Source organism: Streptomyces sp. NPDC030798, assembly GCF_055572275.1.
Genome location: NZ_JBVIDR010000008.1, coordinates 168502 through 226172, shown reverse-complemented (window position 1 = coordinate 226172; position 57671 = coordinate 168502). Strand labels below are relative to the sequence as shown.

45 protein-coding genes and 1 pseudogene (2 of these 46 only partly in view) are annotated in these 57671 nt (G+C 72.7%); 26 read left to right on the top strand and 20 right to left on the bottom strand.

All coding sequences use genetic code 11. From position 1 onward, the window contains the following. The 3 genes from ACZ404_RS20230 to ACZ404_RS20220 form a co-directional block, all read left to right on the top strand. Positions 1-344 carry the final stretch of an asparaginase gene (locus tag ACZ404_RS20230; RefSeq protein WP_468441737.1) on the top strand. It extends 625 nt beyond the left edge of the window, so the window shows 344 of its 969 coding nt (coding positions 626-969); its start codon lies beyond the left edge, outside the window; its stop codon occupies positions 342-344. Between the two features lie 401 nt (positions 345-745). Beyond that, a complete protein-coding gene (locus tag ACZ404_RS20225; protein ID WP_468441735.1) occupies positions 746-1429 on the top strand; it encodes an IMP cyclohydrolase in 684 nt (227 codons plus the stop codon). A gap of 112 nt (positions 1430-1541) precedes the next feature. After that, positions 1542-2738 carry an LmeA family phospholipid-binding protein gene (locus ACZ404_RS20220; RefSeq protein ID WP_468441733.1) on the top strand — a complete coding sequence of 399 codons (1197 nt, stop codon included), beginning with the start codon at positions 1542-1544 and terminating at the stop codon, positions 2736-2738. A 56-nt stretch (positions 2739-2794) separates the two neighbouring features. Here the strand turns inward: ACZ404_RS20220 and rox are convergent, their stop codons facing one another. Next, complete coding sequence (gene rox / locus ACZ404_RS20215) at positions 2795-4228, bottom strand: rifampin monooxygenase (protein WP_468442020.1); 1434 nt, start codon at positions 4226-4228, stop codon at positions 2795-2797. 230 nt (positions 4229-4458) lie between these two features. On the opposite strand from rox, the pseudogene ACZ404_RS20210 reads away from it, so the two are divergent. Beyond that, a pseudogene (locus ACZ404_RS20210) lies at positions 4459-4758 on the top strand (mycothiol transferase); the annotation flags it as partial. Between the two features lie 292 nt (positions 4759-5050). Here the strand turns inward: ACZ404_RS20210 and ACZ404_RS20205 are convergent. Continuing rightward, positions 5051-5746 (bottom strand): alpha/beta fold hydrolase, encoded by a 696-nt coding sequence (locus ACZ404_RS20205; protein ID WP_468441731.1) that lies wholly within the window; start codon positions 5744-5746, stop codon positions 5051-5053. A gap of 177 nt (positions 5747-5923) precedes the next feature. Between ACZ404_RS20205 and ACZ404_RS20200 the strand changes: the two genes are divergently transcribed. Then, positions 5924-6139 (top strand): hypothetical protein, encoded by a 216-nt coding sequence (locus ACZ404_RS20200; protein WP_468441729.1) that lies wholly within the window; start codon positions 5924-5926, stop codon positions 6137-6139. Positions 6140-6169: 30 nt separating this feature from the next. Continuing rightward, complete coding sequence (locus ACZ404_RS20195) at positions 6170-7558, top strand: MFS transporter (RefSeq protein ID WP_468441727.1); 1389 nt, start codon at positions 6170-6172, stop codon at positions 7556-7558. Between the two features lie 13 nt (positions 7559-7571). On the opposite strand, the gene ACZ404_RS20190 is transcribed toward ACZ404_RS20195, so the two are convergent. The 3 genes from ACZ404_RS20190 to ACZ404_RS20180 form a co-directional block, all read right to left on the bottom strand. Next, complete coding sequence (locus ACZ404_RS20190; protein ID WP_468441726.1) at positions 7572-7976, bottom strand: hypothetical protein; 405 nt, start codon at positions 7974-7976, stop codon at positions 7572-7574. After that, positions 7973-9712: an aa3-type cytochrome oxidase subunit I gene (gene ctaD / locus ACZ404_RS20185; RefSeq protein ID WP_468441724.1), complete on the bottom strand. Its 1740-nt coding sequence runs from the start codon at positions 9710-9712 to the stop codon at positions 7973-7975. The genes ACZ404_RS20190 and ctaD overlap by 4 nt, the downstream gene beginning before the upstream one ends. 154 nt (positions 9713-9866) lie before the next feature. After that, on the bottom strand, positions 9867-10931 hold the full coding sequence (locus tag ACZ404_RS20180; protein ID WP_468441722.1) for a sodium:calcium antiporter: 1065 nt from the start codon (positions 10929-10931) through the stop codon (positions 9867-9869). Between the two features lie 168 nt (positions 10932-11099). Between ACZ404_RS20180 and ACZ404_RS20175 the strand changes: the two genes are divergently transcribed. From ACZ404_RS20175 to sbnA, 7 genes are all read left to right on the top strand, one after another. After that, a complete protein-coding gene (locus ACZ404_RS20175; protein ID WP_468441719.1) occupies positions 11100-13550 on the top strand; it encodes an ATP-binding SpoIIE family protein phosphatase in 2451 nt (816 codons plus the stop codon). 76 nt (positions 13551-13626) lie between these two features. Then, a complete protein-coding gene (locus tag ACZ404_RS20170) occupies positions 13627-14901 on the top strand; it encodes a PP2C family protein-serine/threonine phosphatase (RefSeq protein ID WP_468441717.1) in 1275 nt (424 codons plus the stop codon). A 263-nt stretch (positions 14902-15164) separates the two neighbouring features. Further along, on the top strand, positions 15165-17744 hold the full coding sequence (locus ACZ404_RS20165) for a Pls/PosA family non-ribosomal peptide synthetase (RefSeq protein WP_468441715.1): 2580 nt from the start codon (positions 15165-15167) through the stop codon (positions 17742-17744). A gap of 13 nt (positions 17745-17757) precedes the next feature. Beyond that, positions 17758-21006, top strand: coding sequence for a non-ribosomal peptide synthetase (locus ACZ404_RS20160; RefSeq protein WP_468441713.1), 3249 nt, complete (start codon positions 17758-17760; stop codon positions 21004-21006). A 59-nt stretch (positions 21007-21065) separates the two neighbouring features. Continuing rightward, positions 21066-22070, top strand: coding sequence for a TauD/TfdA family dioxygenase (locus ACZ404_RS20155; RefSeq protein WP_468441711.1), 1005 nt, complete (start codon positions 21066-21068; stop codon positions 22068-22070). Beyond that, entirely contained in the window at positions 22067-23122 is a 1056-nt protein-coding gene (sbnB, locus tag ACZ404_RS20150; protein WP_468441709.1) for a 2,3-diaminopropionate biosynthesis protein SbnB, read from the top strand. The genes ACZ404_RS20155 and sbnB overlap by 4 nt, the downstream gene beginning before the upstream one ends. Before the next feature lie 35 nt (positions 23123-23157). Continuing rightward, entirely contained in the window at positions 23158-24183 is a 1026-nt protein-coding gene (sbnA, locus tag ACZ404_RS20145; protein ID WP_468441707.1) for a 2,3-diaminopropionate biosynthesis protein SbnA, read from the top strand. Positions 24184-24217: 34 nt separating this feature from the next. Here sbnA and ACZ404_RS20140 read toward each other — a convergent pair whose 3' ends face one another. Then, entirely contained in the window at positions 24218-25327 is a 1110-nt protein-coding gene (locus ACZ404_RS20140) for a sugar ABC transporter substrate-binding protein (RefSeq protein ID WP_468441705.1), read from the bottom strand. Then, positions 25324-27861 carry a SpoIIE family protein phosphatase gene (locus ACZ404_RS20135; protein WP_468441703.1) on the bottom strand — a complete coding sequence of 846 codons (2538 nt, stop codon included), beginning with the start codon at positions 27859-27861 and terminating at the stop codon, positions 25324-25326. The genes ACZ404_RS20140 and ACZ404_RS20135 overlap by 4 nt, the downstream gene beginning before the upstream one ends. 499 nt (positions 27862-28360) lie before the next feature. Here ACZ404_RS20135 and ACZ404_RS20130 point away from each other — a divergent pair, with 499 nt between their 5' ends. Genes ACZ404_RS20130 through ACZ404_RS20120 form a run of 3 tightly spaced genes read left to right on the top strand, consistent with a single transcriptional unit; the run spans position 28361 to position 31544 of the window. Beyond that, complete coding sequence (locus ACZ404_RS20130) at positions 28361-29449, top strand: sugar ABC transporter substrate-binding protein (RefSeq protein ID WP_468441702.1); 1089 nt, start codon at positions 28361-28363, stop codon at positions 29447-29449. 38 nt (positions 29450-29487) lie between these two features. Continuing rightward, on the top strand, positions 29488-30267 hold the full coding sequence (locus ACZ404_RS20125; protein ID WP_468441700.1) for an ATP-binding cassette domain-containing protein: 780 nt from the start codon (positions 29488-29490) through the stop codon (positions 30265-30267). Between the two features lie 17 nt (positions 30268-30284). Then, complete coding sequence (locus ACZ404_RS20120) at positions 30285-31544, top strand: sugar ABC transporter permease (RefSeq protein ID WP_468441698.1); 1260 nt, start codon at positions 30285-30287, stop codon at positions 31542-31544. An 89-nt stretch (positions 31545-31633) separates the two neighbouring features. On the opposite strand, the gene ACZ404_RS20115 is transcribed toward ACZ404_RS20120, so the two are convergent. Together ACZ404_RS20115 and ACZ404_RS20110 are read right to left on the bottom strand one after the other, a co-directional pair. Beyond that, the gene (locus tag ACZ404_RS20115) at positions 31634-33298 is read right to left on the bottom strand and encodes a sigma-70 family RNA polymerase sigma factor (protein WP_468441696.1); all 1665 of its coding nucleotides are present in this window, start codon (positions 33296-33298) and stop codon (positions 31634-31636) included. Between the two features lie 166 nt (positions 33299-33464). Beyond that, on the bottom strand, positions 33465-34448 hold the full coding sequence (locus ACZ404_RS20110; RefSeq protein ID WP_468441694.1) for an ArsR/SmtB family transcription factor: 984 nt from the start codon (positions 34446-34448) through the stop codon (positions 33465-33467). A gap of 57 nt (positions 34449-34505) precedes the next feature. Here ACZ404_RS20110 and ACZ404_RS20105 point away from each other — a divergent pair, with 57 nt between their 5' ends. Beyond that, the gene (locus ACZ404_RS20105) at positions 34506-35813 is read left to right on the top strand and encodes an MFS transporter (protein ID WP_468441692.1); all 1308 of its coding nucleotides are present in this window, start codon (positions 34506-34508) and stop codon (positions 35811-35813) included. 28 nt (positions 35814-35841) lie between these two features. On the opposite strand, the gene ACZ404_RS20100 is transcribed toward ACZ404_RS20105, so the two are convergent. The 4 genes from ACZ404_RS20100 to ACZ404_RS20085 form a co-directional block, all read right to left on the bottom strand. After that, positions 35842-36687, bottom strand: a complete 846-nt coding sequence (locus tag ACZ404_RS20100) for an RNA polymerase sigma factor SigF (RefSeq protein WP_468441691.1) — start codon at positions 36685-36687, stop codon at positions 35842-35844. Between the two features lie 298 nt (positions 36688-36985). Continuing rightward, a complete protein-coding gene (locus tag ACZ404_RS20095; RefSeq protein ID WP_468441689.1) occupies positions 36986-39175 on the bottom strand; it encodes an MMPL family transporter in 2190 nt (729 codons plus the stop codon). 189 nt (positions 39176-39364) lie between these two features. Further along, a complete protein-coding gene (locus ACZ404_RS20090; RefSeq protein WP_468441687.1) occupies positions 39365-40357 on the bottom strand; it encodes a hypothetical protein in 993 nt (330 codons plus the stop codon). Positions 40358-40572: 215 nt separating this feature from the next. Then, a complete protein-coding gene (locus tag ACZ404_RS20085) occupies positions 40573-41802 on the bottom strand; it encodes an MFS transporter (RefSeq protein ID WP_468442018.1) in 1230 nt (409 codons plus the stop codon). 209 nt (positions 41803-42011) lie between these two features. On the opposite strand from ACZ404_RS20085, the gene ACZ404_RS20080 reads away from it, so the two are divergent. Both ACZ404_RS20080 and ACZ404_RS20075 read left to right on the top strand, forming a co-directional pair. Continuing rightward, on the top strand, positions 42012-44135 hold the full coding sequence (locus tag ACZ404_RS20080) for a SpoIIE family protein phosphatase (protein WP_468441685.1): 2124 nt from the start codon (positions 42012-42014) through the stop codon (positions 44133-44135). Positions 44136-44473: 338 nt separating this feature from the next. After that, the gene (locus tag ACZ404_RS20075) at positions 44474-45031 is read left to right on the top strand and encodes a pyridoxamine 5'-phosphate oxidase family protein (protein WP_468441684.1); all 558 of its coding nucleotides are present in this window, start codon (positions 44474-44476) and stop codon (positions 45029-45031) included. 12 nt (positions 45032-45043) lie between these two features. Here ACZ404_RS20075 and ACZ404_RS20070 read toward each other — a convergent pair whose 3' ends face one another. Further along, a complete protein-coding gene (locus ACZ404_RS20070) occupies positions 45044-45889 on the bottom strand; it encodes a class I SAM-dependent methyltransferase (protein ID WP_468441682.1) in 846 nt (281 codons plus the stop codon). Between the two features lie 93 nt (positions 45890-45982). Between ACZ404_RS20070 and ACZ404_RS20065 the strand changes: the two genes are divergently transcribed. From ACZ404_RS20065 to ACZ404_RS20050, 4 genes are all read left to right on the top strand, one after another. Next, a complete protein-coding gene (locus tag ACZ404_RS20065; protein WP_468441680.1) occupies positions 45983-46474 on the top strand; it encodes a peptidylprolyl isomerase in 492 nt (163 codons plus the stop codon). A gap of 133 nt (positions 46475-46607) precedes the next feature. After that, entirely contained in the window at positions 46608-47366 is a 759-nt protein-coding gene (locus ACZ404_RS20060; RefSeq protein ID WP_468442016.1) for a YqjF family protein, read from the top strand. Beyond that, the gene (locus ACZ404_RS20055; RefSeq protein ID WP_468441678.1) at positions 47363-48130 is read left to right on the top strand and encodes a hypothetical protein; all 768 of its coding nucleotides are present in this window, start codon (positions 47363-47365) and stop codon (positions 48128-48130) included. The genes ACZ404_RS20060 and ACZ404_RS20055 overlap by 4 nt, the downstream gene beginning before the upstream one ends. Beyond that, positions 48127-48918, top strand: a complete 792-nt coding sequence (locus tag ACZ404_RS20050; protein ID WP_468441676.1) for a ribonuclease BN — start codon at positions 48127-48129, stop codon at positions 48916-48918. The genes ACZ404_RS20055 and ACZ404_RS20050 overlap by 4 nt, the downstream gene beginning before the upstream one ends. A gap of 22 nt (positions 48919-48940) precedes the next feature. Here the strand turns inward: ACZ404_RS20050 and ACZ404_RS20045 are convergent, their stop codons facing one another. The 3 genes from ACZ404_RS20045 to ACZ404_RS20035 all read right to left on the bottom strand — a co-directional run bounded on the left by ACZ404_RS20045 (position 48941) and on the right by ACZ404_RS20035 (position 53558). Continuing rightward, on the bottom strand, positions 48941-49807 hold the full coding sequence (locus ACZ404_RS20045; RefSeq protein WP_468441674.1) for an NmrA/HSCARG family protein: 867 nt from the start codon (positions 49805-49807) through the stop codon (positions 48941-48943). Positions 49808-49932: 125 nt separating this feature from the next. Then, positions 49933-52002: a protein kinase domain-containing protein gene (locus ACZ404_RS20040; RefSeq protein WP_468441672.1), complete on the bottom strand. Its 2070-nt coding sequence runs from the start codon at positions 52000-52002 to the stop codon at positions 49933-49935. A 104-nt stretch (positions 52003-52106) separates the two neighbouring features. Then, on the bottom strand, positions 52107-53558 hold the full coding sequence (locus ACZ404_RS20035) for a purine-cytosine permease family protein (protein ID WP_468441670.1): 1452 nt from the start codon (positions 53556-53558) through the stop codon (positions 52107-52109). Between the two features lie 220 nt (positions 53559-53778). On the opposite strand from ACZ404_RS20035, the gene ACZ404_RS20030 reads away from it, so the two are divergent. After that, positions 53779-54612 (top strand): serine hydrolase, encoded by an 834-nt coding sequence (locus tag ACZ404_RS20030; RefSeq protein WP_468441668.1) that lies wholly within the window; start codon positions 53779-53781, stop codon positions 54610-54612. 30 nt (positions 54613-54642) lie between these two features. Here ACZ404_RS20030 and ACZ404_RS20025 read toward each other — a convergent pair whose 3' ends face one another. Then, positions 54643-55335, bottom strand: coding sequence for a DUF4232 domain-containing protein (locus ACZ404_RS20025; protein ID WP_468441666.1), 693 nt, complete (start codon positions 55333-55335; stop codon positions 54643-54645). A gap of 241 nt (positions 55336-55576) precedes the next feature. Between ACZ404_RS20025 and ACZ404_RS20020 the strand changes: the two genes are divergently transcribed. Together ACZ404_RS20020 and ACZ404_RS20015 are read left to right on the top strand one after the other, a co-directional pair. Then, positions 55577-56650 carry an NAD(+)/NADH kinase gene (locus ACZ404_RS20020; protein WP_468441664.1) on the top strand — a complete coding sequence of 358 codons (1074 nt, stop codon included), beginning with the start codon at positions 55577-55579 and terminating at the stop codon, positions 56648-56650. A 73-nt stretch (positions 56651-56723) separates the two neighbouring features. After that, positions 56724-57296, top strand: coding sequence for an AMIN-like domain-containing (lipo)protein (locus ACZ404_RS20015; protein WP_468441662.1), 573 nt, complete (start codon positions 56724-56726; stop codon positions 57294-57296). Positions 57297-57311: 15 nt separating this feature from the next. Here ACZ404_RS20015 and ACZ404_RS20010 read toward each other — a convergent pair whose 3' ends face one another. Together ACZ404_RS20010 and ACZ404_RS20005 are read right to left on the bottom strand one after the other, a co-directional pair. Then, positions 57312-57539 (bottom strand): hypothetical protein, encoded by a 228-nt coding sequence (locus ACZ404_RS20010; protein ID WP_468441661.1) that lies wholly within the window; start codon positions 57537-57539, stop codon positions 57312-57314. Continuing rightward, a protein-coding gene (locus ACZ404_RS20005) for a DUF6400 family protein (RefSeq protein WP_468441659.1) crosses the window boundary here: on the bottom strand, positions 57526-57671 show its 3' portion. It continues 106 nt past the right edge of the window; 146 of the gene's 252 nt are visible here — the last part of the coding sequence; its start codon lies beyond the right edge, outside the window; its stop codon occupies positions 57526-57528. Before ACZ404_RS20005 ends, ACZ404_RS20010 begins: the two co-directional genes overlap by 14 nt.

Here is a 57671-nt window from a genome sequence, read left to right as displayed (position 1 = left end):
CCTTCGTCCTCGCCGCCCCCGGCACCCCCGAGCGGCGGGTCGCCGACGCGATGCGCGCCCACCCCCAGTACGTCGCCGGGACCCGACGCCACGACACCTGGCTCATGCGGGAGATACCGGGCGCCCTGTCGAAGGTGGGTGCGGAGGCCGTCCAGGCCCTGGCCCTGCCCGACGGCCGCGCCTTCGCCCTGAAGATCGACGACGGCGGCGTACGGGCCCTGGGGCCGGTCCTCGGCCGCGCGCTCGACCTGGCCGGCGTGAGGGCGCCGGTCCTGGACCGCATCGGCCGCGTCCCGGTCCTGGGCGGAGGACGGGAAGTGGGGCAGGTGCGGACCGTGTTCTGAGCGGCGAGGCGGGAGAGCGCCGACTCCTCGCTCGGCTGTGAGGCAGCCGCCCGGTCGGTCAGGCGTCCAAGCAGGCGAACACCGGCTGCAGGTGCCTCTCCGGCAGTGCGGTCGGCAGCTCCTCCCCGTCGATGACGTGCCAGACCACCTTCTCGGGGGCGACGTTGCCCGAGGCGGCGGGGCGCAGGGCGTCGGGATGTGGGCGCGGACGTTGTCGCGGGCGATGCGCAGGGTGACGCCGGTGAGGTGCACTGACCGGAGCGCTCAGCCGGGGATCTGGTGGAGCCGTGGGTCTGGGCGGCTCAGGCCAGGTGGGACTTCACCCGATCCTGCACGATCCGCTTGGATGTTCCGCATGACTGCGCGGCACACGGCCACGATCCATGAGGGGCGCTGACACGGTGGACTTGCTGACGGACGCACTGACGGACAACTCCTACCCCGGCCGCGGCGTGCTGTGGTGCACGACCGGCGACGGCACCCGCCTCGGGGCGTACTTCCTCACCGGGCGCAGCGCGGCCTCGCAGGCCCGCACTCTGCGGCTCGGCCGGGAGGGCGAGTTGGTCGTCGCTCCCTCCGACGCGCGCGAGCACGACCATCTGCGGCACTACGTCGCCGCCCGTCAGTGCGGCGACCGGCTGGTGTTCGGCAACGGGGAGCAGGTCACCACCGTGGCCGACCGGCTGACCGCAGGTGCGGCGCCGCTCGCGGCCCTGGACGGGCTGGACCACGAACCGGATCCGCCGATCTTCACTCCCCGGCTGACCGTGATCGCGGACGACCACGAAGGCGGCGAGGCATGGTTCGGTGCCGCGCGGCGCAGTGCGGGGACTCGCGCCACCACGAACCGGCTCAGCCTGCGCGTCGGCGGTCTGGCTCCCGGTGAGGGGGTGCTCATGACGACCTACCGCTCGGACGGGCAGAGGATCGCCACGGGCGCCCCGTTCCACGAGGTCCGCGTCACGGCAGAGTCCGGCAAGGATCTCCTCGACGACCTGTGGTCGGCGCTGCCGCCTCAACTGCGCATCGTCGCGGCTGTCTTCGCGCCCGGGGACTTGGCCGGTTGCGACATCCGGCAGAGCTGACGCGCCCCTGTCCGAGCCGTGCCCGGCGCCGGGACGGGTGAAGCCACGCCATGGTGCCCGGGTCTCGGGCGGGACTTGCACGAGAGGTGGGACTATATGATCAAATCTACCGATGCGTACCCCCCACACACAGACGCATCATGCTGCCCAGTCGGACGGGACCTGCACCGAAAGGGTTCCGTCCGGCCGTAATCCGTACGAAGCTGCCGCGCCGCAGCACCGAGGCGCTGACGCCGAGGAGGACTGGGCTCCGTCCCAGCACCGGCGCGGCAGGCGACGCCGCAACCGGGCCACCGGACTGCCCACGGTGGCCCGGGCCCTCGTCCGGGTGCTCACCCTGGCCTGCCTCGTCACGCTCGCCGACCGCTGGGCGCTGCTCTACGCCGAGGACAAGGCCTCCGAACGGCTCAAGGAGCACCTGCACCTGGCGGCCGCCCCCGAGGTGCGGATCGGTGGTTTCCCCTTTCTCACGCAAGTGGCCGCGCGGCGGCTGGAATCGGTGCGGGTGACCGTGCCGGACATCCCGGCCCGCCGGGTCACCCTCACCCAAGTCACGGCCACCGCGCACGGGATACGCGTCGACGGTGCCGGACCCACCGACGTGAGCGGCGCCCTCGTCCAGCGGCTGCACGGTCGGGTGCTGCTGTCCTTCGCCGACATGAACCGTGAACTCGGAGCTTCTCAAGTGCAGTTCACCGCCGGCGGACCCGGGCACGTCCGGGCCGAGGGAGCCTTGCGCCTCGCGGGGCACGACCTGCGCGTACGAGCCGACGCCCGGGTCCGGCGCCAAGGGGAGCGAGGCATCGCCACCTCCGTGGCCGGCCTACGGCTGGACATCGGTGACCTCGCGACGTACCGGCCCGGCACCGGACCCGCCGAGGGGCTCCATCTGACCCGCGCCTCGGCGCGCCGGCTCGCTCGGGAGTCGGAGAAGGCCAGGGCCCTGCTGGCCGTGCCGGAGATCGTCCGCCGTCTGGGCGTTTCCGACGACGCGATGCGTGCCGCTCTCCGTGACGAGGACGAGCTGCACCGGCTCACCGGGGCGCCGCGTTTCCTGCGCGGTCTGACGGGCATGAACCTCGCGGACGCGGCGCTCGGCCACCCTCGCCTTCTCCACCGGCTGGGCCTCGATCCGTCCCTCCTCACCGCCCTGACCAGGCTCACCCGGCCGCAGATCGCCGACCGCTTCGCCTTCTCCGTCCGGCTGCCGAAACCGCCTGCGGGCGCCCTGCGACTGCGACGCGTGACGGTGCAGAAGGACGGCGTCCACGTGGACATCACCGGGTCAGGGCTGCTCCTGGGCCACTGAGCGGGTCCGCCGCCTGCTCGGTCGACTCACAGCGGAACGCTCGTGGCGGGACCGGCTCAGTCGGGCGCGGCGGCTGCGCCGAACCACTGGGGCAGGTGGCTGAGCAGGTCCTGCTGGTCTTCGCCGGCCCAGGCGACATGGCCGTCCGGGCGCAGAAGGAGCGCGGGGACGTCGAGTTCCTCGCTGACGTCGACGACATGGTCGACGCGGTCGGCCCAGCCCGCCGCCGAGAGCCGGCCCGTCTGGTCGAGCAGGACTCCGCGGCCGCTGTGCAGCAGGTCGTAGAGGCGGCCACGCTTGAGGCTCACGTCCCGCAGCCGCCGGCCGAGCAGTTCGTGGCCCCCGCCGAAGTCGTAGCGGACCGAGATCGCGGTGATCTTCTCGATCAGGTGCCGGTTCACTTCCTCGAATTCCATCAGTTCTTCCAGCAGTCGGCGCACCGCCTGGGGACCGGGCTCGGTGGACACCAGCTCCATCTGGGCGCGGGTGTTGTCCAGTACGTCGGCGGCCACCGGGTGCCGTTCGGCGTGGTAGCTGTCGAGGAGTCCCTCCGGTGCCCGGCCGGCCACTTCGGCGGCGAGCTTCCAGCCGAGGTTGAAGGCGTCCTGGATGCCCAGGTTGAGGCCCTGGCCGCCCATCGGCGGGTGGATGTGGGCCGCGTCGCCGGCGAGCAGCACCCGGCCGACACGGTAGCGCTCGGCCTGCCGGGTGGCGTCGCCGAAGCGGGAGAGCCAGCGCGGTGAGTGGACGCCGAAGTCGGTGCCGGCGAACGCCCGGAGCTGCTGCCGCACCTCCTCGAGGGTCGGCGGGGTGGTGCGGTCCTCGGCCACTCCGTCGGCGGGTACGACGACGCGGTACGCGCCGTTCCCCATGGGCCCGAGGCCGAACCGCTTCTGCGTCTCGCGGACTTCGGCCACCGCGGCGGCCACCGTCTCCGGGGGCACGCCCACCTCCATCTCGCCCAGCAGGGTGTCCACCCTGGTGGGTTCGCCGGGGAAGGCGACGCCGACCAGCTTGCGCACCGTGCTGCGGCCGCCGTCGCAGCCGACGAGGTAGCGCGAGCGCAGGTGCGTGCCGTCGGACAGGTCGACGGTCACCCCGTCCTCGTCCTGGGTCAGTCCGACCACCGCGCAGCCGCGCCGGATCTCGGCGCCCAGCTCGGTGGCGCGCTCGGCCAGCAGGCGTTCGGTGGTGGGCTGCGGGATGCCGAGGACATAGGGGTGCGTGGTGTCCAGGCGGCCGGGTGACGGCTTGGGGATGGCGGCGAAGAAGCCGGCCAGCGGGTACTGCTTGCCGTGTGCGAGGAAGCGGTCCAGGAGGCCGCGCTGGTCCATCACCTCGATGCTGCGCACGTGGAGGCCGAGCGCGCGGACGACCTTGGTCGGCTCCGGTTCCTTCTCCAGCACCAGCACGTGTACGCCGTGCAGCCCCAACTCGCAGGCCAGCATCAGGCCGGTCGGTCCGCCGCCGGCGACGATCACGTCGATCAACAGGTCCCCCATTCGACAAGGTGGTCTCTCGGGCGTGTGCCACGAGCTCGACAGGCCGACGAACCCGGATGTACTTCGCGAACCCCGTATTTCGTCAGGTTCCGGCCTCGGCTGGAGATTCTGCGGCACGACCCGGGTCTTGCCGCAAGGCCCCCCATCGGCTATATCTTGATAGTGGCGAGGAGTGGCAATCTCCTCGCCTTTGCTTTGGGGTCTGCCAGGGTGTCTTCATGAAGACGACACCGGATGGACGACCTGTCCCGCCCCCTCATGCCGGGGAGCGCGTGATGCTGGAAGCGTGGCTGGACTTTCACCGGGCCACCCTCGCGCTCAAGTGCGAGGGCCTGAGTGACGCTCAGATACGGCTTGCTGCCGCGTCACCGTCGTCGTTGACGCTGCTCGGTCTTGTCCAGCACCTGGCTGAGGTGGAGCGCAACTGGTTCCAACGCGTATTCGGGGGCCACCGGGACATGCCCCCGGTGTTCGGCGTGGACAACCCCGACGGCTTCGCCCTCCAGCCGGGCCCCGGCCCTCGTAGCGCAGCCCCTCCCCCGGCACAGCCGCGACAACGGACCACGCACGGGCATCAAGCCTGCGGGGCGGGGCGAAGTCATGGCCGGCGCATCGAAGGGGCCGAGGGCAGCCTGGAGCCGGTCGGGGCGTAGAGGCGCATCGGGTCACCGTACTGAGCGGGCTTCATGCCGACCCTCCGTTTCTCGCGGGGCGCACCGGGAGCGGTGTCCACAGGTGATCCGTCCGGTCAGCCAACTGCGCATCCCCCCACGGCACATGGGCCCGTCGCATCCGAACATCCCGCGGTGGTCAGGCGTGTGTGGTGAGTTTGACGAGGTGGTGGGCTGTGGCCGCGGGGGCGATCGTCTGGTGGAGGTGGGCGCCGGGAAGGTGGGAGACGGGCCAGCCGCGGGCGTGTGCCTCGGTGGCGTGGGTTTCGTACGGGGGGCCGAAGAGGAGGTAGGCGCAGGGGTGGTCGGGCCAGGTGTCGGGGACGGGGACGTGCTGCTCGTAGTAGGACAGCGGCAGGGTGGGCTGCTCCTCGGTGATGGTCCGGCGCATGACCGGGTCGGTGAACATGGGGGCGACGTCCGCCTCGTCCCACCAGTCGGTCCAGCGGGGCAGCACGCCGTCCACCGCCTTCGGGCGGAGGAAGTCCAGCAACTCGGGTGTGGCGAGCGGGGTCGGTCCGACCCGGGCCGGCAGTGCGGCGTCGACGAAGACCGCGCCGGTCACCGGGTGGTCGAGGCCCGCGCGGATGAGCGGCAGGAACACGCCCGCGTTGCTGTGCGCGACGAGCGTGAGGGGGGGGTCCGGCGGGATGTGCCGGAGGTCCTCGCCGACGGCATCGACGATGCGCGGCCAGAAGGGCGGTGTGCCGGTGGTGACGTGCAGGAGGGACGGCACCCGTACCTGGTGTCCCGCTGCTGTCAGGTGTGCTGCCACGGGGTGCCAGGTCGCGGGGCCGACGGACGGGCTGTGTACGAGGACGAAGACCGGCTGCATGGGACGATCCTGTCGGTCGTGCCGTCGTTGTCGCGAGCTTCTCGGCCGACAGCAGAATGCCGCAGCATCCGGGGGCACGGCCATCAGGGTGGCTTCAGGCCGTGTCGGGCGGGTGGTGGGGACCGGGTTCGCCATGCTGGGCGCGAGCGGGACCCTTCCAGCGACAAGGAGCACGGCATGCCGACGGACCCGGTCGCACGATTCCTGGCGGCCCTGGACCCAGAACACCGGGACGCCGTCGGCGCCAGACCGCGCGAGGAGCAGGAGCAGCTCGCGGCGGCGTGGGAGCGTGAGCTGGAGGCGGACGACGAACTCGACACGCTCGACGAGCTGTCCCCGCCGGCGGCGGAGGCCGAGGCGGCCCGCCGCATCCTGAACCGCGAAACGGGCTGAGGGCGCCGGTCGCCCCGGGGAGCAGGGGACGTGCCCTGCGGCGAGTCGGCGGCCTTGGCCGTGCCCGGCGGGTCGCGCCGTGCGCCGCTGTTCGCCGTGTGTGCCGGGTACTTCATGGTGATCCTGGACGTGACCGTCATCAATGTGGCGGTGCCGGTGATCGGCCGGGAGCTGGCGGCCTCGCTGACCCGGATCCAGTGGATCACCGACGGGTACACCCTCGTCTTCGCCGGGTTCCTGCTCACCGCCGGTGCGTTGGGCGACCGGCTGGGCAACCGGCGGGTGTTCTGCTGGGGCGTGGCGGTGTTCACGCTGGCCTCGGCCGCGTGCGCGCTCGCGCCCAGTGCCCCGTTTCTGGTGGTGGCCCGGCTGGTGGAGGGGCTCGGTGCGGCGCTGATCGTGCCGGGCTCGCTCGCGCTGCTCCAGCAGTCCTATCCGGCCCCGGCCGCGCGCTCGCGGGCCTTCGGGCTGTGGGGTTCGATGGCCGGCATCGCCGCCTCGGCCGGGCCGCTGCTCGGCGGGCTCCTGGTGTCGACGGTCGGGTGGCGGTGGGTGTTCCTCGTCAATCTGCCCGTGGGTGTGGCATGTCTGACCCTGACTCTGCGGTACGTGGGGCTCTCGCCGCGGCGCGGTGACCGGGCCGTGGACTGGCCGGCGCAGGTCGCGGTCGTGGCGGCGGTCGCGCTGCTGACGGCCGCGCTCAACGAGGCCGGGCGGCGCGGGTGGTCGGACACCGCCGTGCTCGCCGGACTGGGCCTGGCCGTGGTGGCCGCCTCCGCGTTCGTGCTGCGGGAGCGGCTGGCCCCGGCTCCCGCCCTGCCGCTTCGGCTGCTGCGCGCGCGGGCGATGAGCGGCGGCGCCGTCATCGGCATGCTGTTCAACTTCGCCTTCTACGGCATGGTGTTCACCGCCAGCCTGGAGTTCCAGCACCAGCGCGGCTACAGCGCGCTCCGCACCGGGCTGGCCCTGTTCCCGGCGGTGGCGATGACCACGTTCGCTTCCGTGCTGTCCGGTCGGCTGAGCCGGCGCACCGGGGACCGGCCGCTGGTGATGTCCGGGATGCTGCTGGCCGCCCTGGGGCTGGCGGGCTGGGCCGTGGCCGGGTCCGATCCGGCCTATGCGTCGCTGGTGGCGCCGATGATGGCCGCGGGCTTCGGTACCTCCTTCGCCCTGACCGGCTCGACCGCCACCATGATGGGTGCCGCGCCGCAGGCGTACTCGGGCACCGCCTCGGCCCTGTTCAACACCACGCGGCAGATCGGGAGCGCCTGTGGCGTGGCAGTGGGCGGCAGCCTCCTCGCCACGGCGCACACCTACGGCACCGGGCTGCGCACCAGCATGGCGATCGGCGCCCTCGCCTGTCTGACCGCCGCCGGCCTCGCCCGGTGGTGCGTGCCGGCCAAGGCGGCCACGGCGTAGCACGGCAACCGCGTCAGCGGGCCAGTAGCCAGGACAGGGCGGTGGTCGCCGTCGAGAAGGCGAGCAGCGTGCACGCGAGGACGGCGTGGCGTTTCAGCAGCGCGCGGCGCAGTTCGGCGTAGCGGGCCTCGTACTCGCCGCGCAGGCGCTTGGCACGGTCGGCCGTGACCTGGAGCGCCTGGCGGGTGAGGCCGAGGCGCTGCTCCAGGTAGTGGCGGGTGAGGTCCTCGGCCTGGGCCGTCGTGAGCCAGGGGAGGCGGGAGCAGAGGGTGGCTGCCTCGCGCTGCGCCTGCTCCCGCTCGGCCTGCAGGAGCAGGAAGCCCTCGACCTCGTTGGCGAGCGCACCGCCCCCCTGCCGGTCCAGGGGGGCACCCGGTCCGGTGCCCGCTCCGGCACCGGGACGGTTCGGCGTCGTCACGGCCGGTCGCCTTCGCGTCCCGTCGGCCCGATGACGTCGCGCCGGCTCTGGTAGGCCTCGTACTCGGCTTCGGCGACCTCGGGGTGGTGCAGGTCGAACGCCGGGGACTCGGAACGGATGCGGGGCAGGGTCACGAAGTTGTGGCGGGGCGGCGGGCAGGAGGTCGCCCACTCCAGGGAACGGCCGAAGCCCCAGGGGTCGTCGACGCCGACCGGCTTGCCGTACTTGGCCGTCTTCCAGACGTTGTAGAAGAACGGCAGCATCGACAGGCCGAGCAGGAACGAGGCGATCGTCGAGATGGTGTTCAGGGCGGTGAAGCCGTCGGCCGCCAGATAGTCGGCGTAGCGGCGCGGCATGCCCTCGGCGCCCAGCCAGTGCTGGACCAGGAAGGTGCCGTGGAAGCCGACGAACAGCGTCCAGAAGGTGATCTTGCCCAGGCGCTCGTCCAGCATCTTGCCGGTCATCTTCGGCCACCAGAAGTGGAAGCCCGCGAACATCGCGAACACGACGGTGCCGAAGACGACGTAGTGGAAGTGGGCCACCACGAAGTACGAGTCGGAGACGTGGAAGTCCATCGGGGGCGACGCCAGGATGATGCCGGTCAGCCCTCCGAAGAGGAACGTGACGAGAAAGCCCAGCGCCCAGAGCATCGGAGTCTCGAACGACAGCGAGCCCTTCCACATGGTGCCGATCCAGTTGAAGAACTTCACGCCGGTGGGTACGGCGATGAGGAACGTCATGAAGGAGAAGAACGGCAGCAGCACACCGCCGGTGACGAACATGTGGTGCGCCCACACGGTGGCGGACAGGCCGGCGATCGCGATGGTGGCCGCGACCAGGCCCATGTAGCCGAAGATCGGCTTGCGGGAGAACACCGGGATGACCTCGGTGATGATGCCGAAGAACGGCAGGGCGATGATGTACACCTCGGGATGGCCGAAGAACCAGAAGAGGTGCTGCCACAGCAGGGCTCCGCCGTTGGACGGGTTGTAGATCTGGGCGCCGAACTTGCGGTCCGCCTCCAGGGCGAACAGCGCGGCCGCCAGGACCGGGAAGGCCAGCAGGACCAGGACGGCGGTCAGCAGCACGTTCCACACGAAGATCGGCATACGGAACATGGTCATGCCCGGGGCGCGCATGCAGATGATCGTGGTGATGAAGTTGACGGCGCCGAGGATGGTGCCGAAGCCGGAGAACGCCAGACCCATGATCCACAGGTGGGGGCCCAGTCCGATGCTGAACTCCGGGCCGGACAGCGGGGTGTAGGCGAACCAGCCGAAGTCGGCCGCGCCGTCCGGGGTGAGGAACCCGCTCACCGCGATGAGCGAGCCGAACAGGTAGAGCCAGTAGGCGAACATGTTCAGCCGCGGGAACGCCACGTCCGGCGCGCCGATCTGCAGCGGCATGATCCAGTTGGTGAAACCGGCGAACAGCGGGGTGGCGAACATCAGCAGCATGATCGTGCCATGCATCGTGAACGCCTGGTTGTACTGCTCCTTCGACATGATCTGCAGGCCCGGACGGGCCAGCTCGGCGCGCATCAGCAGCGCCATCACGCCGCCGATCAGGAAGAAGGCGAAGGACGTCGTCAGATACAGCGTGCCGATCGTCTTGTGGTCGGTGGTGGTCATCCACCGCACCACGACATTGCCAGGCTGCTTGCGCCTGAGGGGCAGCTCGTTCTCGTACGAGTCCTCAGCCGTCTCGGCACCCGGGGGTTCGTTGAGGATACTCACCAGTCGCTTCTCTCCGATGGTCGCCGTACGCCGACGTCAGTCACCGGCCATCGTTGCGGCACGTCGGGCGGGGCCCGCCTCCGGAACGAGCGACACACGGCCGATCGGATGACACAGCCACCCCAACGGAGCAATCCGCTCCCGCGCGCTGCGTTCAGGTGGCCATCGTGGCCAGTCCCGCGATGCCGACGACGTAGAGGGCCACGGCGGTGACGCTGTCGATGCCCATGCGCGCGTACTGGCGGCGGGGGCGGAAGACGAGTCCCGTCATGTAGACGACGGTGAGGATGATGCCGAGGGCGGTGAGGTAGATGTCGGAGGCGTGCGCGGCGGGCAGGACCGGCTTGCCGGAGATGACCGTCGCCAGGAAGAACAGCACCGGCAGGAAGGCGTTGCCGCCGAAGATGTCGCTGACGGCGAGCTGGTAGTCGCCGAGCCGGGTGGAGGTCAGGCCGGTGCTGATCTCCGGCAGGGAGGTCGCCGCCGCCAGGACGGTGGCGCCGAACAGCACACCGCTCAGGCCCTGCCGGCCGAAGAACTCCTCACCGCTGCGTTCGATGACGACACCCGCGATCAGCGTCGCGAGGGCGGCCGCGGCGAAGATCAGCGCGGCCCGGCCGGTGCCGACGCCCTGGTCGGTGGCGGCCTTCTCCTTCTTCCCCCGGGAGTGGCCGCGGGGCTCGGGCTGGCTGTCCGGGGCGTCGCCGCCCTCGCGCCAGGGCAGACCACGGCCCGCCCGGTTCAGCAGCAGCAGTCCGATCACCCAGAGCACCACGATCGCCAGGGAGGCGGGGGCCAGGCGAGCCACGTGCAGCCCGGGCGAGAGCTGGCTGCCCATCACCACCACGGCCAGGACGGCCACCACCAGCGCGCCCTCCAGCACCAGTTGCAGGCTCGCGGCCAGGCGGGTCAGCGGCGCGCGCGGGCGCACCCCGGCGGCGTCCAGGACGGCCAGGACGACCGTCTGGACGGCGATGCCGCCGAGGATGTTGCCGACGGCGACGTCCAGTTGCCCGGCCAGGGCGGCCGAGACGGTGATCGCGATCTCCGGCAGGTTGGTCGCGATCGCGAGGAGGATCAGGCCGCCCAGGGCGCTGCCCAGGTGGAGGCGTTGGGCGAGGACGTCCGTGGTGTCGGACAGCTTGATGCCCGCGTACCAGATCACGGCCGCGCTGACCAGGAACAACAGCAGAAGCACCGGTGAGCTCAAAGATCGCATGGCGCGGCGGGTACCCCGTTTGCGGCCCGGCCTGGCATGTGTCCTGCCCGACGTTCCGGCGGGCCGCTCCTGCGACGGCCGGCCGAGGTGCCGTACGGCCTCGAGCCGTCGTCCGTGCGGGTGTGTGAGAGCCTGGTGACAGGGTCTGCCGGTAGAGGGGACCAGGTGATGGGCGTATCGGGCCTGCCGCACAGCGACAGCGTGAGTGATCCGTTCGACCTAGCGACGGCCGCGCTGGTGATGGTGGACGCCTCGGGGTCGATCGAGTGCTGGAGCCCGCAGGCCGAGAAGCTGCTCGGCCATGCGGCGGCGGACGTGCTCGGGCAGCCGGTGTCGGCCGTGCTGCCCAGCCCGGACGGCCTGTCGGCCCTGATCGAGGGACGGCTGGTGGCCGACAGCTGGGAGGGCCGGCTCTCGGTGCGCGACCACGGCGGCCACGACGTCGAACTGGGCATGCGGGTGCGTGCCGTACCGGCACGGGAGGGGGGCTGCCGCTGGCTGGTCGCGCTGTGCGGTGCGGAGGCCCTGAAGCGGTGGGAGCTGGGCCAGGCGGCGCTGCGCGGTCTGCTGACCCAGTCGCCGATCGGCGTCGCCGTGCTCGACACCGGGCTGCACTACGAGTGGCTCAATGACGTGCTGGCCGACATGGAGGGCGCGAGCCCGGAGGGCGGGGCCCGCGCGGTCCGGGACCCGGAGCCGCTCCGGGCCGTCGAGCGGCAGGCCGGGCGGGCGCTGACGACGGGGAAGGCGCTGTCGGCGGTGGAGCACGTGGCGCCCCGGCCGGAGACGGCCGGGCAGCCGGGGGCGGAGCATCTGCGGCTGCGCTCGTCGTTCCTGCTGCGCGCCCGCAGCGGCGCCACCCTCGGTGTGTGCCAGACCGCCGTGGACTTCACCGACCACGATCCGGCCCGCCGGCGGCTGCTGCTGGTGAACGAGGCCAGTGAGCGGATCGGCACCACGCTGGACCTGGGGCGTACCGTCCAGGAACTGGTGGAGGTCCTGGTGCCCCGGATCGCCGACTTCGCGGCGGTGGACCTGCTGGACGTCACGGGCCTGCCGGCCGATCACGCCGAGCGCCCCCGGAGCGGCCGCGGCGGCCTGTACCGGGCGGCCCACCTGTCGATCCGCCGCGACCATCCCGAGGTGGTCGTGACGACCGGTTCGCCGACCCGGTACCCGGACCGGTCCCCGCAGACCCGCTGCCTGAGGACGGGCCTGACCATCCGGGACCCGGTCCTGACGGTCGCGACGCCCTGGCTCGCCGACGATCCGCTCCGGCTGGAGAAGATCCTCCACCTGGGGGTCCACTCCCACATGGTGGTGCCCCTGCGCGCGCGGGGCGTGACGGCCGGCGTGGTCACCCTGCTGCGCTGGGACAACCCCGAGCCGTTCGACGACGACGATCAGCTCCTGGTCGAGGAGCTGGCCGCCCGGGCGGCCGTGTGCGTCGACAACGCCCGGCGTTTCGCCCGCGAGCACAGCGCGGCCCTCGCACTGCAGACCAGCCTGCTGCCCCCGGTGCTGCCGGAGCTCAGCGCGGTCGAGGTCGCCTACCGGTATCTGCCGGCCGACGCGGAGGCCGGGGTCGGCGGGGACTGGTTCGATGTGATCCCGCTGTCCGGTGGGCGCGTGGCGCTGGTGGTGGGCGACGTGGTGGGCCACGGCATCCACGCCGCGGCGAGCATGGGGCGGCTGCGCGCGGCCGTGCAGACGCTCGCGGACATCGACCTGCCGCCCGAGGAACTGCTGACGCACGTCGACGACCTGGTCCTGCGGCTGTCGGAGGAGGCCGAGGCGGCCGAGGACGGCCCGCTCGTCGTCGGCGCCACCTGCATCTACGCCGTGTACGACCCGATCGTGCGCAAGCTGCGGGTGGCGCGGGCCGGGCACCCCGGTCCGGCGATCGCGCACATGAGCGAGCCCGTCGAGATCCTGGACGTCCCGGCCGGGCCGCCGCTCGGGCTCGGTGGGCTGCCGTTCGAGTCGGCCGAGTTCGAGGTGGAGGAGGGCAGTGTCATCGCCCTGTTCACCGACGGTCTGATCGAGGCGTCCGACCACGACGTGGACGCCGGGCTGGAGCGGTTGTGCTTCGCGCTGGCACATCCGGACCGGCCGCTGGAGGAGATCTGCAACACGATGGTCCGGACGCTGCTGCCCGACCGGCCGCCCGACGACGTGGCCATTCTCGTGGTGCGCGCACGCAGTCTGGGCGGCGACCGGGTGGCCTCCTGGGACATCCCGACGACGCCCTCGGCGGTGTCCGAGGCCCGCCGCGAGGCGGTGGCGCAACTCGCCCGGTGGGGCCTGGACGACATGGCGTTCACGACCGAGCTGATCGTCAGCGAGCTGGTCACCAACGCGATGAAGCACGCCCACGGGCCCATCGGACTGCGGCTGATCTACGACCGGATCCTGGTGTGCGAGGTGTCCGACGCCAGCAACACCTCGCCGCGCCTGCGCCGCGCCCGCTTCTCGGACGAGGGCGGCCGCGGGCTGTTCCTGGTGGCGCAGCTCGCCCAGCGCTGGGGGACGCGCTACACGGCGCACGGCAAGACGATCTGGGCGGAACAGCCGCTGCCGCTGCGGCTGCCGGACGCCGCGAAGTCGGCGGGCGCCTAGGAACTGCCGTCCGGCCGGGGTACTGGAGGCCGTTTCGGGGAGAGCGGGCGCGGTGGGGGCCTCGTACATTGGACTCGTGGGTGTCACCGCCGCCGGGGGGCAGCCGGCCGGGGAGCAGGTCGACTACGCGGCGCTGTTCGCCGCCACCCCCAGCCCGTATCTGGTGCTCAGCCCCACTCTGACGATCGTCGGCGTCAACGAGGCGTACTGCCGGGCCACCGACCGCACCCGCGGGGAGCTGCTCGGACAGTTCCTCTTCGACGCCTTCCCCGACAACCCGGCCGACCCGGGGGCCGACGGGGTGCGCAATCTGTCCGCCTCGCTGCAGCGGGTGCTGAGCAGGCGGCAACCGGACACCATGGCCGTGCAGCGGTACGACATTCCCGTCGCCGGCCGGCCGGGCACGTTCGAGAAGCGCTGGTGGTCCCCGGTGAACACGCCGGTGCTCACCTGCGACGGACAGGTCGCGTGGATCATCCACCGGGTGGAGGACGTGACCTCGTTCCTCGGCGAGCGGGAGAGCCGGCAACCGGACACCACCGAGCCGCGTACCCGGCGGCTGAAGGGCATGGAGGCCGAGCTGTACGCCCGGGCGAAGGAACTGGAGCGCCTGAACGAGGAGCTGCGGCGAGCCCACGCCCGCGAGCGGCAGGTGGCGATCACGCTCCAGGAGGCCATGCTGCACGCCCCCGACCTGGAGCGGCACAGCGATGTGGCGGTGCGCTACCTGCCGGCCATCGGCTCGCTGAACGTGTGCGGTGACTGGTACGACATGGTCGACCTGCCCGAGGGGCGGTTCACCGTGGCCGTCGGCGACGTGGTCGGTCACGGGCTGAAGGCGGCCACCGTCATGGGCATGCTGCGCAGCGGGCTCTCGGCGGCCAGCAGGGCCGTCGCGGGTCCCGCCCAGGCGCTGGAGGTGCTGGGCCTGTACGCCCGCTCGGTCGAGGGCGCCCTGGCGGCCACCGCCGTGTCGGCCATGGTCGACACGCGGGCGCAGGTGATCGTGTACTCCAGCGCGGGCCATCCGCCGCCGGTCCTGATGCGTCCCGACGGCACCTGCCGGCTGCTGGACCAGGCCACCGACCCCCCGCTGGGCGCCCGGCCCGCCCATCTGCCGCGCCCTCAGTCGGGCCTGTCGTACCACTGCGGCGACGTGCTGGTGCTCTACACCGACGGCCTGATCGAACGCCGGGACGAGGACATCGACGCCGGACTGCACCGGCTGACCAGCACGCTGACCGAGTGTCTCGGGCCCGACCCGGAGCAGCTGGCCGACACGCTCCTCGCGCGCATGGGCGTCGGCCAGGGCGCGCGGGACGACATCGCTCTGGTCGTCGTCCGGTTGTGAACCCCGGTCCACCTCCGAACGGGTGATACGTGGCGGGTGCCGATCCCGCGGAAAACCGGAAAATCACAGGCCCGCAGGGCGTTTACGGCTTGGGCGGTGATCGATTCGAAGTGGCAGGCCGGCGGGCGCGGGCCGAAACTGAAGCCGGCGGTTCGTGATCAGAAATGTGCGTGCGCCCCGAGCTTTTCCACGGCTCGGCAGCCGCCTGCCCGATGAACCGCCGACGGCCATCGGCGATTTCAGGAGCCCTCCGGGAGGTCTCAGTGGTGGAGCAGTCCTCCGAGGTCCATGGCGAGGTCGACATAAGCGGGCCGGACGAAGGCGCCGCCGCCGGGCGGAACGGCACCGGCCCGGCGCGTGCGGAGACCGAGCGGGAACTCGCGGAGGTACTGGCGGAGGTCGTGGGCACCGAGAGCGTGCCGGCCGACAGCCACTTCTTCTCCGACCTCGGCGCCAACTCCCTGGTGATGGCCCGGTTCTGCGCGCGCCTCAGGAAGCGGGACGACCTGCCGTCACCGTCCATGAAGGACATCTACCGGTACCCCACGGTCCGCAGCCTGGCGGCGGCTCTCGTCGAGACGGCTCCGCGACCCACCGCCACGCCGTCGGCCGAGGCCGCGGAACCACCCGCGGTGCCACGGACGAACGGGCGCCACCATGTGCTGTGCGGAACGGCGCAGTTGCTGGCCTTCCTGGCCTATTCGCTGGTCGCGGGGTTCGTCACGTCCCGCGGATACGAGTGGATCGCGACCAGTCGGGGGCTGGCGGACATCTATCTGCGCTCGCTGCTGTTCGGCGGTGTCGGGTTCCTGGTCCTGTGCGCGTTCCCGGTCGTCGCCAAATGGCTGCTCATCGGCCGCTGGAAACCGCGGGAATTCCCCGTCTGGGGCCTGACGTATCTGCGGTTCTGGATCGTCAAGGCGCTGCTGCACGCGAATCCGATGATCTTTTTTGTGGGCAATCCCCTCTACGTCCTGTATCTGCGGGCGCTCGGCGCCCGGATCGGCCGGAACGTCACGATCCTCTCCCGCTCCGTGCCGGTCTGCACCGACCTGCTGACGATCGGTTCGGGAACCGTCGTCCGCAAGGACTCCTTCTTCCTGTGCTACCGGGCGCACGCCGGGCACATCCAGACGGGCCGGGTCACGCTCGGCCGGGACGTCTACATCGGTGAGAAGACGGTCCTGGACATCGACACCTCGATGGGTGACGGGGCGCAGCTCGGTCACGCCTCGGCCCTGCACCGCGGGCAGAGCGTCCCGGACGGTGAGCGACGGCACGGGTCCCCGGCGCAGCCCACCGGCATCGACCACGTGCGGGTCCCGCAGGCCCGGTGCGGCACCGTGCGCCGCGCCTGGTTCGCCCTGATGACGCTGATCCAGCTGTTCCTCGTCTACCTGCCGCTGGCCGTGGGCGGGATCTACATGCTGTTCACCGCGGTACCGGCGATCGGCAAGCGGCTCGACCCGGAGACCACCGCGCTGACCGTGCCGGAACTCTTCTCCGACGGCCTCGCCCTGTCCCTCGTCCTGTTCCTCGGGTTCGTGCTCGGGGGCCTGCTTGTGCTGTGCACCGTTCCGCGGCTGCTGGGCCTGCTGGTCAGACCGGACCGGGTCTATCCGCTCTACGGGTTCCACTACGCGGTCCACCGGGCGAGTGCACGGCTGACGAACGTCAGGTTCTTCGCGTGGCTCTTCGGCGACAGCTCCTACATCGTGCACTACCTGCGCGGCATCGGGTACGACCTGTCCCGCGTCGAGCAGACCGGGTCCAACTTCGGCACCGAGGTGCAGCACGAGAGCCCTCTGCTGGTGTCCGTCGGCAGCGGCACGATGGTGGCCGACGGCCTCTCCATCATCAACGCGGACTTCTCCAGTACGTCGTTCCGGCTGTCCCGGGCCTCGATCGGGCCGCGCAACTTCCTGGGCAACAACATCGCCTATCCGGCGGGCGGCCGCACGGGCGAGAACTGCCTGCTCGCGACGAAGGTGATGGTGCCGCTGGACGGGGAGGTGCGCGAGGGCGTGGGGCTGCTCGGCTCGCCGTGCTTCGAGATCCCGCGGTCGGTGGAGCGCGACGCCCGGTTCGACGACCTGCGGACCGGGGAGGCGCTGCGCCGCTCCCTCGCCGCGAAGAACCGTTACAACCTGCGCTCGATGGCCCTCATGCTGCTCGTGCGCTGGCTGCACACGTTCGCCCTGACGGTGTTCGGGCTGGCGTCCGTGGACCTGTACGGCCTGCTCGGACAGGCGGTGATCGCCGGATACGTGGCCCTCACCCTCGCGTTCAGCACCGCCTACTTCGTCCTGCTGGAGCGGTGCATCACCTCGTTCCGTGCGCTGCGGCCCCGGCTGTGCTCCATCTACGACCCCTACTTCTGGTGGCACGAGCGCCTGTGGAAGGTGCCGGACCACTACCTCAACGTCTTCAACGGGACTCCCTACAAGGCGCTCGTGTGGCGGCTGCTGGGCGTGCGCATCGGCAGCCGGGTCTTCGACGACGGCTGCTATCTGACGGAGCGGTCGCTGGCCTCCATCGGCGACGACTGCACCCTCAACGTGGGCAGCAAGATCCAGTGCCATTCGCAGGAGGACGGCACCTTCAAGTCCGACGGCACCACGGTCGGTGCCGGCTGCACGCTGGGCGTCGGCGCCCATGTGCACTACGGCGTGACGATGGGCGACGGCGCGGTCCTGGCACCGGACTCGTTCCTGATGAAGGGCGAGGAGGTCCCGCCGCACGCACGCTGGGGCGGCAATCCGGCGGTGGACATGCCGGACGCCGCCGACCGGCCCGGCATCAGCGGCCGGGCGGCGAACACCCCTGCCATCAGCGTCGGTTGAGGAAGGCCATTCGATGGGAGCGCGTGTGGAAGCGGACCGGGAGTTCTGGAGCCGGGTACTGACCTCCGGCGGGCCCACCGCGGTGCCGCGGTGGGCCCGGGAGCCGGCCGAGGGCGTGGCCGGGCACGAGGTGCCGGTGCCGGACGACGTGAGCGCCGGGGCGCGGGAGCTGGCGCTGCGGTGGGACGTACCGGTCGGTGCGCTGCTGCTGGCGGCGCATGCCAAGGTGCTGGCCGCGCTGTCCGCCGAGCAGGAGGTCGTGACCGGGTACGTGGCCGGGCCGCGGGGCGAGTCCCTGCCGTGCCGGCTGGCGGTGCCCGCCGGATCCTGGCGCGAACTGGTGGCGGCCGCGGGGCGCGCCGAGGCGGAGGTGCTGGCCCACCGGGAGTTCCCCGTGGCGGACCTGCGCCGGGAACTGGGCGTGGCGGAGCCGTCGTACGAGGTGGTGTTCGCTCCCGTGGGAGCCGGGGACGCCGGGGGCGAGGACGACGGTGTGCTGCAGGTGCGCTGGTCCGAGCGGGACGGGCGGCTGGGGCTGCGGCTGCGGTACCGCACGGAGGTGCTGGACGCCGCCTGCGCGGACCGGATCGCCGGCTATCACCTGACGGCGCTCCGGCTGATGACCGCCGACGCGGACGCCGAGCACACCCGGCAGAGTCTGCTGTCGGACGAGGAGGTGCGCGAGCAGCTGGAGGGCCTGGCGGGACCCCACCGGGCGCTGCCGGACGCCCGGGCGCACGAGCTGTTCGAGCAGCGGGTACGCCGGCATCCCGACCGGGTGGCGGCCGTGCACGGCACCCGCGCGTGGACGTACGGCGAGCTCAACGCGCGGGCGAACCGGCTGGCGCGGGCGCTGCTGGCCCGGGGGCTGGGCCGCGAGGACGTGGTCGCGGTGGTCACGGAGCGCACCCTGGACTGGCTGGCGGCGACGCTGGCGGTGTTCAAGGCGGGAGGCGCGTACCTGCCCGTCGAGCCGGGCTTCCCGGCGGGCCGGATCTCCGCGGTGCTGTCCCGGGCCGGGTGCCGGCTGGTGCTGACCGAGTCCGGCAGCACCGGGACCCTCGACGAGGCCCTGTCCGCACTGCCGGGCACCGAGAAGGTGCTGATCGAGGCGGCGTACGAGGAGCCGCACTCCGACACCGACCCCGGGGTGACGGTGGACCCCGGTCAGCTCGCGTACATCTACTTCACGTCCGGCTCCACCGGCGAACCCAAGGGCGCGATGTGCGAGCACGCGGGGATGCTGAACCACCTCCACGCCAAGATCGACGACCTGGGGATCGGCGAGGGGTGCGTGGTGGCGCAGACCGCCCCGCAGTGCTTCGACATCTCGCTGTGGCAACTGGTGTCGGCGCTGCTGGTGGGCGGGCGGACGCTGCTGGTCGGGCAGGACGAGATCACGGACGTGCAGCGGTTCGTGGACACGCTGGTCCGCGGCCGGGCGTCGGTGGCGCAGCTCGTGCCGTCCTATCTGGAGGTCGTGGTCTCCTACCTGGAGCAGCACCCGCGGGACCTTCCGGACCTGCGGTGCGTGTCGGTCACCGGTGAGGCGCTGAAACGGGAGCTGGTCCAGCGCTGGTTCGCGATCCGGCCCGGTGTCTCGCTGGTCAACGCCTACGGGCTGACGGAGACCTCCGACGACACCAATCACGAGGTCATGGACGCGGTGCCGGAGCGCGTGCTGCTCGGGCGCGCGGTCAACAACGTGCGGGTCTACGTGGTGGACGAGGATCTGGCGCTGGTGCCGCTGGGGGCGCCGGGACTGATCGCCTTCTCCGGTGTCTGCGTGGGCCGGGGGTACGTCAACGATCCCGAGCGGACCCGCGAGGCGTACCTCGAGGACCCGTACCGGCCGGGTGAGCGGCTCTATCTCGGCGGTGACTGGGGCCGCTGGCACCCCGGCGGGAAGCTGGAGTTCCTGGGCCGCCGGGACAACCAGGTCAAGATCCGCGGGTTCCGCATCGAGATCGGCGAGATCGAGAACGCCCTGCTGCGGGTGGCGGGAGTGCGCGACGGTGCGGTGGTCGTGGCGGAGCGGGCCGGTGGGAGCAAGCACCTGGTCGCGTTCTACTCGGGCCGGCAGCAAGAAGAGCAGCTCCTGCGCGAGGAGTTGGGCGCGGTGCTGCCCGGCTACATGGTCCCCACGGCCTTCCACTGGCAGTCCGCGCTGCCGCTGACCGCCAACGGCAAGATCGACCGGAAGGCGCTCACCGCACTGGCCGGGCGGGCGGAGGCACCGGTGTCCGGCGAACGGGGCACGCTCACGCCGACCGAGCGGAGGCTGGCGGCTGCCTGGGCGGGACTGCTGGGTGTTCCGGAGCAGCGGATCGGCCGCGGCGACAGCTTCTTCGCTCTGGGCGGTACGTCGCTGTCGGCGGTCAAGCTCACCCTGGCCCTGGACCGCGCGGTGTCCCTCAAGGACATCACCCGGCACCCGGTCCTCGCCGACCTGGCCGCGCTGCTCGACGGCGCGGCGGGCCGGCGTCAGGAGCTGCTCCAGCCGCTGTCGGAGGCGGGCGGTGCGGCGCAGTGCGCGCTGGTGTGCTTCCCGTACGCGGGCGGCAACGCGGTCAACTACCAGCCGATGGCGAGCGCGTTGGCGGACAGCGGCACGGCGGTCCTCGCGGTCGACCTGCCCGGTCACGACCTGGCCGCCCAGCAGGAGCCGTTCGCGTCGATCGAGGAGGTGGCGGAGCGGGTCGCGGCCGAGATCACCGCGCGCGGCCTGACCCGCGTCCTGCTGTGGGGCCACTCCTCGGGCACCGCGCCGGCCCTGGAGACGGCGCGGAGACTGCAGGAGCAGGGCGTGGAGGTGGCGCGGGTGTTCCTCGGCGCCCAGCTGCTCGGCACCGCCGACGAGCGGCACGCCGCCGTCGAGGAGCTGACCGCCCGCAGCGACGCCGAGATCGCCGCGCGACTGACGGCGGACAGCGGCTACACCGAACTCGCCGAGCTGAACGCGCGGCACGCCGAGCACATCGGTGCCGCCTACCGGCACGACTGCGTCTGCGCCCACCGCTACTTCCACCGGGCCCTCCAGGACCCGCCGAAGACGAAGCTGTCGGCGCCGGTCACGGTGGTCGTCGCCGCCGACGACCCGCACACGGCCGGCCACACCGCCCGCCACCGGGACTGGCTGCTGCTGGCCGAGCAGGTCGATCTGCACGAACTCGCCGACGGCGGCCACTACTTCACCCGCACCCGCCCCGCCGAGGCCGCGCGGGCCGTGCTGGATGCCGTGGCGCCGGTGGCGTCCTCCTGAGTCCCGAGCCTCACCGAAGCACCGAATCCCACGAACGAAGAACCCGAAGGGAGACCGAGATGTCGTCCTCACCCGTGGCAGCAGCGCTCGATGTGGAGCTGCGGCCGGACCGGCCCGCGGTCCTGCGCGTCGAGTCCCCCGGGGACGCGGCGAGCTGGGCGGCCGCACACCGCGAGTCGCTGCGGGCGCAGGTCGCCGAGCACGGGGCGCTGCTGGTCCGCGGCCTGGACCTGCGGGAGGCGGACCGAACCGGTGCCGTCTTCGCGCAGCTCGCCGGCGACCTCATGCCGGAGCGGGAGGCGTTCGCCCCCCGCGAGGCGCTCGGCCCGCATCTGTACGCCTCCACGCCCTGGCCGGCGAACCAGCCGATGTGCATGCACCACGAGCTGAGCTACACCCTCGAGGTGCCGGGTCTGATGCTGTTCGCGTGTTTGACCGCGCCCCAGGAGGGCGGGGCCACCGCCGTGGCCGACGCCGAACAGGTGCTCCAGGCGCTGCCCGCCGCGCTGGCGGAGCGGTTCGAGCGGGAGGGCTGGCTGCTGACCCGGACGTACAACGACGAGATCGGGGCGTCGCTCTCGGAGTCCTTCGGGACCGACGACCGCGCGGCGATCGAGCGCTACTGCAGGGACCACGCCATCGACTTCACCTGGCTGGCGGACGGCTCCCTGCGCACCGAGCAGCGCCGCAGCGCCGTGGTACGGCATCCGCTCACCGGCCGGCGCTGCTGGTTCAACCAGATCGCCTTCCTCAACGAGTGGACGCTCGACCCGGAGGTGCGCTCGTACCTGGTGGACGTCTACGGCGAGGACGGGCTGCCGTTCAACACCCGTTACGGGGACGGCAGTCCGATCGGCGAGGAGGTGGTCCAGCTGCTCAACAACACCTACGAGGAGCACACCCGGCGCGAGCCCTGGCAGGCCGGCGACCTGATGCTCGTGGACAACATCCGCACCGCGCACAGCAGGGAGCCCTTCACCGGAGAGCGGCACATTGTGGTCGGCATGGCCGAGCCCCGGCGCCTCGCCGACTCCGTCCCGACCCCGGAGGCGAGCGCGCGATGACCCCTTCGGTGTCCCCTCCCGCCCGGCCCGCCGGCGTGCCGACGTTCGCGGTGATCCCCGGGGCGCAGGTGCAGCAGGTGCTCAGCGGGCGCGAGAAGCAGATCACGGAGCTGATCGAGGCCACGTACCGGCTGCACGGCGCCGGAGAGTCGGTCAATCCGCCCTCGTACTTCCTGCGCTTCCCCGACCGTCCCAACTCGCGGATCATCGCGCTGCCGGCCTCCGTCGGCGGATCGGTGCACGTGGACGGGGTGAAGTGGATCTCCAGCTTCCCGGACAACGTGCGCTCCGGGCTGCCGAGGGCCTCGGCGGTCCTCATCCTCAACGACCCCGCCACCGGCTACCCGTTCGCCTGCCTGGAGAGTTCGGTCATCAGCGCGACCAGGACCGCGGCGTCGGCCGCGCTGGCCGCCGACTGGCTCAGCCGCAGCCGGACCCGCCCGAGCCGCGTCGGGTTCTTCGGCACGGGGCTGATCGCCCGCTACATCCACACCTTCCTGGCCGGCACCGGCTGGTCGTTCGACACGATCGGCGTGCACGACCTGTCGGCCGACAGCACCGGCGGCTTCTGCGGCTATCTGCGGCAGTCGGGAACCACCGCGCGGGTCGTCGTGCACGACCGCGCCGAGGACCTCGTCCGCTCCAGCGACCTGGTCGTCTTCGCCACCGTGGCCGGCGAGCCGCATGTCACGGAGCCGGACTGGTTCGGCCACAACCCGCTGGTCCTGCACGTCTCCCTGCGCGACCTCGCCCCCGAGGTGCTGCTGGCGTCGGCGAACTTCGTCGACGACGTCGAGCACTGCCTGAAGGCCGACACCTCCCCGCACCTGGTCGAACAGCGCACCGGGAACCGGGACTTCCTCAACGGCACCCTCAACGACGTGATGCTCGGCAGGGCCGCGCCGCCGGCCGACCGTCCGGTGATCTTCTCCCCGTTCGGACTCGGCGTCCTCGATCTCGCCGTCGGCAAGTACGTCTACGACGAAGCAGCAGCGGCGGGCGATCTCCGCCTCATCGACGACTTCTTCCACGAACTGCGCCGCTACGGCTGAGGCCGCCGCCTCGGCCCTGGCACCAGGAGGCCCACGTGCCCGTCATCTCCGCTCCCCATGAGTTCAACGAAGGCCGGCTCTTCGTCGACCTGGAGTCGATCGTCGGACAGCCCCTCTACCTGAAGTGCGAGGGCTTCAACTTCGCCGGCTCCATCAAGCTGAAGGCCGCGAACGAAATGGTGGAGAGCGCCGAACGGGACGGAGTCCTGACGCCGGACTCCATCCTCGTCGAGTCCTCCTCCGGCAACCTGGGCGTGGCGCTCAGCATGATCGCCGCGAGCAAGGGCTACCGGTTCCTGTGCGTCACCGACTCCCGGTGCAACCTGTCGACCAGGCTGCTGATGGAGGCGCTCGGCAGCCAGGTGCACGTCGTGGCCGACCTCGACGCCAACGACGGGTTCCTCGGCACGCGGATCGCGTACGTCCGCGAGCTGTGCGCCTCCGACGACCGGTACGTCTGGCTCAGCCAGTACACCAACGCGGGCAACTGGCGGGCCCACCACCGCACGACGGCACCGGAGATCGCGGCCCACTTCCCGCGGCTGGACGTGCTGTTCGTCGGGGCGGGCACCGCCGGGACCCTGATGGGCTGCGCACGCTACTTCCGGCAGTGGCACCGGCCGGTGCGCATCGTCGCCGTGGACAGCGTGGGCTCGGTGGCCTTCGGCGGGGAACCGGGCCGCCGCATGATTCCCGGGCTGGGCATGAGCATGCGGCCGCCGCTGCTCGACGAGTCCTTCGTGGACGAGGTGATCCGGGTGGAGGAGGCGGACACCATCCGCACCTGTCACCGGATGGCCCGGCGCGGCTTCCTGTTCGGCGGCTCCACGGGGACGGTCGTCAGCGGCGCGACGGAGTGGCTGGCCCGGCACGACACCCGTCACCTCACGGCGGTGGCCATCGCCCCCGACCTCGGCGAGCGGTACCTGGACACCATCTACCAGACCAACTGGCTGCAGGACCTGTACGGCGACCACATCCTCGACGACGAGCAGATGACCGCCCTCTCCCGCAGGGACAAGCCCGCCTCCGGGACACCCGGGCGCCGGCGGCGGGCGTAGTGGCGGTGCGACGGCGGGCGTGGCCGCGGCACGGTCAGGATCCGCCCGTGGTGAGTCCGGCCTTGGCGCAGGCCTGCTGGAGATCGGGGGTGCAGATCTGGGCGGCGGTGTACACGCCGTCCTTGACGAGGGTCTCGCGGATGGTGCCGGCCGTCACCGCCCGCGGGGTGAGCAGGCGGGCCGGGACGTGCCGGGTGGTGGGGCTGTCGACCGAGGTGGTGGCGATCTCGGCCGGGTTCCGGCCGCGCCCGAGGACCACGGCCATGGCGGCGGCCGCGTTGGCCTCCTCCTTGAAGGGCTTGTAGACGGTCATCGACTGCTGGCCCGCGAGGATGCGCCGTACGGCCTCCAGGTCGGCGTCCTGCCCGGTGACGGGCGGGAGTGTGCGTACGCCGGCGCTCTTGAGGGCGGAGACGACGCCCGCGGCGATGGCGTCGTTGACCGCGAGGACTCCGTCGATGCGCTGCGGGCCCAGGGCCGCGATGGCGGCGGCCATGTTGGCGTGGGCGTTGTCGGTGCTCCAGCCCGGGGTGTTGTAGGACCGGGCGATCCTCACCTTGCCCTTCAGGACGGACAGGGCGCCCTGCCGGAACCAGGCCGCGTTGGGGCTGGACGGGTCGCCGTTCATCATGACGACCTCGCCGCCGTGCGCGTGGTCGCCCATGAACGCCAAGAGCGCCTGGCCCTGGAGCCTGCCGACCTTTCCGCCGTCGAAGGAGACGAAGCCCGAGATCGGTCCCTCGGCGAGCCGGTCGTAGGCGACGACCGGTACGCCGGCCCGGTGCGCGTCCTGGATGGTGGAGCGCAGCGCCCTGGTGTCGGCGGCGTCCAGGATGATGACCTTGACCCCCTTGGTCATCATGGAGACCATCTGCTGCCGCTGGCGCGACGGGTCGTTGTCGGCGTTGGCGTACTCCACGGCGCAGCGGGGGCACAGCTCCTTCACCCGCTTCTCGATCCACGGCTTGTCGGAGTGCTCCCAGCGGGGCAGGGCGCGGCTGGGCAGCAGCAGGCCGACGGTGAAGCTGTCGGCGCCGGCCCGGTCGTTGCCCCCGCAGGCGACCGCGGACAGCGTCAGGAGGCCGGCGAGGAGCGCGGCGACGAGGTGGCGGGTGCGGACCGCGCGTCGTGCGGGGGGTCTCATGGCAGGTCCCCCTGGTCCGTCCCGGACCCCGCGCCCGCGGGGGCCGGCACGCGACGGGGTACGGCGATCTCGCTCCACACCTGCTTGCCGCTCGCGACCGGCACCGAGCCGAAGGCCTCCGACATGGCCTCGACCAGCAGCAGTCCCCGGCCGCCGGTCGCCTCCCAGTCGTCGATCACCGGTTTGGCGGGGGCGCGCGGCGAGGCGTCGCTGACGCTGATGCGGACGCGGTCCCCGCGCAGCGTGAGGTCGACGTGGACCGGGCCCTGGGTGTACACCAGCGCGTTGGTGACCAGTTCGGACACCACCAACAGGACGGCGTCGGCCGCGTCCTCCACGTGCCACCGGCGCAGCGTGCGGGCGGTGAAGCGGCGGGCGTGCATGACGGCGTCGGGCAGCCGCCACACCGTCCAGCCGGCCCGGATCGGCCGGGTCTTCATGCCGTCGTAGCGCAGCAGCAGCAGCGCCACGTCGTCCTCGCGCCGGCCGGCGGCGCCCAGCAGGTGGTCGGCCACCCGGCCCGGGTCGCAGGGATCGGCGGCGCCGAGCGCGGTGCACACGCGCCGCATGCCCTCGTCGACGGGCAGGTCGGCGGCCTCCACCAGGCCGTCGGTGACCAGGGCGAGCAGGCTGCCGGGGGCCAGGGCGACGGCGGTCATCGGGAAATCGGCCTCGGCGGAGATGCCGAGCGGGAGGGCGCCCTCGACCTGCACCTCCTCGCTGGTGCCGTCGGGGTGGCGGACCAGCGGTGCGAGGTGCCCGGCCCGGACGAACAGGGCGGTGCCCTCCTCGAGGTCGAGTTCCGCGTAGCAGCAGGTGGCGAAGAGGTCGGTCTCCATGCCGACGAGGAGGCGGTTGGCGTGGGAGACGACCACGTCGGGCGGGTGGCCCTCGACCGCGTAGGCGCGGACCGCGGTGCGCATCTGGCCCATGATCGTGGCGGCCCCGGCGCTGTGTCCCTGCACGTCGCCGATGACCAGGGCGATCCGCTCCTCGGAGAGGGCGATGACGTCGTACCAGTCACCGCCGACCTGCAGGCCGCGCCGGGCGGGCAGGTAGCGGGCGGCTGCGGTCGCGCCGGACAGGTCGGGCAGGCGCCGGGGCAGCAGGCTGCGCTGCAGCATGGTGGCGAGTTCCTGCTCGGCGTCGTGGGCGTGGGCGCGGGTGAGGGCCTGCCCGACGAGCGCGGCGGTGGCGGTCAGCAGGGACCGCTCCTCGGCGACGAACTCGTGCGGCTGGTCCCAGCCGATCAGGCAGAGACCGGCGGTCCGGCCCTTCGCGGGCAGCGGCAGGACGGCCAGACCGCCGGGGCCGACGCCCGCGAGGCCGGGGCCCAGGGGGGTGCCGGCGGGCCACAGCTCCATGCGCCCGTCCCTGAGGGCCGTGCGCAGCGCGGGCAGGGCGCCGACCGGTGCGTCGGGTCCCTCCGGACGCCGGTCGATGTGCCACGCCGGGGGCCAGGCGGCGGCGTCCGGCGGGTCGAGCACGGCGACCTGGAGCCGGTCGTCGCGCAGTTCGGCGAGCGCGACCCGGTCGGCGCCCAGCGGCTCCCGCAGCGCGGTGACCACGACCTGCCCGACGTCGGCGACCGTGGTGGCGTCGTCGAGGGCGACGGTCAGCCACTGGATCCGGGAGACGTCGTCGGTGCTGCGGGGCAGCACCGGGGTCGCCATGACCACCCCGAGCACCTGGTCCGGCCGGTCGCCGCTGCCGGCCACGGCCCGGCAGCTCAGGCTCAGCCAGCGGGTGCCGCCGCTGGGCCGGCGAACGCGGAACTCCAGCTTCCGGCCGCCGAGCACCTGGGGGTGCGGTTCCAGGACCGACATCAGGGCGTGCATGTCCTCGGGCAGGGCGTGCGCCAGCAGGGTGTCCGCCTTGCCGTCGAAGTCGTCCGGGGCGATGCCGACCAGTTCCAGCACGGTGCGGTCCGCCTCGACCGCACCGGTGTCCGGCACCAGGACGAAGGAGCCCGCGCGCAGGCTGCGCAGGGCGGGGCACAGCAGCTGCGAGGAGGCATGTCCGCCGTCCGCGGTGGTGGGGAGCCGGCCGGTGACCGCGTCGGCGTAGCGCTCCAGGAAGCGCTGCTGCTCGGGGTCGAAGCCGTCCGCCCCCTCCCCCACGACGACGAGGCAGCCCAGCGGCCCGCCGCCGCGGCGCAGGGGCAGTGCGCCGAGCGACGTGTCGGCCCGCGGGGGCGCGGGCGCGCCCTCGGAGAAGGCGGCGAGTGCCGCGTGGTTCAGCCACAGGGGCCGGCCGGTGCGCACGACGTGGGCGGCGGGTGAGTCGCCGGACAGCAGCAGACGCTCGGGCAGGGAGTAGTCGGCGACGGCGGAGCCGGCCGTGTCCACCAGGCGCAGCTCGCCGCTCGCGGCACCGGGCGCGTAGACCGCCGCCAGGGCCGCGCCGGTGAACGCCAGCACGCGGGCGCTCGCGGCGGGCTCCGGAACCGGAGGAGGGGTACCGGTACCGGCGCCGTCGGCCTCGGACGCGCGCAGCTGCGCGACTCCGGCCCGGGCACTGCCGTCCTGAGGCATCGTCCGCACCCACCTCCCGTCCAGGCCGAGGTGCCGACAGATCGAGATGAGGGCCTTACACCAGAATCGCATACCGGGACGTACAGGACAGATCTGCCCCGTGGTCGGGGGGCCGTCGCGTTCGCGGATCACCCGGGCCGGTGTCACACTGACGACGTGGTCGTCTTGCCACAGCCACGCGGTCCGGGCGGGGTCGGTGCACCGGGGTCGCGGTCGTCCGCCGGCTCCTGCTTCCCTCCCGAGGACGTGCGTGGCTCGGTCCGCAGGCCGGGTGCCGTCGAGGTGGACGGGCACGTCACCGGTGCCGGGTTCACCTTGCCGAAGCGGCTGCGCTCCCCCGGCGGCGCATGCCGCCCGCGGGCCGTCCCGCGCTCTCCCCTCCCGGCTGTCCGCCCGGCTCACGAGGCGGCGGACACGCACCGGGCGCGCCGTGCCCGCATGAGCCGGCGGAGCGGAGGCCCGCGGGGCGGGCGGCGCGAGAACGAGGGAGGTCCGTCGGATGAAGGCCCTCGCACGGAACGTGGTCCTGGCCGTCGCGGCGGTCTCGACGACCGTGTCCGTCGTGGCCTGCGGGACGGACGCCAAGCACACCGCCGACAGCCCGGGGGCGCCGAGGATCGGTGTGCTGCTGCCGGACGCCACGACGCCGCGGTGGGAGACGCGGGACCGGCCCCTGCTGGAGAAGCGGATCAAGGCCCTGTGCGGCGCCTGTGTGGTCGAGCACGCCAACGCCCGCAACGACGTGGCCCTCCAGCAGGAGCAGATGGACTCGCTGATCACGAAGGGGGTCGACGCGATCGTCCTCGTGGCCGTGGACGCCCGCTCGCTCGGCCCTTCGGTGGAGAAGGCGCATGACGCGGGCATCCCGGTCATCGCCTACGACCGGCTCGCCCAGGGCCCGATCTCGGGGTACGTCTCCTTCGACGGCGAGGAGGTCGGCCGGCTCCAGGGCAGGGCCCTGCTGACGGCCATGCGCGACCAGGGGCGCAGCCGGCAGATCGTCATGATGAACGGCGACTCCAGCGACCCCAACTCGGGGGCGTTCAAGCGTGGTGCGCTGTCCGTGCTCACGGGGAAGGTGCGCATCGCCAAGGCGTACGACACCGCGCAGTGGCGGCCGGAGACCGCGAACATGAACATGTCCGCCGCGATCTCGGCCCTCGGCGCCGGCACCATCGACGGGGTCTACGCCGCCAACGACGGGCTCGCCGGCGGCAGCATCGCCGCGCTGAAGGCGAACAAGGTCGACCCGCTGCCCCCGGTGACCGGGCAGGACGCCGAACTCGCGGCCGTGCGGCGCATCGTCGCCGGCGACCAGTACATGACGGTGTACAAGCCCTTCGGGCCCGAGGCCGCCGCCTGCGGTGCCATGGCCGTGGCCGCGGCCCGCGGGGACAGGCTCACCCGGGTGGCCACGGACGCGGTGAAGACGCACAGCGGGCAGACGGTGCCGGCCGTCATGCTCACCCCGGTGTCCGTGACCGCCTCCACCATCAAGGACACCCTGGTGAAGCGGGGTGCCTACACGATCGCGCAGATCTGCACCGCCCAGCTCCGGAACGCCTGCCACCGGGCCGGGCTGACCTGACCGGCCGGTGCCCGGCACGCACCGGCCCCGGGAAGGAGATGATCGTCGTGCCGACCCCCTTGCTGGCACTGCACGGCGTGTGCAAGCGATTCGGCGTCGTGGAGGTCCTCAAGGACATCGAGCTGGAGATCCACGCCGGCCAGGTCCTGGCGCTGCTGGGCGACAACGGGGCCGGCAAGTCCACCCTGATCAAAGTGATCTCCGGGGTCGCTCCCGCGGACAAGGGCACCATCGAGTGGGAGGGGCGCACCGTACAGATCAGGCGCCCCCATGACGCCCGTGACCTCGGCATCGCCACCGTCTTCCAGGACCTGGCGCTGTGCGGGAACCTCGACGTCGTCGGCAATCTCTTCCTGGGCCGGGAGATCCGCCGGTTCGGCTTCCTCGACGAGGTGGAGATGGAACGGCGCAGCCATCAGCTGCTGGGGCGGCTGACCCGGGGCATCCCCGACCTGCGCGGGCCCGTGGTCTCCCTGTCCAGCGGGCAGCGGCAGACCGTCGCCATCGCGCGCTCCCTGCTCGGCGATCCGCGGATCCTGCTGCTGGACGAGCCGACCGCGGCGCTGGGCTTCGAGCAGAGCGCCGAGGTGCTGGACCTGGTGGACCGGCTGCGCGACCGGGGCCTGGGCGTGCTGCTCATCAGCCACAACCTGGGCGATGTGAAGGCCCTCGCGGACCGGGCCGCCGTGCTGCGGCTCGGACGCAACAACGGCTTCTTCGACGTGAACACCGCGTCCCAGGAGCAGATCATCTCCTCCATCACCGGCGCCACGGACAACTCGCCCCGCCGGTTGGCGTCCCACCACGAGGCGAGGTGAGCCACGGCATGCACGACATGGCGGATCACACGCGCACCGCACCCGCCGCGCCCGCCGCGCCGGCCCGCCGGCCGCGGATCACGGCCGCCGTCCGCGCCGTGCGGGCCTGGTCGGCGGTCTTCCGGCACCGGCTGCGCGCCGGCGAACCGGGCTCGTTGCCCGTCCTCCTCGTCCTCGCGGTGATCTGGATCGTCTTCCAGAGCCTGAACGACAACTTCCTCTCCCCCCGGAACCTGTCCAACCTCAGCGTGGACATCGTCGGTACGGGGCTGATCGCGGTCGGCATCGTCTTCGTGCTGCTGCTCGGTGAGCTGGATCTGTCGGTGGGCTCGATCAGCGGTCTCGCGGCGGCGGTGTTCGCCGTGCTGAACGTGAACAACGGGGTGCCGGAGTGGCTCGCGCTGATCCTCGCGGTGCTCGCGGGCACGGCGGCGGGCACCGTCCAGGGGTACTCCTTCGCCCGGACCCGGGTGCCGGCGTTCGTCGTCACGCTGGCGGGGCTGCTCACCTGGAACGGGATCATGCTGTCGATCCTCGGGACCAGCGGCACCGTCAACCTCGACGAGAACGGGCTGGTCGCCCGGCTGACGAGCTACTACTTCACCAACGACGGCGTCGCCTACGCGGTGGCGGCGCTCGGCACGGGCGCGGTGTTCCTCGCCTCCTACCTGGACCGGCGGCGCCGCAAGGCCGTCGGCATGCCGCACCGCTCGCTGAGGGACATAGGAGTGCGCACGGCGGGGCTGGCGGTGATCGCGTTCGCCGCGGCGTACGTGCTCAACCAGTTCCAGGGGCTGCCGCTCGCCCTGCTGATCTTCCTGGTGGTGGTGGCCGGACTCGACATCCTGCTGCGGCGCACGCGCTACGGGCGGCAGGTGTACGCGCTCGGCGGCGGGGTCGAGGCGGCCCGGCGCGCCAGCCTCAGCGTGACCCGCGTCCAGACCGCCGTGCTCGCCGTCTCGGGCACCATGGCCGCGTGCGGCGGTCTGTTCCTGGCCTCGCGGATCACCTCGGTGAGCCAGAACTCGGGTTCGGGCGTCCTGCTGCTCAACGCCGTCGCAGCGGCCGTCATCGGCGGCACCAGCCTGTTCGGCGGACGGGGTACGACCTGGTCGGCGGTGCTGGGCATGCTGGTCATCCAGTCGATCGCGTCCGGCATGGCGCTCACCGACACACCCACCGCGGTGCAACTGGTGATCACCGGCAGTGTGCTCTTCGCGGCTGTGGTCATCGACTCGCTGTCACGCCGCTCGCAGGAGGCACACGGCCGGGCCTGAGCCCGGGCGTCCACGGCAGCTCGGCGAGTGGGGCGCCGGGCTGCCGTGACGTTCAGCCGGCCGCCGGCCCTGCGGGGCGGCCCCCGCTCTCAGAGCTTGGCGCCGAAGTCCTGGGTCCACCACGGGCCGCCCGTGCCCGGGTGGACGCCCACGCCGATGTCCTTGAAGGAGCAGTTGAGGATGTTGGCGCGGTGGCCGGGGCTGTGCATCCAGGAGTCCATCACGGCCTGCGGGGTCTGCTGGCCCTGGGCGATGTTCTCCCCGTAGGTCGACCAGCGGTAGCCCGCGGCGGTGATGCGCTGTCCGGGATCGGCGCCGTCCGGGTTGGTGTGGTCGAAGAAGTTGCGGGCGGCCATGTCGTCGGAGTGGTCCTGCGCGGCCTTCTCCAGTTGCGGATCCTCCGTGAGCGGTCCGCAGCCGGCGGCGGCGCGCTCCTTGTTCACCAGGGCGACCACCTGGGAGACCGTGTCCGAGGGGGCGGTCGCGCTCAGCGGCGCCGTGCCGGTGGGCGGTGGAGCCGGCCGGGCGGAGTGCTTCTCGGGCGCCGGTGCGGTCTTTTTCGGGGGGTGGGAGGTCTTGACGGTGGCCGTCTTCTTCGGTGCCGGCGTGGACGGGGCGGGCGAGGCCGGGGCCGACGGCGAGGTCTGCGCTGTGCCGGGCGCGGCGAGGTCCACGACGGGGTCGCCCGCGGTGCGCGCGGTGGCCGACCCGTCGGTGCCCGTCCCGGAGTCCGTGCCGGCGTACCAGAGGCCGCCGCCCGCGACGCAGGCCACCACGACGGCGCCGCCGACCGCCCGGCGCCGTGCCCGCCGGCGCCGCCGGGCCTGGCCGCGGGTGGCCGAACGGCCGCGGGGAGCGCGATGACCGGTCGCGGGACTCCCTTCGGCGTGGTGTGGCCCAGGGCCGCCCTCGGCGTGGTGCGCGGCGAGGTCCGACGCCGAGCCCACCGGGGCGGTGCGGCCGGCGGCCCAGCCCGCCTTGGCGAGCAGCGCGGGTGACACGGCGACCAGGGCGAGACCGGCCAGCAGGCCCTCCGCCGGCATGAGGCCGCTCCACAGGCCGGAGCAGCGCCCGCAGCCGCGGGCGTGGCGGGCTATCCGCTTGCGCCACAGCGCCGAGGGCCGGCCGTCCCAGGACAGCAGCGCACCGCGCAGTTCCTCGCACGGCGGTTGCGCGTCGAGCGCGCGCACCACCACGCGGGCCGCCTCCAGTTGCGCCTTCATCCGCTGCACCCGGACCGCCGTGTGCTGCGGCGACAGCTCCAGGGCGGCGGCGACCTCACCCCGGGTCAGCTCGCCGGCGCACTCCAGCCACCACAGCGACAGCAGCCCCCGGTCGTCCGGCTCCAGCCAGCGGGTCGCGCGGGCCGTCTCCTGGCGCTGGCCGGAGAGCTGGAGCTGCACCATGGTCAGGTCCACGAAGTCGGCGCCGGGGTCGGCGAGTTCCTCGGCCTCCTCCACGCCGCCCGGGGCGAACTGGCGGTCCTGCCAGTGCGCGCGGACCTGGTTCATGGCGATGGCCACGAGCCAGGACCGGAAGCTCTCGGGACTGCGCAGGCCGCTCAGGCCGTCCAGGGCCCGGAGCATGGTCTCCTGGACGACGTCGTCGACGTCGACCGAGCCGTTCAGAGCACGTCCCACGATGTTGTAGACCAGCGGGAGGTAGGCGCTGACCAGTGCGTCCTGGGCCTGCGGGTCGCCTCCTCGGGCAGCGGTCACCAGTGCCGCCGGGTCCATCGTGTGCTGGGTCCTCATCTCAAGCTTCCCTGTCGTCGATGCCGAACGGTGCTGTCCGACACCTGGGAGACCGCCCGGTGAGCGCCGGATAACAGTTCTTCGGGAACTCGTTCGACGAGAGGCTGGCCGCATCGACCGGGCGTCGCAAGGATGAACATCACAGCCGGGGGGGCGAGACAGGCCCCTAGCGGCAGAGTTCGTCGCCCAAAGCGGTTCGGCCGTAGCGAACCGTGCGGCCGGTGCGGGTGCGGCTGAGCAGGCCCGCGTCGTAGAGGACGGCCAGGTGCTGACTGACCGCGCCGGGGGTGACGTCCAGGCGGTGGGCGAGTTCGGTGGTGGAGGCCGGTTCGGCGAGGAGGCTCAGCAACCGGGCGCGGGGGCGGCCGAGGAGTCGTACCAGGGCGAGGTCGGTGACCGGGGGCGGGGCCTCGGAGAGGGTGCCGCGGCCTCGGGCCGGGTAGATGAGCGTCGGCGGGCGGGACGGATCGATCACCGTCTGGGCGCCGCGGGCGAACAGGGTGGGCATGAGGACCAGGCCGCGCCCCGCGACGCGGATGTCGGCGACCGGCCAGGGGGCCGTGTCGCCGTGCCGCTCCAGCCGCAACTGGTCGCCGGTCCACACCAGCCGCGGGTCCAGCCCGGCGAACAGCGCCGCGGCCCCCTGTTCCGCCAGCACCCGTGCCTGGTGGGCGAGATCGGCCTCCAGGATGCTCTGCACGCGTGGCCACCATCCGTCGCTGAGGCAGGTGTGCCAGTAGGCCTCCAGCGCGTCGGCGAGCCGGACGAGGAAGGCCTCGGGGTCGGCGATGCCGCGCGCGACGACCGGCGGGAGCGCGTCGCGGGTGCGGTAGGTGGCGCGGAAGTCGGCGACGACGAGACCCGGCGGGGTGCGGCGCACCTCCGCGAGTTCGTCGGCGAAGGCCGGCCGGGCCCGGGACGGGCGCGGGGTGAGGAAGTCGGGCACCCACAGCCAGGGGGCGACGAGCGCGGCGAGCAGCTCGCGGTCCAGGGCCTCCAGGCGCGGCCGGATCCGGCGCAGCCAGGGCCGGTGGTGCGGATAACGGGCCGGGTCGTGCAGGCAGCGCAGCGAGAACACCGCCTCCTGCAGCGGCGAGTACGCGAAGGACGTGGTGGCGAGGTCGCCGACGGCGAGCCTGAACTCGATCATTGAGCGACACGCTAAATCATTGTCGTCCGCGGGAGAAGAGCGAGTTGGCTGTCGGGCATGACCACGACACCCGTCTCGCCGCCCGCCCCCGACCAGCACGGCAGTGCAGGACCGGACCGCGCCACCCGCGCGGGCGGGCTGTTGCCCGCCGATCCGGTGCTGCGCCTCGCCACGGTGCTGACCGCCGTCAACTCCCTCGGCAACGGCCTGTACTTTCCGCTCGGCGTCCTGTACTTCACCCGCATCGTCGGCCTGGACACGACCGCGGTGGGCCTCGGCCTGACCGTCGCGGGACTGGTCGGCGTGGCCGCCGGGGTGCCCGCCGGGCGGGCCGCGGACCGGTGGGGCGCCCGCCGGGTCGGAGCGCTGCTGTGGGGCGGCACGGGGGTCGCGACGGCCGCGTACACCCTGGTGCACTCCTACGCCGGCTTCCTCGTCGCGGTGATCTGCGCGACGGGGCTGCAGATGGCGAGCCGCGGGGTGCAGGGCGCGCTGTACGCCGATGTGCTGCCGGCGGCGACACGGGTGGAGGCGCGGGCCTATCTGCGGATGGTGACGAACATCGGGATGGGCCTGGGCGGCGCGCTGGGCGCGGTGGCGCTGCAACTGGACACGCGGGGCGCGTATCTGACGGTGATCCTGCTCAACGCGCTGTCGTTCGCGGGTCCCGCCCTCCTGGTGCCGCGGCTGCCGCTGGCGGCCCACGCGCGGGAGCGCGCGCTCGCGGACGCCGGCGCCCCGGCCGCCGACCGCTGGCGGGCGGTGCGTGATCTGCCGTTCCTGGCGGTGACGGTGCTGAACGCGGTGCTGGTCGTGCAGTACACGCTGTCGGAGGTCGGGCTGCCGCTGTGGATCGTGGAGCGGACCGGGGCGCCGCGCTGGACGGCGGCCCTGCTGATGATCGTCAACTGCGTGCTGGTGGCGCTGCTGCAGGTCCGGGTCGCCCGCCGCGCCTCCCAGGTGCCGAGCGCCGTGCGGGCGATGGGGTGGGCGGGGCTGCTGCTCGCGGTGTCCTGCGCGGTGTACGCGCTGTCCGCGGGCCTGTCACCCGTGTGGGCGGTGCTGGCGCTGACCGCCGGCGCGGTGGTGCAGGTCTTCGCCGAGGTGCTGTCGGCGGCCGGTGGCTGGACCCTCGGGTACGAGCTCGCCGACGCCCGCGCGCACGGGGTCTACCAGGGGGTGTTCGGCGCGGGCATGTCGGCGGGGATGATGGCGGGACCGGCGCTGGTCACGGTCACCGCCATCGCGCACGGCGCGCTCGGCTGGGCGGTGCTCGGCATGGTGTTCGCCCTGGCCGGTCTCGCGGTGGCGCCCGCCGTGCGCTGGGCCCAGCGGGACGGCGGCTGGCGGGGCGAGCCCGCCTGAGGTTCCGCCCGCTGCGCCGAGGAGGGCGTCAGCCGGTGGCCAGCAAACCTTCCCGCAGGCGCTTGAGGACCCGGGAGAGCAGGCGGGAGACATGCATCTGGGAGACGCCGAGCCGCTCGCCTATCTGCGCCTGGGTCAGTTCCTCGACGAAGCGCAGGTGCAGGATCAGCCGGTCCCGGTCGTCGAGTTCGGTGATCATCGGGGCCAGGGCGTGGAAGTCGTCGACCAGTTCCAGGGCCGCGTCGTCCGTGCCGATGAAGTCGGCGAGCGCGGCCTCGCCCTCCTCGCTGCCGTTGATGGTGGCGTCCAGGGAGGCGGAGTTGTAGCCGTTGGCCGCGAGGCGGGCCTCGATGACCTCCTCCTCGGACAGGCACATCAGCTCCGACAGCTCCTTGACCGTGGGGGTGCGGCCGAGGCGGCTGCGGAGTTCCTCGGTCGCCCGCGCCAGCTGGACTCGGGCCTCCTGCAGGCGGCGTGGCACGTGGACGGCCCAGGAGGTGTCGCGGAAGAAGCGCTTGATCTCGCCGACGATGTACGGCACGGCGAAGGAGGTGAACTCCACCTCCCGGGACAGCTCGAACCGGTCGATCGCCTTGATCAGCCCGATCATGCCGACCTGGACGATGTCCTCCATCTCCTCGGGGCCCCGGCTGCGGAACCGGGCCGCCGCAAAGCGGACCAGGGACATGTTCATCTCGATCAGCGTGTTGCGGGCGTACTGGTGCTCGGGCGTGCCCTCCTCCAGCGTCGCCAGCCGGTCGAAGAACACCTTCGACAACTGCCGGGCGTCCTGGGGCGCGACGCTCGCGGGGTCGGCAAGCTCCGGCAGTCCGGCTGCGTGGGTCCGAGTCGTGGCCGTGGTGACCGCCGTCATGCTGTTCCCCTCCTGGATGTGGCACGCGTTCTCCGCCCGCCTACCCGGAGCCACGCGGGGCATGCCGGCACAGTGGACGGAAAAGCCCTGCCGGACCGCTGACGGTCCGGCAGGGCTGTCCCTGTCCCGGTGGCCCCTAGGGCCTCTCGTTTGGATCTTGCCGGGCTCGCGGACCCTGGCACCGCGCCTCGCGGCGTTGTCGTCGGTTGCCATGGCTCCGCCATGTCGCCCTCCTCCGCCTTGCGATGCACGGCACCAGACCCCGCTCCCTGATCCGGCCTGATCCAAACGAAAGACCCTAGCTGCGGCGGCCCGCCGGGTCGTGGCTGACCGCGTCCTCGTCCTCGCCGCCGGCCGCCGGGCCGGAAGCGGTGGTGCCGGCGCCCGGTCCGGTACCGGTCGCCCGGTCTCCGTGTCCCGGCCACCAGGCCGCGTGGCCGATCAGCGCGGTGAGGCTCGGCGTGAAGAACATCGCCATGACGAAGGCGGCGACCGCGATGCCGAAGGAGACGGCGAAGCCCATCTCCGACAGCAGCGAGTTGCCCGCCAGCATCATCGTCGCGAAGGTCGCCGCCAGGATGAACCCGGCCGCGGCCACGGTCGGTCCGGCGTGCCGGAGGGCCATGCCGGCCGCCTCGCGGGGTTCGCGGCCCTCGCGGGCCTCCTCGCGCAGGCGGGCGATCATGAGGATGTTGTAGTCCGTGCCGATCGCGACCACGAACAGATACATGATCACCGGGAGCATGAACATCAGGCCGGAGTGGCCCTGGGCCTCCTGGAAGATCCAGACCGTGGCACCGAGGGTGGCGCCGAAGCCGAGGCCGACCGAGGCGATCAGGTACCAGGGGGCGACCACGCTGCGCAGCAGCAGACCGAGGATGACCATGATCAGGAGGGCGGCCACCGGGAACACCGTGCGGTAGTCGTGGTTCACCGCGGCGTCGATGTCCTTGAAGATCGAGGACATGCCGCCGACGAGGGCCTCGGTGCCCTCGGGTGCGTCGGAGTGGGCCACGTCGCGGACCTGGCCCACGATGTCGAGGGCCTTGTCGGTCGAGGCCTCGTACTTCAGCGTGACGGTGAAGTCGGCGGTGGTGCCCGCCTTGTTGACCTGGGCCAGGCGGGCGCTCGCCACACCGTCGACGGCGCCGAGCTTCTTCGCGTACGCGTCGAAGGCGGCCTTGTCCAGTGGCTTGCCGTCGGTGCTGGAGAGGTAGACGTCGGTGGGCGCGGCGGCGCCCGCCGAGTACGCCTTCTGCATCTCGTCCTGGACGACCATGGACTCCTTGGTCTTCGGCATGGAGCCGGAGGCCAGGTCGAAGGTGGCGTTGAAGCCGAGCGTGCCGAGCGACAGCACGACCAGGACGAGGCCGGACAGGATCGCCGTGAGCGCCGGGCGGCGCTGCACACCACGCCCGAGGGCGGCGAACCGGGCGTTGGCCGGTTCCCGCTGCCAGGACTTGGAGGGCCAGAACACCTTGGGGCCGATGAGCGAGACCACGGCGGGGATCAGGGTCAGGCCCGCGACCAGGGTGGCGCCGACCGCGATGGCGAGCGCCGGTCCCATCTGCTTGAGGAAGCCCAGCGTGGACAGCACCAGCGCGAGGAAGGCGATGATGACCGCTCCGGCGGCCGAGGCGATGGCCTCGCCGACCCGGTCGACCGCGTTGACCATGGCCTGCTTGGGTTCGTCCCCGGCGCGCAGGCGTTCGCGGTAACGGAACATCAGGAACAGGAAGTAGTCCGTGCCCACGCCGAAGAGCACGACGATCAGGATCGACGAGATGGAGCTGTTGGCCTGCAGGTCGAACAGCTTGGTGGCGTAGGCGATCAGCCCGTTGGCGACGGCCGACACCAGGCCGATCAGGACCAGGGGCAGGAAGGCGAGGATCGGCGCCCGGAAGATGATCAGCAGGGTCACCAGGATGATCACGAAGGTGCCGATGCCGATCAGCGCCTGACCGCGCTTGGAGGAGTCCTGCTGGTCGAGGGCCTGCGCGGCGGAACCACCGAGCTTGACGTCCAGATGCGTGCCCTTGGCCAGTTGCTTGACGTCGTCGCGCAACACCTTGGCCGCGTCGGCCTGTACGGGCTGGCCGGCGTTCTTGCTGTCCATCTGGACCAGGGTCATGGTGTACCTGCCGTCCTTGGACGGCCGGCCGGGGACGACCTTCTGCACCTGGTCGATGTGCTTCTTGCCCAGCTCGGCGGTGATCCGGGCGACGTCCTTCTGGTCGGCGGCGGTCAGTTTGCCGCCGTCGGTGCGCTGGTAGAGCGCGATCGCGGACGGGGTGAAGGCGCTGGGGAACGCCTTCTGCTGCAGGTCCGCCGCTTGGATGGATTCGTAACTCTTGGGCAGGAAGCTGCTCTCGTCACTGTTGGAGGGCAGACTCGGAGCGGTGGCGACGATCGCCACCGCGGCGATCAGCCAGGCCACGATCGTCCAGACCGGATGTCGGACGACAGCGTTGCCAATACTTCGGAACATGCGGGAGGGTCCTCCTGGGAAGGAAGATCACCGCAGCCCGGGGAGCGGTCCCTGGCACTCGGCGACCCCGGCCGGCCCGCACCGAACGGGCCGGTCGAATGGTTGTCTTGGCGTCACATCGTAGTGACTCTCCAGAAGATCATTTCATCGGCCGCCCGTTGGCACGAGCGAATTTCCGGCGAATGCGGGCTACACCAGGAAAGCGTTGACGCGGCCGGCGGCGATCTGCTTCTTCCCGGCGACCGGCTGGGCGACCGCCGGCTGCGGCGTGGCGGAGTTGACGCTCCACCGGTACCCGGCGAAGAGGCTCGTGTCGGGGTCGGCGTAAAAGATCATGTGGCCGTATCCGACGCCGCTGTGCTCGGTGTACGTGCTGTTGTCGTCGGCGATCTCGGCCCGGCTGTCGGGATAGGCGCGGTAGCGGTCGATGCTGGTCTGGCTGGTCAGGTCCGGGCCGCCGTGCGGGCTGTTGGTGCAGTCGACGATCTGGAAGAGGTGCGGGACCACGCCGGTGATGCCGAGCTTGCTGTCGACGGAGGAGGAGAAGGTGCCGAGGTAGGAGCGGATCATCACCGTGTGCCCGGTGTACGGGGTGCTCTTGACCGCCGGGTCGTAGTCCCAGGCGACGATGTCGCCCGGGCGCAGGTTGACCGGCTTGGTCACCGGGTCGATGTGCGGCACGTTCGAGGCGTTCAGGAACCCGGCCTGCAGATCCTCGGCGTTGGGGTAGGAGGAGGTGCGGGTCGAGCCGTCCTTGGGCGGGAAGTACTGGTTGAAGTAGGCGGACGTGGCCCAGCCGTACGCGGTGTCGGTGCCGTAGGAGTGCTCCAGCAGGGCCGTCAGGAACGAGGCGCACTGGGAGAGGTTCTCGAACTCCTCCGGATGTCCGGCCCGGCCCCAGGTCACCTGGGTTCTGCCCAGGTTCTCCCCGTCCGCCTGCTCGACGTTGTACCGGTTGTGGTCCCACTGGGCGGTGCGCAGCCGCAGGTACTCCACCAGCGTCTCGGCCTCCAGCAGGTGCGGCGGCTTGAGCTTGTACAGCTCGGCGGTCGCGGCTTCGGCCGCGGCGGCGCGGGCCGGGGACACGAGCGAGCCGGCGGACGCGGCGAGCGCCAGGCCGGCGCTCCCCGCCAGGAGATGACGGCGCGACGGACGGGACGGGCGGGACGAGGGCGTGGTCAACACGGCTCCTTGAGATCGGACGGCGAGTGCGGCTGGGGGAGCCTGATCCGACGCGGCGCCCGAACGGCCAGGCGGGTACGGTCCCGAGGCGCGCCGAGGCGCACACCGGTGCCGGGCACGGCCTGCCATGGACCCCCGTCCGTCGCGTCGAACCGCCGCGGTCTCCCCCGTCCCGCGGCGAGCGCTGCCGTCCGCCGGAGCGGACCGCTACGGGATCAAGATACGCCCGGTCCCCGGGAGTCGACCCGCGGGGGCAGGTTCCGCCCGAGGTGGACGCCCACCGCCGCGACGAGCAGGACCGCGCACCCGGTGAACACCAGCCCGGCGGCACGCAGCCCCAGCGCCACCGTCATGGCTCCCACCCCGACCACGGGCAGCGAGATGCCCACGTAGGCGACGACGAAGAACGCCGAGATGGTGGCGCCCCGGTGCTCCGGGGGCGCCGCGCCGCTCACCTCGGTCAGCCCACCGCGGAACGCCATCCCCTGCCCGACGCCGCCGGTGGCCGCCCCGGCCAGCAGCACCGGGAAGGACTTCAGGTACAGCGACGCGCCGATGAGCAGCAGCCCGGCGACGAGCACCGCGCAGCCCAGCGGCAGCGCCCGGCGGGCACCGACCCGTGCCATCAGCAGCTGTCCGCAGGTCGAGGCGCAGAACACGGTGAAGACGACGGCCCCGGCGACCGCCAGGTTGCGCTCCCCCAGCGTGCGGGCGAGGAAGGCGGGGGCCACGGCCGTGAACAGGCCGAGCATGGAGAAGCCGGCGAAGGCGGCCAGCGCGCACGGCGCGAACACCCCGCGCACCTCCGGCGGAACCGCCAGGCCCTGCGGGCGCAGCGACGGCCGGGGGCCGCTGTGCCGGACCGTCTCGGGAAGCAGGCGGACGACCGCCACCGCGAGCGCGAGGAGCACCAGGTCGACGGCGAACGGAAGCTTGAGCGGCCAGGGCGCGTACTCCGCCAGGAGGCCGGAGATCAGCGGGCCGAGCCCGAGGCCGCCCATGTTGGCCGCGGTCGCCGCGAGTCCCGCCCGGCCGCGCCGACCGGGCGGGGCCAGGTCGAGGACGGCCGCGGTGCCGGTGCCGCTCAGCAGGCCCGCCGACAGGCCCGACAGGACCCGGCCGGCGTACAGCAGCGGCAGGCCGCCCTCGCACAGGAAGCACACGGCGGAGAGCGCGGACAGGACGAGCGCGGCCAGCAGCACCGGCCGCCGCCCGAGCACGTCGGAGAAACCGCCGGCGATCAGCAGGGCGGCGATGACGCCGACCGCGTAGACGGCGAAGACCACCGTGACGATCAGTTCGGAGAACCCGAGCTGCTGCCGGTACAGGCCGTACAGCGGGGTGGGCAGCGTGGTGCCCAGCATCCCGACGGCGAACACGCCCGCCGCCGCCTTGTATCCCAACCGCCCCTCGCGCCGCCGGGGCGGCTCCGTGTCGCTGCTGATCACACCTCACCATAGGCATCCGGGTCCGGTACGGTGCGCGATCGGTGCGCAGCGCTGCGCGATCGCCCTGCGCGGGCCGGCCGGGAACCACACGGGGGCGGGTCCCGGTCGCAGAGGTTGGCTGTGATCCCTGCCAGGCATATCGTCCTGGTAGGAGCGCGTATGCGTCATGAGCCCGGACGAAGACCCGCTAGGGAGCGGAGGGCGCCATGGAGCCCGGGGATCTGCCGGATGCCGGTGATTCGGTGGTCCACGCGCTCGGAGCGGGTCTGACCGATGTCATGCGCCGCACCGGCGCCTCGATGGGCGGGCTCTTCCTGCTCGAGGAACCGGTGCCGACGCTGCGTCTGGTGGCGATGAGCGGGCTGCCGGCCGAGTTCTTCGAGGCGTGGCTGCGCCTGCCGCTCAGCGCGCCGCTGCCGCTCTCCGACGCGGTCCGGGACGACCGGCTCGTGTGGATCGGCGGCCAGGACGAGATGAGCCGCCGCTATCCGCGGGCCGCGGCCGTGCTGCCGTACGAGCTGGCGCTCGCGGCCGTCCCGCTGGCCGGGGCGGGCCGGCGCTGGGGGGCCGTGGTGCTGATCTGGCCCGGCGATCACGCGCGTGAGATGTCTCCGCGGGAACGCAGCCACATCATGGCCGGCGCCCACCGGCTGGCCCGGCTGCTGGACGAGTCGTCCGGGCCGCCATGCCTGCCGGAGCGGCCGCGGATCTTCCCGCTCGGCACCGTGCGCCACCCCGCGCAGACGGGCATGGCCGCCGTGGACTACGTCGAACGTCTGCCCGAGGGTGCCGTCGCCCTCGACCTGGAGGGCCGCATCACCTTCGTCAGCAGCACCGCCGCCCGGCTCCTCGGGCGGCCGGCGGAGCAGCTGCTGGGGGCGCGGCCCTGGCAGGCCCTGAGCTGGCTGGACGACCCCGGCTACGAGGACCAGTACCGCACCGCCGTCGTCAGCCGTACCGCGCTGTCCTTCGACGCGCTGCGGCCGCCCGACCAGTGGCTGACCTTCCGGCTCCACCCGGACAGCAGCGGCATCAGCGTCCGGATCACCCCGGTGGGGCAGCGGCCGGTGGACGCGGTGGCTCAGACGGGGCAGCATCCGGCCGCGGCGCCGACCGGGCGGCTGTACCAGTTGGTGCACCTGGCGGCGGCGCTCACCGAGACGGTCACCGTGCGCGACCTGGTGGCGCTGATCGCGGACCAGATCCTCCCCGCCTTCCAGGCCCAGGGCATGGTGCTGTCCGCGGCGGAGGCGGGCCGGCTGAAGATCACCGGACACCTCGGCTACCGGGACGAGATCATCGAGCGGCTCGACGGGCTCCCCCTGGACACCGACGTCACCCCGGCCGGGCCGGTCCTGGCCAGTGGCACGCCGGCGTTCTTCGCCGACCCCGAGGACTTGGCGCGCAGCCATCCGCGGGCGCCCCGGATCAGCGACAAGCAGGCCTGGGCGTTCCTGCCGCTGGTCATCACGGGCCGGCCGGTGGGCTGCTGGATCCTGTCGTACGACCATCCGCACACGTTCACGGCGGACGAACGCGCCGTCCTGACGTCGCTGGCCGGCCTGATCGCCCAGGCGTTGGACCGGGCCCGCCTCTACGACACCCAGCACCGCCTGGTCGAGGAACTCCAGCAGGCCCTGCTGCCGCGCACCCTGCCGCTGCTGCCCGGGCTGGAGGTCGCCGCCCGGTATCTGCCGGCCGCTCACGGGCTGGCCGTCAGCGGGGACTTCTACGACCTGCTGCGGCTGGACGCCACCACGGTCGCGGCGGTCATCGGCGACGTGGAGGGGCACAGCATCACCGCGGCGACGCTCACCGGGCAGGTTCGCACCGCCATCCACGCCCACGCGAGTGCCGGGGCGACGCCGGACCAGGTGCTGTCCCGCACCAACCGGCTGCTGGCGGACCTGGACTGCGAGCTGCTCGTCACCTGCCTGTACGCGCAACTGGACCTGGCCCGCGGCCGGCTGACGCTGGCCAGCGCCGGTCACGTGCCCCCGCTGCTGCGCGAGGCGCACCGCGACGGACGGATCCTGGAGGTCGAGCCGGGTCCGCTGCTGGGCGTCGGTCCGGTCCCCGACTACCCCGTGACCAGCACCACGCTGCCCGACGGCGCCGTCCTCGCCCTCTACACCGACGGACTGGTGGAACGGCCCGGTCTCGACTCCGCACTGGCCACCTCCGGCCTGCTCAAGCATCTCGCGGACAGCGACGAGCAGGATCTCGAGCACCTCGCCGACAGCCTGCTGCAGCACGCCTGGCCGACCGGCCGGTGCACGGACGACGTCACCGTGCTGCTCCTGCGCACGGCACTCAACCGCCCGCGCTGACACACGCGTTGGTGTGCGAGGCCGTCGTCCACCGGGCACGGGTGCCGTGCCGGTGGCCGAGACGAGCGCAGGGTGGGTCAGGACGGCGGGTTCGGCGCCGGGGAGATCGGCACCAGCAGGCCGCATCCCCCGCGGAGGCCCAGGTCCCGTTCTGGCGGCCGGACGGCCCGCCTCCGCCGGGGTCGGAGACGATCGGCCTCTACGGCGGGGTGGCCCGCAGGGCCGGCTGAGCGCACGGGGTCGCCGTACGGCTCTGCCGTACGGGTGCAGCCGGGCGCGGCGGCGACGCCGGCGCGGGCCGCCGGTCGTTGACAGGGAGGCCAGGAAGGAGACCCGCCATGCCGGCACAGGGACCCGCACAGCACCCCACGACCGAACTCGACACCCGTTACAGCTCCGCGCTCCGGCCCCGACCGGGTGCCGCCGATGTCACCCCCACCGAGTGGACCGAGGCCCAGCGGCTGCTGGAGGCCGCGGAGATCTTCTGGGTGTCGACGGTGCGGCCCGACGGGCGGCTGCACGTCACGCCCGTGATCGCCGCCTGGCACGGCGGAGTGCTGTACTTCTCCACCGGGCCGGGCGAGCAGAAGGCGAGAAACCTCGCCGAGAACGCGCACTGCGCGCTGACCACCGGCGGGAACGCGCTCGCCGAAGGGCTCGACCTCGTGATCGAGGGCAGGGCCGAACCCGTCGCCGATCCGGCCCTGCTGGAGGAGGTGATCGCGGCGTACGAGACGAAGTACGGGCCGCACATCACCTCGCCCGAGGGCACCTTCCACGGCATCGGGGACGCGTTCCGCACGGGCGCCGCGGTGGTGTTCGCGGTGGCCCCGGCCACGGCCTACGGCTTCGGGCGGGACAACGGGGTCTACAGCCATACGCGGTGGGTGTTCTGACCGCGTCGCCTCTCACCCGGCGGGAGGCGTGCGCCAGACGAACACCTCGGTGCTCGGCCCGCGTTCGCAGAACCGTCCCGCCGGGGAGCAGGAGCGCAGCAGCCGGCGCAGGTCGGACTCGAAGGCGCCGCGGTGCGGGCCGAACAGACCGGGAGCCGAGAAGGACATCGAGAAGACACCGGCGACGATGTCGTCCTCGTCGCGCTCCAGCACCTGTCCACCGGGGACGACATGCCGCTCGGGCCCCCGGAGCCCGGCCCGGGCGAACACCGCGGCCTCACCGCCGGGTGTGCCGTCCGGCAGACAGCCGCGCCCGGCACGGCGCACCGGGCCCAGGTACTTCCCGACCAGGTCGTCGACGGCCGCGTACGGCGGCACCGGGTGCGGCAGCCCCTCGGTGCCGCGACGCTCCCCCTTCAGGTCCGAGAGGTGCACCAGCGCCCCGCCGGGCGCGAGCATGCCGTGCACCGTGGACGCCACAGGGTCGCGGTCCGTCCAGTGGAAGGACTGGGCGAACACCGCCACGGTGAAGGTGCCGAGCCCGGCCGGAAGGTGCTCGGCACGCATCCGCACCCACCGCGTCCGCCCGGTCACTCCCGCGTCGGCGGCCCGGCGCCCGGCCTCCTCGAGCATCCCGGGATCGGGGTCCACGCCGACCGCTTCGCGGAACAGGTGCGCGAGGGGCACGGTGACCGTGCCGGGACCGCACCCCACGTCCAGCAGCCGCCCGGTCCCGTCGAGCCCCAGCACCTCGGTGAGGACCTCCACCAGAGCGGGGGCGTACGGCAGTCTGCCCCGCCGGTAGAAGGCGGCCGTCCCCGCGAACAGCGTCTCGTCCCACGCCCAGCCACCGGTCACCCCGTGCTCCTCCCCCGGTCCTCCGCACGACACCTGCCCCGCAGGGGGACCCTTCCGCGCGCCGTGGCACCCCTCGACGGTAGGTTGATCGCCATGAGTGACAACGTGTACTTCGACATCACCATCAACGACGAGCCGGCCGGCCGGATCGTCTTCAAGCTGTTCGACGACGTGGTGCCCAAGACCACCAAGAACTTCCGTGAGCTGGCCACCGGCGAGCACGGCTTCGGTTACGCAGGTTCCTCCTTCCACCGCATCATCCCCGAGTTCATGCTGCAGGGCGGCGACTTCACCGCGGGCAACGGCACCGGTGGCAAGAGCATCTACGGCGAGAAGTTCGCCGACGAGAACTTCACCCTCAAGCACGACCGTCCGTACCTGCTGAGCATGGCGAACGCGGGCCCCAACACCAATGGCTCGCAGTTCTTCGTGACGACCGTCGTCACGGACTGGCTCGACGGCAAGCACGTCGTCTTCGGCGAGGTCGTCGAGGGCAAGGAGATCGTGGACCGCATCGAGTCCCTCGGCAGCCGCAGCGGGCGGCCCGGCGCGAAGGTCACCATCGCCTCCAGCGGCACGGTCTGACCGGCCCCCTCGCGCCGCGGCGGGCGGCCCGACGCGGCCCGGTGACGACGCCGGCCGGTCTGCCCGACCGGCCCGGTCACCGGGCGCCGGGGCCGCCTGGTTTGGTGGCGGGCCGCCGGGGCAGTCGGTGCGCGTGGTCTCGTACGGGCCCGAGCAGCGCGTGTACGTCCCGGCACTGCGGGCCGGCTGGCTGACGCAGACCTTCGTCCACTGGGCCTATCCCCCGGACGAGGTCCAGCGCCTGCTGCCGGACGGCCTGGCCGTGGACACGTACGAGGGCGCCGCGTGGGTGAGTCTCACGCCGTTCCTCATGGCCGGCGTGCGCCCTTCGGTGGTCCCGGGTTCCGTGCCGGGCCTGCCCACCTTCCCGGAGACCAATCTGCGCACCTATGTGCGCGGCCCGGACGGGCGGGACGGGCTGTGGTTCCTCTCGCTCGAGGTCGGCTTCCCCGCGATGCTGGCCGCCCGCATGATCGGCGCCCCGTACCGCGTCGGCCGGCTCGAGTTGTCCGAGGCCCGGGGTGCCGTGACGTACACCGGCTCCCGGCGGGGCACGGCCTTCTACCGGCTGGCCGTCCGGCCCGGCGAGCCGGTCACGCCCACGCCGCGGGACGTGTGGCTGACCTCGCGCTGGCGGGCCTTCACCCGGCGCCTCGGTGTCCTGTGGGAGACGCCGGTCGAGCACGAACCGTGGGCGCTGCGCGCGGCGGCCGTCGACGTGCTGGAGCAGAGCCTCACCCGGGAGGTGGGGCTCCCCCCGCCGGGCACCGAGCCCGTGGTGCACTTCTCGGACGGCGTCCGGAACGTGCGCATGGGCGTCTCGCTGCCCGTGCGCGGTGCGTACGGCGCCGAGGGCCGGCCCCGGTGCCGGGCCGCCGTCGCGGGCCGATGAGTCGGCGCGCCGGGTCCGCCCCGCTGCGCTTCGACGGCTGGATCGCCGGGCTCGGCACGACGTCCGGCACCCGTCTGGTGCTGGGGCACTGGCCGCGCTCGCCGTTCGGGCCCTTCAGCGACGTGATGCTCGAACGGCCCGACGGGCACCGGGTGCTTCTCGCGCCCACGGCGCAGACGGCGCGCTTCATCGCCGGCACCTACGCCTTCGACGAGGTGCGGGTCGTCCCCGTCCGGGTGCGCGTGGGCCGCGACGGCTGGACCGTCACGGCCGGACCCGCGCTGCGGGTGCGCTTCGGCGTCGGGCGGCGGGGCGTGACGGGTCTGGTGCTGCGGGCGCTGCCCGGCCGGCTGGCCGCGCTTCCCGCCTGGACGGCCGTGACGGACCTGCCGGCGCGGCTGCTGCTGGGCGTGCGCACCCGCGGGAGTGCCGGCGGTGGCCGCCGGGAGTGGTACGGCGCCCGGGACCTGCACCGCGTCACCGCGGTCACCGCCGCGTACGAGGGCCGGGATCTCGGCTCGCTCGCGCCCGTCGTCCCTCCGGTGCGCTTCGGTTTCGGCTCGACCCCGCGTCGCCCCGCACTGGTGCGCGTCACCACGACGGTGGGGGCACGGTGGCCCGTCTCCGGCATGTCCGGGCGGGCACGGCGGGGTGTTTCGTCCGATCATGGCAGCAGAGACTCAACCGGGGCCGGGCGCGCGACGGGGCCGCGGTCCGCCGTCGACGACGGGCCCCGGTGCGGCGAGCACGGGAGGGACCGGTGAGGCAGTGGCAGCGCGGCCTCCACCGCGCGCGGGAGTGGCTCCATCTGCACGTGCTGTTCCGGCGTGCCCGTGAGCTGGAGTTGATGCACCGGGCCATGGGTTTCGCCACGCTGTCCCTGGTGACGCTGGCCCCGCTGCTCATCGTGGTCGCGGCCGGCGATCCGCTGGGGCGGGGCGGCTTCGCGTCCTGGCTCACCGACGGCATGGGCCTGTCCGGCCGGTCCGCCCGCATCCTCACCGACATCATCAGTCCGCCGCGCAAGGTCATCGACACCACCAGTGTGCTGAGCCTGGTGCTGCTCGCCGTGTTCGGCGTGTCCTTCGCGGGCAGTGTGCAGAACGCCTACGAACGCGTGTGGGGCCTGCCCTCCGGCCCCTGGCACCGGGTGTGGCGGCAGGCGACCTGGCTGGTGGTGCTGACCGCCTATCTCTACCAGGAGGTGCAGACCCGCGGCGCGCTGCACGGGATGCAGCGGATCGCGTTGTCGACGGTGAGCGGGGTGCTGTTCTTCTGGTGGGGGCAGCGGTTCCTGCTGGGCGGCCAGGTCCACTGGCGCTCCCTGCTGCCCGGAGCGCTCGCCACCATGATCGGCTTGGGCGGCCTGCGGGCCTTCTCCTACCTGGTCTTCACCCCGCTGATCGTCACCAACGCGCTGAGCTACGGCACGGTCGGGACGGTGCTGGTGGTGGAGTCGTGGCTGATCGGCGTCGGGTTCGTGGTGTACGGGGGTGCCCTGTTCGGCCGCTGGTTCTGCGAGCACCACTGGATGCCGTCGCACGAGGAGTGAGCGGCCGGCGCGTGCGCGGGCGTCAGTGTGCGAGCAGCGCGGCCCAGTCCTGGCCGGCGGCCCACTCGGCGAAGGAGTGCCAGCGCACCTCGGGGTGGGCGCGGCGCAGGCCGGTGACGTCGACGTCGAGACCGGTGGTCGCGAAGTAGGCGAACATCGCGGCGAGGTCGTCCGAGTGGGTGCGGACGTACGACAGCGGCACCTCGCGGTGTGTCACGGGGCGCCCGGCGGCGGCCGAGAGGGCGGCGGCGATCTGCGCGGCGGTCAGTTCCTCGGAGGCGATGTCGACACGGCGGCCGGCGAAGTCGGAGCGGCGCCGCAGGGCGAGGGCCGCGAAGGCTCCGATGTCCTCGGCCGGGATGAGCGTGAGGGGCCCATCGGCCGGCATGGGCCAGGCGAAGGTGTTCTCGCGCAGGCCCTCCAGGGTCCAGCCGGAGACGAAGTTGTCCATGAAGGCCGCCGGTGCGACGACCGTCCAGGGCACGCCCGTGGTCCGGAGGTGGCGTTCGATCTCGGCCTTGCTGTCGTAGTGCGGGATGCCGGTGCTGCGGTCGGCGTGGGCGGCCGACGCGAACACGATGTGCCCGGCACCGGCGGCCACCGCCGCGTCCACCAGGGCCCTGCCCTGGCGCACTTCGGTTCCGGTGTCCGTGCCGAACGGGGTCGACACCGCGAACACCGAGTCGGCCCCCGCCAGGGCGGCGTCCAGGGAGGGGCGGTCGTCGAAGTCGGCGTACCGCACCTCGGCGCCGAGCCGCCGCAGCGCCTCGGCCGCGGGTGCGGCGGGATTCCGGCTGAGCGCACGGACGCGGTGCCCTGCGGTCAGCAAGGCGCGGGCGGTGGCACCGCCCTGGGCACCGGTCGCTCCGGTGACGGCGATGGTGAGCATGGGGACTCCTCGGGAGGGGTGGGGGCACGCGCGGTGCCGGCGCCACAAATTATCTGCGCCACGCAGAAGACTATCCGAACTTCTCTGTGTCGTGCAGATAATTGCTCGTGTTGCCGCCCGTGCCCCTACCGCATGCAGTCCCCCGACCCTGTGAACTCCGGAACCCCGCTGTTGCCCTCGAACACGGCCACGGACCAGCGGGTGTACTGCCACTTCTTGTTGCTGCCGTACTCGGCGAGCAGCTTGCGGCAGGCCGTCCTCGTGACGACGTCCTGGAAGTTGGCCCGCTGCGCCCGGCCGACGAGCTGGGCGTCGGAGTCGTAGATCCAGACGTAGGCAGCCTTCTCGACGGGGTCGAAGCCGAGACTGATCTCGTCGTCCCCGGCCGACGGGTCCACACCGTTGCCCTCCGTGGCCCTGACCTTCCAGGCCGCGGTGATGGCCTTGTCGGTGGCGTCGGCGACGCGGATCTCCGCCCTGTCGCTGCTCGGTATCTCGGCGGTCGCGATGCCGGACTCGTCCCCCTGCCACTGGCCGGCGACCTGGTGGTAGCACCCGTCGGTGGCCTCGCCGAAGCCGAGGACGGCCGCCTCGGGGTCGGTGTCGGAGTCCTTCCAGAAGACGGCGTAGCGGCCGTACACCCAGCCGGTGGGATCGTCCTGGAGCCGGTGGGCGAGCGCCGTGCAGGCCGCCATCTCCCCGCTCCTGCGGAACACGTCCTGCTGCTCGTCGGGCAGCTGGGAGATCGGGCCGCCGGTCACCATCACGGTCTGCGCGCGCTCGTTGAAGGTGACGGTGGGCTCCATGAAGGCCAGGTTCTTGGTGGCGAGCATGGACTTCACGCCGCTGCGGACGGCCCGGGCGACGTCCTTCTCCGCGGCGGTGCTCGCGTTGTCGCTCGCGGCCCACTCGCCGTCGCTGGGCTGGGCCTCGTCACCGGCGCGGGTGTAGGCGGGGTGGGCCACGCCGGCCAGCGGGTCGGTCGGGACGGGCACCCGGCGCGGATCGCCCGCCGGCCGGGCCGTCGTGCTGGACGGGGCGGACGCGGTGCGCCCGGCGGCGGTGTCCTCGTGCACGGCCGAGGACGCGGTGGCCGTCGCCGTGGAGCCCTTGCCGTCACCGGCTCCGCTCCGGTCACCACCGCCGGGGAAGGCGATGACGGCACCCGCGAGGCCCCCGGCCACGGCGGCGGCGACGAGGACGGTCGCGACGGCCCGCCTGCGGGAGGACGGTGCCGGCGCCTGCCAGCGGGGATCGTCCACGGTGGGCATGTCCCACTGGGCGAGGACCATGTCGCCCACCTGGGTGGGCTGCGGGCTCGCCGGGCCGGTCACCACCTGGGTGGCCTGCGTGGCGAGCAGCCGCGCGCACGCCTCGGCCGCGGCGGCGGCGCGGAGGCGGTCGGCGGGCTGCTTGGCCAGTGCCGACCCCACGACGTCCCGCAGCTCCGGCGGGAGTCCCTCCAGGTCGGGTTCCGACGACATGACACGGAAGGCGACCACGTCCGGGGCACCGGCGCCGAACGGAAGCCGGCCGGTGGCCGCGTGGGCCACCAGCGCGCCCCAGGCGAACATGTCGCCCTCGGGCCCTGCGGTGCCGTGGCGGTAGTACTCGGGGCTGATCCAGCCCGGGGTGCCGGTGAGGACGCCGGTCCGGGTCACGCTGGTGCCGTCGGCGGCGTGGGCGATGCCGAAGTCCAGGACGCGGGGGCCGGCCGGCGTGAGGATGACGTTCTGCGGCTTGACGTCCCGGTGCACCACGCCGGCCGCGTGGATGGCAGCCAGCGCCTGGGCGGTGCCGGTCGCGAAGGCGTACAGGGTGCCGCCGCCGAGCGGGCCGTACCGGGTCAGGTACTGGCTGAGGGTCGGGCCGGGAGCGTACTCGGTGGCCAGCCAGGGTGCGGCGGCCTCGGGGTCGGCGGCGAGCAGCGGGAGGAGGCAGGGGCCGTGCACCCGGGCGGAGAGCTGCACCTCGCGGCGGAAGCGGGCCCGGAACTCCGGATCCTGGGCCTGCGCCGGGTGGATCACCTTGACCGCGACCCGCAGCCCCTCGGCGGTGAGGCCGGCGTGGACGGTGCCCATGCCCCCGGAGCCGAGACGGCCGATGATCCGGTACGGGCCGACGCGGGAGGGATCGCCGGGCTGGGCGGGCTGCACCCGTGGCACGGCATGCTCGATCGGTCCCTGGTTGGACATGGAACTCCCCCCCGGAGCACCGGAACAGACGGTGAAGAAGATGTGGAAGACGTATATATCACGCAGGTGATCGACACGTTCCGTTCGTCGGGGGCCGCACCCGCTCAGGGCTCGCGGTGTTCGTGGGCCGCCTGCTCCAGGGCTGCCGCTTCCGCCTCGGCCAGGCGGGTCTCGGCCGCCACGTCGATCGAGCGGGTCAGCCACCAGTAGAGGAGTGCGGAGACCGGGAGGCCGATGAAGAGGGAGATGTCGGCTCCGCCGAGGGCCTTGGCGGCGGGGCCGACGAACATCGTGCCGACGGAGAAGAAGGGCACCATGGCGGCGAAGCCGACGAGGTACGAGATGATGCCCTGCCATCCCCAACGGCCGTAGATGCCGTTCGGGTTGAAGATCTCGGCGATGGCGTAGTGGCCGCGGCGCACGACGTAGTAGTCCATGAGGTTCACCGCGGTCCACGGGATGAACAGGTACAGCACCAGCAGCAGGAAGTTGTTGAAGCTCGCGAGGAAGTTGGAGGTCGCGGCCAGCGCGCCCACCACGGAGAGCGCGGCCGTCACGCCGATGGTCAGCAGCCGTACGCCCAGTGTCGGCCGCACCCGCTTGAAGGAGTCGATGGCGCTGATGAGGGTCAGTGAACCCCCGTACATGTTCAGCGCGGTGACCGAGACGAGGCCGAGGGCGGCGAAGAGCAGCACGACGGCGCCGAAGCCGGTGAACACCATGTCACCGGCGGCGTTGATCGACGGGATGGTGTCGAAGTTCTTGCCGGCCCAGGCGGCCAGCAGCGTCCCGAGCACCATCAGCCAGATGCCGCCGAGTGCGGAGCCGAAGTAGGTCCAGTAGAAGGTCTTGCGGACGGTCACGTCCGGCGGGAGGTAGCGGGAGTAGTCGGAGACGTAGATGGCCCAGCTGATCTGGTAGCCGGCGACCACGCCGAACTGGGCGAGGAACGGCGTCCACTTGAAGGCGCCGAGGTCGAAGGAGCCGGCCGGGTAGTGCAGGGTGACGAGGACGCCGACGGTGAAGACGCCGAAGACGACCAGGAAGGTGTAGGTCAGGATCCGCTCGGCCTTGTGGATGACGTCGTAGCCGACCAGCGCGACGACGAGCGCGACGACGGTGACCACGATCACCCAGAGCTTGACGCTGCCGTGCAGCGTGGTGTGCAGGGACTCGGCGGCCAGGATGCTGTTGAAGACGTTGAAGCCCGCGTACTGGAGGTAGGCGAAGAGCCACACCAGGAGCGCACCGACGTAGCCGAACTGGGGCCGCGACTGGATCATCTGCGGCAGGCCGAGCTGGGGGCCCTGGGCCGAGTGGAAGGCCATGAAGAAGGTGCCGATGACGGTGCCGGCCACGATCGCCAGCAGGGACCAGATGAGGTTGCCGCCCTCGGTGATGCTGATCAGCCCGACCGCCAGGGTGGCGATCTGTGCGTTCGACATGAACCACAGGGGACCCAGGTGCCAGAGCTTGCCGTGCCGCTCGTCGAGGGGGACGTAGTCGATGGACCGGACCTCCAGGCCGGACACTCTCGGCTCTGCTGATGTGCTCATGACGCCTCCTGAGCCCGGTCTGCCTCTCCGGTCACAATCTTCCCCCCGGCCGGGCGCGGTGAACAGCGCAGACGCCGAGCGGCCGGGGAGGCTGTCGTTTCGCTCACAAACAGGCCTCACAGACGCCCCGACGTGGCCGCGGTCACGTCGCCGGGCGGGGGATTTGTCTACCTTCGCAAGTCCGTGTCCCTGCCGTTTCGACCTCGCGAGGCCCCGCACCATGCCGTACCGAACCCCATCCGTGCCCCGGCCCCGCGACCCGCGCCGGGGTGCCGCCGTCTGCGGCGTGGCCGCGGGGTCGGTGGCGGCGCTGCTCGGGTCCGGCGCGCTGGCCCCGGCGCCGGCGGCCGCCGCCGCGCAGAGCACGCCGCGGGTGACGGCCGCGGTGCTGGACCTGGACGGGACGGGCCGGACGCCGGCCGTGTACGGCGACGACTCGTCCTACGACACGGCGAGCATCATCAAGGTCGACATCCTCGCCGCGCTGCTGCTGCGGGCGCAGGACTCCGGGAACGCCGTGAGCGCACAGGACCGCGCCCGGGCGGAGAAGATGATCGAGCGCAGCGACAACGCGGCGGCCAACGCCCTGTGGCGGCGGATCGGCCTCGCCCCGGGCCTGGCGGCGGCGAACAAGCGGCTGGGGCTGACCTCCACCCAGGGCGGCCCCGGCGGCCGGTGGGGCCTCACCCGAACCACGGCGAGCGACCAGATACGGCTGCTGCGCGCGGTGTTCGCCCCGGCGACGCCGGCGGGCTCGAAGCCCGCGCTCGGTGACGCCTCCCGCGCGTACATCCGTACGCTGATGAGCCGGGTCGCCGCCGAGCAGTCCTGGGGCGTCTCGGCGGCCTCGGGCTCCGGGTGGGCCCTGAAGAACGGCTGGCTGCAGCGCGACACGACCGGCCTGTGGGACGTCAACAGCGTCGGGTGGATCACGTCGGGCGGACACCGCTGTCTCGTCGCGGTCCTCTCCGACGGCAACGCCTCGATGAAGGACGGTGTCGCGCTCGTGGAACGCGCGGCCCGAGCCGCCGTCGCCTCGACGGCGGCTCGCTGACGGCGTCCGTCACCAGGCGGTGCGGCGCGGTCAGGCCGGCTTCGCCGCCGAGACCGCGGTCGCGGTGACCTTGTTGTCGCACTCGGCGAAGACCCCGTCGTTCAGGGCGACCTGGTGTGCGCCCGCGCCGGGCAGGCCGACCACCAGAGTCGGGTAGGCGGCGGGCGTGGCGCCGGACACGCAGTACCCGTCGCCCTCGCCCTGCACCTGGACGAAGGTCAGCTTCACCCACGCCTTGCCGCCCGGGGCGAGGCGGACGGGGGACGCGGAACCGGTGGGGGTCACCGCCAGCGGCTTGTTGTGCTCGGGAGAACCGTTGCCCGCCCCGGCCACCGACGGGTGGCCCGTGAGCGAGCAGGGCTTGGCGGAGACGTTGGTGAACTCGACGACCGCCGCTCCGGTGCCAGTGCCCTCGGGGCGGACGGCGGCCTGGTACGCCGCCACCTTCAGGGCGGTGGCCGCGCACGTGGGTGCCGTGGCGGCCGAGGAGGCAGCCGCCGGGGAGGCGGGGGCGGCGGAGCCGGTCGGCGCACCGCCGGTGGCGGGCCGCGAGGTCGCCGGGGCCGGGGTCGTGGGAGAGGAGGCCGGGGTGGCGGGGGCCTTGGTGGCCGGCGCCTTGCCGGTCGGCGTGCCGCCGTCCGGACCGCACGCCGAGAGCGAGACGGCGGCCGCCACGGCGGCGAGCGCGGACACGGTGACGCGGACGGTGGTGCGGTGCTGCATGGGATCCCCCGAGGTCGAATGTGCGAAGGACGCCCGGCTCGGTGCCGGGGTCACCGACGGAGACAGAACGGCCCGACCAGGGGTTCCGCTGTGGATCACCTGTGACGCGGTGGTGACAGGACCCGGGCGGGATCGGCACACGGAAGTCCGGGCGGCGCTCCCCCGGGCGGCGTGGCGTCCGGGGCGGCGGCCCGGTTCGCGGTGACGATGGCTCTCCGGGCGAGCCGGCTGGGAGGCGGGTATGACGGTGAACCGTGTCGGCCTGGTCGTGCACGGAGGGCGGGCGGAGGCCGTGGCCGCCGCGAGCGCCGTGCGCGCGTGGTGCGCCGAGCACGCGGTGGGGTGTGCCGACATCGACGTGTGGCAGGAGGGCGCGCGGCACAGCGCCCGGGAGGAGATCGATGCGGCGGGGGATCCCGACCTCGTCGTCACCCTGGGCGGTGACGGGACCTTCCTGCGCGGGGCCCGGCTGGCCGCCGAGAACGACGCCCTGGTGCTCGGGGTCGACCTCGGCCGGGTGGGCTTCCTGACGGAGGTGCCCGCCCCGGCGGTGCGCGCGGCCCTGGACGCCGTACGCGAGGAGCGGATCACCGTCGAGAGCCGGATGCTGCTCACCCTGCGGGCGTCCTGCCGGCTGGAGGTGCCCCCGCACATGGAGTCGCTGGTGCGCTACGGCCGCGGGCCGCTGCTGCCCCCGCCCCGGGTGCGCTCGGAGTGCGAGGTCGGCGACGACTGGGGAGTCGCCCTCGACGTCGTCGCGCTGAACGACGTCGTCGTGGAGAAACTGGCCCGGGACCGGCAGGTGTCGGTCGGCGTCTATCTGGCCGGCCGGCTCCTCGCCTCCTACTCCGCCGACGCGCTGCTGGTGGCCACGCCCACGGGCTCGACCGCGTACAGCTTCGCCGCCGGCGGTCCGGTCGTCTCGCCGCGCGCGGAGGGCCTGGTGTTCACGCCGGTGGCCCCGCACATGACGTTCAACCGCTCGGTCGTGGCCGCCCCCGACGAGCCGATCGCCCTGCGGGTGCTCGAACGGTCCGGGCAGGCGGCCGTCAGCATCGACGGGCAGGTGCGCGGCGTGCTGAACCCCGGGGACTGGATCGGGGTGTACGCGGCTCCGCGCCGGCTCAAGGCGGTGCGGCTGGGTCCGATGGACTTCTACGGCCGGCTGCGGGAGCGCATGAACCTCACCGACGCGCCGGCCGCGCTCGCCGACGGCACCGCCGCTCCCCTGTGGCCGGTGTCCACGCCTCCGCCCGGTGACCTGGCCCATCTCGCCCTGCCGGGAGCACCGGACGAAATCCCTCCGCATACCTGAGCCCGGGATGCAACCATTCGCCATAGGCGCATGTCTCACCCCATAACAGCATGGCGCGACCAAGGGGGACATCATGCGAAGAATCTGGGCGATCGCGGCGGCGCTTCTTCTCACGGGCGCCGGAGCCGGCGCGGCGGCGGCCACGGCGGACGCCGCACCGGCAGCCGCTGCCACCGCCTGCCCGACCGGGTGGGGCAGCGGTGCCAAGGGCACTCCGGCCACCGGGGCGGCAGCGCTGGAGGACGTCAGGACCGGCCGGCACGACTGCTACGACCGGATGGTGTTCGACGTGCCCGGCGGCGGCCGGTCCGTCGGCTTCTACGTCCGGTACGTCGACCGGCTCCGGGCCAGTGCCACCGGCCGGTACATCCCGGTCGGCGGCGGCGCCGTCCTGGACATCCGGGTCGGCGCCCCGAGCTACGACCCGGAGACCGGCGCGCCCACGTACCCCGGGCGGGTGGGCCGCACCCTCCCGGGCGTGGACGTCCGCGGATACCGCACCTTCCGGGACACGCGGTTCGCCGGCAGCTTCGAGGGCGAGACGGAGGTGGGGCTGGGTGTCCGGGCCCGGCTGCCGTTCCGGGTGATCCAGTTGCCCGACCGGGTGGTCGTCGACGTGGCCCACAACTGGACGGGCAGCCGCTGACGGGCCGGGGGCGCGCTAGTCGGTGGAGCGGGTGGCGCCGAAGTGGGTCTCGTGCGACCAGACGTGCCGGCACGAGGGGCACTGCAGGTGCAGCAGGCTGCCGGTGTTGGAGAGCAGATAGCGCCAGTGGGCGTGGCAGGCTCTCCCCTCCTGGCAGGTGGTGCACCTGCGGTGGTCCGCGCAGTTCGGGCAGGACACCCAGGCGCGGCGGCCGATGTCGGCCTGCGGGTCAAGGGGCAGCATGGCCGCTCCCGCCCCCGGGAAGGACCCCGGCCGCGACCAGCTCGTCGTAGAGGCGCTGCTGCTCGGGGTCGAGACCGGAGTACAGCAGCGCGTAGGCCTCCTCCTCGCCGCGCAGCGCCGCGACGGGGTCCC

Excerpts from the sequence above, each read along its gene's own strand:
- ACZ404_RS20220 (WP_468441733.1), top strand. The coding sequence starts at position 1,542 with ATGCGTACCCCCCACACACAGACGCATCATGCTGCCCAGTCGGACGGG.
- ACZ404_RS20205 (WP_468441731.1), bottom strand. The coding sequence starts at position 5,746 with ATGCAGCCGGTCTTCGTCCTCGTACACAGCCCGTCCGTCGGCCCCGCG.
- ACZ404_RS20200 (WP_468441729.1), top strand. The coding sequence starts at position 5,924 with ATGCCGACGGACCCGGTCGCACGATTCCTGGCGGCCCTGGACCCAGAA.
- ACZ404_RS20180 (WP_468441722.1), bottom strand. The coding sequence starts at position 10,931 with ATGCGATCTTTGAGCTCACCGGTGCTTCTGCTGTTGTTCCTGGTCAGC.
- ACZ404_RS20175 (WP_468441719.1), top strand. The coding sequence starts at position 11,100 with ATGGGCGTATCGGGCCTGCCGCACAGCGACAGCGTGAGTGATCCGTTC.
- ACZ404_RS20160 (WP_468441713.1), top strand. The coding sequence starts at position 17,758 with ATGGGAGCGCGTGTGGAAGCGGACCGGGAGTTCTGGAGCCGGGTACTG.
- ACZ404_RS20155 (WP_468441711.1), top strand. The coding sequence starts at position 21,066 with ATGTCGTCCTCACCCGTGGCAGCAGCGCTCGATGTGGAGCTGCGGCCG.
- sbnB (WP_468441709.1), top strand. The coding sequence starts at position 22,067 with ATGACCCCTTCGGTGTCCCCTCCCGCCCGGCCCGCCGGCGTGCCGACG.
- ACZ404_RS20140 (WP_468441705.1), bottom strand. The coding sequence starts at position 25,327 with ATGAGACCCCCCGCACGACGCGCGGTCCGCACCCGCCACCTCGTCGCC.
- ACZ404_RS20135 (WP_468441703.1), bottom strand. The coding sequence starts at position 27,861 with ATGCCTCAGGACGGCAGTGCCCGGGCCGGAGTCGCGCAGCTGCGCGCG.
- ACZ404_RS20130 (WP_468441702.1), top strand. The coding sequence starts at position 28,361 with ATGAAGGCCCTCGCACGGAACGTGGTCCTGGCCGTCGCGGCGGTCTCG.
- ACZ404_RS20125 (WP_468441700.1), top strand. The coding sequence starts at position 29,488 with ATGATCGTCGTGCCGACCCCCTTGCTGGCACTGCACGGCGTGTGCAAG.
- ACZ404_RS20120 (WP_468441698.1), top strand. The coding sequence starts at position 30,285 with ATGGCGGATCACACGCGCACCGCACCCGCCGCGCCCGCCGCGCCGGCC.
- ACZ404_RS20115 (WP_468441696.1), bottom strand. The coding sequence starts at position 33,298 with ATGAGGACCCAGCACACGATGGACCCGGCGGCACTGGTGACCGCTGCC.
- ACZ404_RS20110 (WP_468441694.1), bottom strand. The coding sequence starts at position 34,448 with ATGATCGAGTTCAGGCTCGCCGTCGGCGACCTCGCCACCACGTCCTTC.
- ACZ404_RS20105 (WP_468441692.1), top strand. The coding sequence starts at position 34,506 with ATGACCACGACACCCGTCTCGCCGCCCGCCCCCGACCAGCACGGCAGT.
- ACZ404_RS20100 (WP_468441691.1), bottom strand. The coding sequence starts at position 36,687 with ATGACGGCGGTCACCACGGCCACGACTCGGACCCACGCAGCCGGACTG.
- ACZ404_RS20095 (WP_468441689.1), bottom strand. The coding sequence starts at position 39,175 with ATGTTCCGAAGTATTGGCAACGCTGTCGTCCGACATCCGGTCTGGACG.
- ACZ404_RS20080 (WP_468441685.1), top strand. The coding sequence starts at position 42,012 with ATGGAGCCCGGGGATCTGCCGGATGCCGGTGATTCGGTGGTCCACGCG.
- ACZ404_RS20075 (WP_468441684.1), top strand. The coding sequence starts at position 44,474 with ATGCCGGCACAGGGACCCGCACAGCACCCCACGACCGAACTCGACACC.
- ACZ404_RS20065 (WP_468441680.1), top strand. The coding sequence starts at position 45,983 with ATGAGTGACAACGTGTACTTCGACATCACCATCAACGACGAGCCGGCC.
- ACZ404_RS20055 (WP_468441678.1), top strand. The coding sequence starts at position 47,363 with ATGAGTCGGCGCGCCGGGTCCGCCCCGCTGCGCTTCGACGGCTGGATC.
- ACZ404_RS20045 (WP_468441674.1), bottom strand. The coding sequence starts at position 49,807 with ATGCTCACCATCGCCGTCACCGGAGCGACCGGTGCCCAGGGCGGTGCC.
- ACZ404_RS20040 (WP_468441672.1), bottom strand. The coding sequence starts at position 52,002 with ATGTCCAACCAGGGACCGATCGAGCATGCCGTGCCACGGGTGCAGCCC.
- ACZ404_RS20035 (WP_468441670.1), bottom strand. The coding sequence starts at position 53,558 with ATGAGCACATCAGCAGAGCCGAGAGTGTCCGGCCTGGAGGTCCGGTCC.
- ACZ404_RS20030 (WP_468441668.1), top strand. The coding sequence starts at position 53,779 with ATGCCGTACCGAACCCCATCCGTGCCCCGGCCCCGCGACCCGCGCCGG.
- ACZ404_RS20025 (WP_468441666.1), bottom strand. The coding sequence starts at position 55,335 with ATGCAGCACCGCACCACCGTCCGCGTCACCGTGTCCGCGCTCGCCGCC.
- ACZ404_RS20020 (WP_468441664.1), top strand. The coding sequence starts at position 55,577 with ATGACGGTGAACCGTGTCGGCCTGGTCGTGCACGGAGGGCGGGCGGAG.
- ACZ404_RS20015 (WP_468441662.1), top strand. The coding sequence starts at position 56,724 with ATGCGAAGAATCTGGGCGATCGCGGCGGCGCTTCTTCTCACGGGCGCC.
- ACZ404_RS20010 (WP_468441661.1), bottom strand. The coding sequence starts at position 57,539 with ATGCTGCCCCTTGACCCGCAGGCCGACATCGGCCGCCGCGCCTGGGTG.